Here is a 56,375-nt window from a genome sequence, read left to right on the forward strand (position 1 = left end):
TCCTGAGCCGCCTCGATGCGGTCACGAAAATCATCAGCAAGTGCATCGACGTTTTGAGCTGATTCCTGAGCCGTTTGAGTGGTAGTGACGTTGTCACCTGAAATGTCTGCAAGGCTAACGTGCTGCGCCGGTGCCGGGTTTACCTCTCGTTCTTCTCGTCGATCATCCAGCTCATCAGGGGTGTAAACGCCCAGAATCACATCCGGGCAGAACAGTCTCGCCCAGCGTTTGACGGCCAGGTACGCCAGTTGCTGGCGAGGATCGTCTGCCCAAAGGGTAGAATTTCGGGTACGGGCCTGAGCCAGCAGCAAATCGAGTTCTCTCGGCTGATCCTCACCTTTAAGCGTTGCGCGGATGATGATGCCGATTCCGGCTTCGTCAGCCAGGGTCCAGCCAGGGACCCGGTACTCGCCTTTGTCGCCTTTACGGATATGGAATTTCCCAACAACCTTTTCCCATGGCCCGTACCATTCATATTCAAAGCGGCTGGCCAGCACGCCGCTTCGTGAAATGACGGCATTAACCAGCTGCGCTTCATACCCGAGCACACCGTTAATCAGGTGCGTCTTCTGCGCCACGGCAAAGGGATTCATCTGCCACTGTGCCGCTTGCATCGCTACAGCCATGCAGTCAGCCTGATTGCCCTGCAGATGCTTAGGAACTGTAGCGGTGCCCTGCGCCATGATCTGCGCAAACGTGCTGATGGCATTCAGATACTGGGAATCAAACAGAGCCACATTAGAGTTAATAACGGTGTTCTGGTCAGCAACGGTAACGTTTGTGTTATGCATAAATCCCCCTTAAGCCTGAGCGCGCAGCGCTTCGAGGCGGCGCAGGTCGAAGTCGTTCAGTTCATCGGTGTAATCGGTAGTGATCGGCGCTGGCCATTCGCCCGTGTCGAATCCGATTGCGATGGCGCGCATCGTTTTGCGGTACTCGAGCATGCCCAGTTCCAGCAGTTCGGTGGACGCCTCAATGATGGCGATCCAGTGGTAGTTCTCGTCTTTGTTGACGAAAATCCAGAAGAACTGGTCCAGCGCAGCGGTCTCGCAATACATTGCCGCGCTAAGGTGGTAGTCACGGTCTATGATTTCCCGGTGTAGCCTGGCGCGAAGGCTTTCTTGCTTCACATTCCACATGCTGATGGTTTTCAGGTCCGCACCGATGCGCACGCCGTCCAGTTCAATTTCAAGGTCCGGACGTACACGTACTTCTAAACCTGTTTCGTCGTCAAAACCGAAGTAGCTCACTTCAACGGCGCGGCTTGGATGTGTCAGCAGCATGCCGGCGGTCGGGTGCGCCAGGAGTGCAGACTGAATTGCTCGCGCTGTGGCCAACTGCTGGCGGGTAACCAAAATCTTTTCGCCAGGGTTGTCGCGCCAGGCATCCAGCAATTCGTCGGCGAACATGGCATCGGGCTTAACTGATTTAACTGCCTGGATCATGTCTGCTTTAGTACCAGACACTTTCAGCGGTGTAGGTTTCTGCGCTTCTTGTGCCACCAAATCAGGATTGATGATCGCTAATTGTTCGAGCAGCGCGTCGCGGCTACCGTTTGTTTTCACCTGCGGCGGCAGGGTAGCGTTGTACTCTTTGATGCATGCCTTCATTGCCGTTGCTGTCTGCTTCTGGCCTTCTTCAATACGCTGGAACTCAGCAGGGAGAACCATATAGCTTTGAGCCGTTTCTTCCAGGCTGCCGCCAAGCGGCACTTGAGCGGGAAGGGATGCGTTATGTTCTTCAAGCAACGCTTTAATCTCGTCGGCGCTCAGCAGCGCCGGCAGGCTGGCGTTGTACGCGTCAATGAACTCGCGCAGGGTTGCGGTGGTGGTGAAAGCACCCTCCGGGATCTCAGGTTCTACGCTAAACTCTGCTTCGATGTTTTCCGGTTGCAGTGCAAGAGCGTGCACCAGATTTCCCATATCCAGCACTTTGGATGCTGTTCGCGGGATGGTTTTAGCCACATGGCGCGCGTTGAAGTACATCAGGCTAACGCGGGCATCTTTTACCTGGGTTGAGCTAATACCGTTTGCTGCGTGATAAACATGATTCGGCAGACCTTCGTAGCGGCCAGGCTCGAAGTAAGCCGGGTATTCGATTACGGGCTCTGACTGCTGATCTTCCGGCGCTAAGGAATCTGTCTGCGTATTAGCTGCATCAGTGCTTTCGCTTGGTGGTACCGAACCAACATCTTCGTCTTTCTCTGGCTTAGCCGTTTCCATCTGCACATCGCTGGTGGTCTCCGCTGCGTTTTTCGTTTTTTCGACTTCATTTGAGGAGGTATTGACGACCGGTTCGGTATTTCCACCCATCAGGCCATCGATGGAGAACACGCCGCTGCCGAGATTTTCAACCTGCGGTTGTTCACCTGGGGCTTCAGTCTCAACTGCAGGGGTAGGCAACGGCAGTAGCTCCACTGCAGAGTTAAACTCAGCAGTCATGGTTTTATTCACAAACTCAAGATGAGCCGCTGGCGTGTGGTAGATGTTTTCCGGCGCTATGCGGATCAGATTGAAGATTGCCGCACGGTTCACCTCCAGTACGCCGGGCTGATTACGCAGGATGGCGCTCCATGACTTCCATGGCTCTTCTTTCTTCCCCACGATTTCTTTGGCGCGACGTAAAACGCTTGATGGGATTTCAAAGTGATGGAAATCCATAGGCAGCAGGGCGCATGCGATCTCAAGATCGAGAGTGTCCAGAGTGTGGTGCGCGCCTTCGCCGCGATCCGTTACATGGCCGCCGTCTGCATTGGTACCAGAATCAGTGCGCTGAACATTACTGATGCGATTACCGTTAGCCCATTCGCGCACGAGAATGCCGCGATCGATATGCTCAATGTTGAACCAGGTCTTAAAGAAATGAATTACCAGCGATAACTCTGTCCGTTTCCCGTCTAATGGGAAGACAGTCTTCAGAGCCTCAACAACCCGGGCAATTTCGAATTCAGTCGCTTTTTTGAACGCATCGACATTCTCTGCAGCGAGCAGCATGTTTTGAACGTAGCTGTTATCTACATCCATCTCGAGTTGCTGAATTTCTCTCTTCTGCTCAGTGTCGATGTGATAGGCGTACTCGTCAGAAATGAACTGAGCCAGAATGCGCTGACGCAGTGGGAGCGTAGCAACGGTGAGCAGCTCAGGCATCTTTGTGTCGGTAACAGTAATACTGCAAGTCGACTGCTCAGAAGAGTTCTGGTAAGAATCTTCATGCTGTAACTTCACTTTCCACGTACGCTGGTCTTCGTCCAGTTCGTAGCGTTTGCACCAGGTGTAATCCACGGTACTTTCTTCCGGGAGGTCGTTATACACCGGGAAATCGGTGCGAACAGGTTTGGTGTAATCCTTACCGCGGCCGGTTTCAATACCGGCATCTTCCAGCTCAACATCGAGCTGCAGGTTGGCACGGGCTTCTGATTTAGCAGTGAACCAAATCACTGCGTCTTCTTTGCCAGATTTCTGCGTAGCCTTAACTACATAGAAAAATTCCATGTGAGATCCTCTTTTTTGGATGTAAGATCCCCGGGCCAGAGATAGCGCCCATTGGGTGAACTTTGGTTTTTTAAGTAGTTTTCCGGTGTAACTTTGGTCGGGAGCACCGGACGTACGGGCCGCCTTGCGCGGCTTTTACGTTATGACTCGTGGGCCATCTGGTCGTACGAAGCACAACGTTCAGAGCAGTATTCTTTTTCTTTGCGCGCCAGCCGTGAGCCGTTGCGATAGAGAAGGGTACTTTTGACTACTTCCCCCGGTTTAACCGGCTTGCCGCAGTACCCGCATTTCGTTGAGCTACACATCTGGATTCCCCTTTTGCGCCAGCAGGTAGCACAAGCGGCGAAGTATCACCTCGAAGAAGTTCAGCTTTACTGCCTGCTGCCGTCCTGGTTTGCGTGCGAAATCAATCATTCTCACCCCTCATTTACGCCTGTCTTTTCACCACTTCAGGCTCGGTGGTATGCTGGAAGTTCTCACACAGCCAGCAAAGGAAAAATCATGTCTTTCAACGTTTTTCAGGATAAAAGAGATCAAGAGTCTGTCGCTTACGATTTGGCTTTAGCACTTGCAGCAAAAGATCCTGCAATCACTTCACCTGAAGCTCTGATTAAACGTGTCTCAGAATTGCTTCCTGAATGCCGTAATGCAGCTGAAGAGCAATACAATTCTGAACGACCAGAACCTTTTGATATCCCTATAAAATGGTAATTGACGCAAGGGCGGCCTCTAGTGCTGCCTTTTTCATCTTTTCTGCAAGCCAGTAGTCTTTCTCAATAACGTCATCAAACGACTTGTTCAAAGCTGTAAGTGCAGCGTCTGCGGCTTGAATCACTTTGCTATTACTAGTTAGCAATGGCGCTTTAACATTTTGTACTTTCTTTTCATCAATCATTCTCACCCTCGTTTGCCTTATCGCCGGCCAGCGGAACGTTTACACCTGATGCGCGTTAATCTCTCCACCTCATCCGAATATTCGTATGCCATCGGCGGCTACTTCGTGGGCGTCCTGCCTTGGTGGTTCGTAGTGCGTCTTGGTGAGTTAGATTAAACACAAAGTTTAAGCTTGAGCCAACATAATGAGTAATTTTAAATAAACAAAATGTTTAAATGGCGCTTATGGAGAGTGAAATTTTGTTCTTTGGAGGCAAAAAAATTCGACGAAATGGTACGGGCTGGCAGTCCGGGAAATGGGAGCTTAGTACAAAAGATGTGCTAGTTATTCGAGGGGCATAAAAAAAGGCCACTTTAGGGCCATTTCTTATAGTAGGTCTTTACGAATCATTGCTGAAAGGAGTACTCAGTCATCCTGCGAACGAATCCGGCCTTTCATATATTTATCATATAGTTCGTCCAGCTCTTTCAGGCGAAGTGCAAAGATGCGAAGCATATTCTGTTGCTCTTCCTCGGGAAGCTGACGGTAAAGTTCCAACAGGCGTTGTTCGTCCGGCTTCAGTCCATCTTTTTCGCCAACATCTTGGCCAAGCAGCCACTCAAGGCTCACCCCAAGCGCATCCGCAAGCTTAATCGCTGAGCTTTTACCAATTGTCCCACGAACGAACCAGTTATTGACCGACTGAGCACTGACGCCACAAATACGGGCCATGTCTGATTTGGTCAACTTCTTGAGCTCAAGAACCTCGTTAAGCCGCTGAACTTGTGGGTGGTTAATCTGATGAGTTTTTTCTTTCATGGACGAATTCTAAACCAAATGTTTATTAGCTCAATATTCAAAATGTTGACATAAACATAAACAATATGTTTAATTGTGTTGTTGTTACAGGAGCTATTTATGAAAGCAATTGATAAAGCAATTACCAAAGCAGGAACTGCTACGCGCTTAGCCCAACTGCTAACCGTAAGCGCCATGACTGTTAGTCATTGGCGAAATCGATATCAGGGCGTCGTCCCGGCAGATCGAGTTTTGCAAATTTATGGGGTTACCGGCGTAACTCCGCACGAGCTGCGCCCAGATCTCTACCCAAACCCAACAGACGGTTTACCCAAACAGGAGCCTTAACCATGCAGACTGTTTCATTTCAACAGAGTAGCAGAGCTTCTTCTAACCCACTGATATTCACGTGTCATCAAAGCGAATCGACAGCCCAGGATATAGATCATCGTGATATCTGCTCAGCGGTCCGAGCCTGGGCAGCGGTAGAAGGGCGCGTAGCAGTTGCGCTTCAAATCCAGGAAGCGGCGGAAGAACTTCAACTTGATGGTGTGGATTTCTCAGGCCAGGCCGATGTCTGGAACGTGAAGCTGTTCCGCTGGCTTGACAACAAAGAAGACTCCGCATTGTACCGAAAGAACGTCGAACAATTGATGCCAGCGATCATGTCCGTATTACCGCTTCGATACCGCGACCGTGTCGTAAAGAACGACTCGTTTGCCTACCGGATGGCCAGGTTGGAAAAAGAGGTAAGTGAGGCGAAGCAAGCTCTGATGCTCGATGCACCGAAAAAGGAAAAACTGAAGGAGTTAGGCGAGGGGATTTTCGAAATGTTCAGAGTCGATCCTGACCTTACGGCACCTCTGCTGGCGATGGTCACAACCATGCTGGGGGCAATGTGAAGACTTCAGAAAAGGCGAAAGCCGCGGTGCTCGAACACCAACGGCTTTCAGGTGCAAAAACGGAGTGTAATTGCGGAGCTAAGTATGTCAAATACAGCTGAAATTATCAATTTCTCCCACAGAACCGAACAACCGGGAGGTCGTATGGCCGACCTGTCGAACGGGTATACCAAGGTCGCTAACGAGATCCAACAGCTTAAGCCTCGTCTGAGAATGTCAGGCCGGGAGTGGCAGTGTTTTGAAGCGGTGATCTGGCTTACCTACGGCTGGAACAAGAAACAGGACCGCGTTACGAACACGGTGATTGCCGAGCTTACAGGGTTGAGTGATTCGCATGTTTCGGATGCGCTCAAATCGCTCGCAGAACGCAAAATTATCTTCAGTCAGAAACAGGGCGTGATGAAAACGGTCGGTATAAATACTGACCTTTCCGCCTGGATTTTAGACAAACCGAAAACGGGAAAAGTCTTCCCGAAATCGGGAAAAGTGTTACCGAAAACGGGAAAAACCTTCCCGGAAACGGTAGACACCCAAGACTATAACAAGAACAATATTAAAATATCCTCGTCTCGGAATTCTGACGAATCCCGAAACCAGAAAACTCAAAAGTTTCTCTCACGCCATCCAGAAGCTGCCGACGGGATATACACCCCGGCAGGTAAATCATGGGGATCCGCTGACGACCTTAAGGCTGCGCGCTGGATTTACGACAGGCTTCTTACCGTCAACGCATCGCTATCTGAACCCAACTGGGCTGAATGGGCAAACACCATCAGGCTGATGCGTGTCCAGGACAATCGTACTCACTACGAAATCTGTGATTTGTTCCAGTGGGCTAACCGGGACGAGTTCTGGAAAGACAACATCCTGAGCCCCTCAAGTCTGCGAAAGCAGTGGGATCAGCTCACCACCAAACGGCTGCGCGCAACCGGAACGGCAAAATCTTCCCGGGGCGGCATCGACCTGCACAACACCGACTGGATTGAAGGGGTGCTGGAATGAAAAACCTAGCCGAGAGCATTCGCAATTTTGACCGGGAACAGGCTCGCCGCGTGGCACACAACATGCCTGAGCAGTACACCGAACGCGAACAAACGCAGCAGGTGGCGCAGATTATTAACGGGTTATTCGTACAGCTTGCGGCCGCGTTTCCGGCAAGCCTGGTTAATCGCAGCCAGGAAGACGTGAACGAGATCCGCCGGCAATGGGTGCTGGCCTTTAAAGAAAACGGGATTAATACCATTGAGCAAGTTGAAGCTGGTATGCGCATGGTACGCCGACAGGAGCGTCCATTTCTGCCTTCGCCAGGCCAGTTCATCAAGTGGTGCAGGGAAGGGCGCTGCGTACTGGGGATCACCACTGCTGACGTCATGGCTGAATACTGGAAGTGGAGGAAGCTGGTTTTCCGGTACCCGAGCAGCGAGCTATATCCGTGGCCAAAGCCGGTTTATTACCACATTTGCCTTGAACTGCGGCGCCGCGGAACCGATGGCCAGTTGAGCCACAAAGAACTAGAGCGCGAAGCCAGCGACATTCTGGATATGTGGGAAAAGCGGGTGCTGGCCGGGAAACCAATCCCGCCTGTTCGTCGTGCGTTGGCAGCACCAGTGGCTCCGAGGGGGCCAACGCCAGCTGAACTTCTGAAGGCTAAATACGCGCGCCTAAAAGATGAAGGGAGAGTTTAACTGTGCGAGCAAAGATTCTTCAGATTCGTACCATACAGCGAATGAGTAGAAGGCTTTGTTTCCACAACGTGTTATAAACAAGTTACAAGTCGCCTCCTCTGGCGACAAAGAGGCATGGCATGAAATTACGAATCACAAGAGCAATCGGCCTCAGCAAGTTCTCGCCACGTTGGGTTAAGGTAATCTGTTTACGGTTGACTAAAAACGATATTGAGCGCTCCCTCAACGCGCTTCTGGCCACAATTGATGAAACTGAACTCTCTTCGGAGCAAGTCAAAGCATTGAGGGAATGCGTTGACAGAATCAACCTGGCAAGGGGAAAGGGGATGCAAGCGTGAGCGCTACTGCTATTGAGCCGAAAGAGATTTTTTATACCACATGCTCATTGCTGAACACATAAAGCGTAGCTGAAGTGACTGATGCTGACTGAGTGATGCGCGGAGAAATAGTTGTCTAATAACTCAATCATATTAATCACTTTTCCCATGGTACCTTTTTTATCTTGAGGATTAGGCAGTACGAAATCCTAGCTTTGGCCGCTCTATTGGATCCTACACCTCTGAACTGCTAAGGACGGAATATGAACGGATGAAAGCTAGCATGAGGTGCGAGTGGTGTTGAGAAAGGTCCACTGGACAATCATTTGAATAATTCTGTGAAAAATTCATTTGTATAAAGAGTCTTCTCCTTCTGGGCGCGTTTTGAACCTTCGATGCATCCACAGGTATTGCTCAGGGGCGCGGAGGATTTCACGCTCGATGATTTTATTCATATAAGCAGCTGCAGCGATATTATCGTCCTCCGGATATCCTAACAATGGATTACTGATATACATATGATAACCTTTTTTATCGCTCCGTCGAATCATGCTAAGTGTGATCAAATTTGCTCCAGCGAGTTTTGAAAGTGCGTACGTTCCGTTCGTTGTGGCTGCTTTTTTTACCGAGAAAAAGGGTGCGAAAACGCTCCCCTTAGGCCCGTAATCCTGATCTGGTGCAAACCACACAGCTTCACCGGCCTTGAGTGCATGAACTAAGCGAGATAGATTACGTCGATCAATCATAGCTTTATTTGAACGCATACGTCCTTTTGTCTGAACCCATTCCATCAATGGATTGTTGTGCGGCCGATATGTTGCCATCATTGGATGGCATAACCCCATTACTCTTCCGCATAGTTCAAGCGACATGAAATGAATCCCGACAACCATTACCCCTCCGGTTGCGTTAACCAAGTTTTCAATCCCTTCTACGTCAAACCACTTTTTGACTCTCGCATCGCTCCAGAACCAGGCCATGCCAGTTTCCATCAGTCCCAGCCCGAGAGAAACAAAGTTATTATTTATCATCTGGCTTCGGGCAATCGGAGTCATATCGGGAAAACAGAGTTCAATATTCCTAACCGCTATACTTTCTCTACGTTTTAAAAAGGGCCTGGAGATTTTTCCAAGACCGGAACCAAGAGTATATAAAACCGGATAAGGAAGTTGGACTATAACCCACAGAAGTGCCAAGCCTGCCCAGGAAAACCAGTGGCGGGGATGAAGTAATTTGTATGTAAAGAGTTGTGACATAAATTTCCCTAAGCTAATGAAGGTTGTAATGCACATGGATAATTTGAAGAATTTGTTTTTCAGCGGAACGTTTCATTTAGATAATTGAGTTTTTTTCTGAATTCAGGGGGACAGATTGCGTGTGGGAGTGGATGCTCACTAAATGGTTTAGTGAGGCGAAAAAAATTCTTTTTCTATAAGACTCAATGGGTTATTAACGATATTCGAGGAATTGCCTTCTGGATTCATCCTCCCCAACATACTCAAAAGATAGAAGACGAATTGGGATTAAGTTATAAAACCAATAGCAATCATTTCGTTGAATAACTTCGCCTGGCTTGAAACATATCCCTGATGCTTCCCGAACAATTGCATATTTACCATTGCTAAATTTCACTCTGTGGATATAGAAATGTTGACCGATCTGTCCATGACAGCTGTTCGAAAGTATATCTCCTTCAATAAAAACAGATTTTTTATCTTTCATCATAATGCCCTCTACCACTATACTATAAAAGGAATGTTGGCATTTACAGATATCAGTTAAGTTGCAGGAACTGTTCAGCCGCCGATGCACCAGCATTCTGATGGCCTGAACAACAGTCCGCAGGCAGGACATTCCAGAACAGCATTTTTTCTTAGTTTACCTGCTTTCTGATTGGCTCTGTATGCGCATACCGGGCAAGCAACATGGACCGGTCTTTCTTTAAAATGTCTAAGTCCCTCTGTAAATGACATAAAATAACCTCTGAAAAATATAATATTTATTATACGCTTTAAAATATAAATTGTCGGGTTAAGTTATGAATATTTATTGCTGAATAAAATATGAGCTTTTAGAAAGCAACAGTTTGATTTATGTTACAATATCCTTCCATGAGAAATTTATGATGAAATCAGAAGACACTCTTGACTGGTACCCAGCGCAGTTGCCGCCAGTAAAAATTATTTTAGGTGAAGCAGTGCTTGCTGTGGGTAAACAGGGAAGGCCGATTAATACACGGACCTTGCTCGAGTATCTTCAAGTCATGCAAGGTAAGCAAAAAAGACGTGATGATCAAGTTGCTATGCAGACTGCGATTGAAGTGCTTAGAGACAATCAGCGCATTAACGGTAGGCGTTAATGCGCTCTTAAGATCCCTTAGTTCTGAGTGATCTCTACTATGTGTCTTTGACCATCCTGCTTTAAAGGTATTCGGTCATCAGACAGTTCGATACCATCTAGTATAACCTGATACTCCCCGTTGCCACGTGTAATGGTAATCTCGTAATAACTTTCGTCATGTTGATATGTCAGAGAAAAAGACTCCCACTCTGCTGGTAACAGGGCATGTATGGTCAAGACATCACCGGAACGTTTTATGCCCATCAATTCTTCTGTAAGAAGACGATAGGCCCAACCCGCTGATCCGGTGTACCAACTCCAACCTGCACGTCCAGTATGTGGCGCGATGCTGTAAACATCTGCACTCATTACGTATGGTTCTGCTCTGTAAATCGCAACTTCTTCGTCAGTAGACGCGTGGTTTATTGGATTGATCAGTGACCAGAGTTGCCACGCACGCTCTGCATTTCCCATTCGGGCAAATGCCATCACGGCCCAGATAGCACCATGAGTATATTGCCCGCCATTTTCACGCACACCAGGCACATAACCCTGAATGTAACCGGGATTTGGTCCGTGTCCATCGAATGGAGGCGAAAGTAGCTTTATCAACCTGGATTCGGAGTTTACCAAATGCTTGTCCAGAGCCTGCATTGATTTACCGGCACGTCCACAGTCTGTCGCACCGGATAAAACGGACCAACTTTGAGCTATTGCATCAATCCGGCAGTCTTGAGAACTTTTGGATCCTAAAGGCGTTCCATCGTCAAAATATCCACGCCGAAACCATTCCCCGTCCCAGGCTGTCGCATTCAGATTTTTTTGCAAGTGTTCCGCCTCCGTGCGACACAGCGATGCTACAAGCTTATCTTGCTGACGCTCAGCGTGCGTCGCGAAACGCTTTAAAATATCGAACAGGAAGAACCCGAGCCAAACGCTTTCACCTTTTCCTTCGATGCCGACCCGGTTCATCCCATCGTTCCAGTCGCCAGCACCCATTAGCGGCAGACCATGTTGTCCAAAACGAAGCCCATGCTTAATGGCTTTAACGCAGTGTTGCCATAGCGTCTCTTCGGTGTGGCTGATTAGTGGTGTATCGTAAACGGACTCTTCTCCAGGCTGGAGCTGACGCCCTTCCAGATAAGGAATCATCTGCTCTAGTATTCCGATATCCCCAGAAGTGTCGACGTAGTGACAGACGGCGAGCGGGAGCCAGAGAAAATCATCTGAACATCGCGTGCGTACGCCGCTACCGTGAGGTGGATGCCACCAGTGCTGCACATCGCCTTCAATAAACTGTCTTGACGCACATAGTACTATTTGGTCGCGCAGGCGTTCCGGTGCAGCGTGGGTCAGTGCTAATGTATCCTGGAGTTGATCGCGAAAACCAAATGCGCCACCCGATTGATAATAGCCACTGCGCGCCATGAGACGACAGGCCATTGTCTGATATAGAAGCCAACCGTTAACTAGCTTATCAACTGAATGGTCTGGTGTTTTGACCACTATCTTATCCAGCATGCGGTGCCAGTGACGATGGACATTGTCCAACTCCTGTCGAACGACATTTTCATCCAAATAATGATCGAGTATAGTCTGAGCCCGGGCGGAGTTTTCCTCGCTGCCGAGTACAAAAATGAAGGTTTTCTGATCACCGTCAATTAGGGTGGTAACAGACTGAACTGCACCGCATGGATCCAAACCAGCGCCCGTATTTCCCGATAAACTGCGAAGCTTCATTGCGGCCGGTTTTTGCAAAGAGCCATTGCGGCCAATAAACTCTCGGCGATCACCTGTCAACGAACAATTAGGATCGTTGACAGCGAAAAATGCAATGCGTCCTTCGCCGTTAGCTCCGTAAAAGTTATTTGCTGTAACTCCACTACCACCCGGCACGACCACCGTATGTGTAACGATATGGGGAGCAGAACGCGAGCGTGATTCCCCAAGCGTCCACTCTACGTACCCTGTGACCGATAATTTGCGCGTGCGGCCCGAATTGTTACTAAGCGTCAGAAGTGCCAACTTAACAGGATCGTGTTCGCCAACCAGTATTGTCAACTCGCTATCTATACCACTATCGCGGTGCGCGAATACGCTGTAGCCAAAACCATGACGGGTTAAATAATCCCCGCGGCCACGAACAGGTAACGTCGTGGGTGACCATACCGTTCCGCTCTCTTCATCACGAATATAAAAAGCCTCACCGCTACGGTCGCTTACTGGATCGTTTTCCCAGGGGGTTAAACGATATTCATGAGCGTTCTCATACCAACTGTAAGCCTGTCCGGCTTCTGAAATGACGCTACCAAAACAGGAGTTTGCCAGCACATTTGACCAAGGGGCCGGCGTTGGAACATTTTCCTTCAGGATAATCTGATACTCCCGTCCATCCTCTGAAAACCCTCCATGCCCATTGAAGTTGAACAGATGTTCTATATGCGGCGTCCAGTCTTCCTGTCGATTGCTTCCCTCAGTGACAAAAGATACAAATGGCCTTTGCGGTTTAATTGGCGAGTGGAGCCGCTGATTAAGTTGCTCGTTTAGCCCGCCGGCGCGATCGTCAAGATACATACATGCAACGCTCATCAGCAATTGCTTATCTTCAGAAGACAAATGCTCCCCGTTACGGACAAAAATGCCGCCCGGTTTATCCAGCAGGCTGGCTTCTGAACCGGCATAGATTAAATCCATAATCAGTGTTTGAAGGGCCTGCTGATAGCCACCTGCGCTGTTATTGAGGATAACAAGATCCACTTCAAGCCCTTTTAGTCGCCAGTAACGATGAGCCTGAATCAGTGTAGTGATAGAGGTCATACTCTCATCGCTGGTCACGCTATGCAGTACAATCGGTAAATCACCTGAAATACCCCAGCCCCACAGTCCGGACTGACCGCGGCGGTTACGGCTTATGACTTGATCGTCGGCGCGTAATTCGTGACAGGGATAGAGCACAGCACTAGCGAGTCGGTTAAACAGCGTTGCGTCATCTTCGCTGGCATTTATCTGCCTTAGCACTACCAGACTGTGCGACCAAGCAAGCTCAAAAACACGCTCAGCGATTGGGTAATCACGGTATTTTTCCAATAATGCCTTGCTTTGCTGACGGCTCTCACTGATGCCATAAACGATATCAATCGTTATCGGAATGCCTGGCATGAGTCTCACAACTTGTCGGATCGCTAGGACAGGATCCAGCACGGCACCGGAAGTATTGCTGAGCGGCCCGTTAGCATAGATAGCAGCGGCATCAGCCGGACTTCTGCCCCTTCCAATAAACTTAGCTCGGTCTGTTTCAAACGAGGCTTCATTATGATCATTGCTATGCACCACCATCATGTGAAACAGAAATGGGCTCGTTTCATCTGGAGAACGCGGTCGTCGATGGCAAAGAATAGCTTCCCGACTGTGATCAATCTCAGTTTCGATGAACAAATTACTGAATGCCGGATGCGCTAAATCACTGGTTTCTGGAGCAATCACCACTTCAGCATACGTTGTTAGCTCGAGCGTTCGCGGTAGACGGCCATGGTGTACCAGGGTGACACGCCGCAGCTCTATATCATCCTCCGGGGAAACCACAACCTGTGTCCTAACGCTAAGGGCTCCGAAGGTACGCCTGAATTCTGCGCCTGCGTCGGTGAAGATTATCTCATCGCTGCTATTCGCATTTCCGCCCATGGGCTGCCAAGTATTGCTCCATACCTCATTCGTATGCGGATCGCGGATATAACAGAACGATCCCCAGTTATCACGGGTTGTATCGCTGCGCCAGCGGGTAACTGAAATCGAATTCCAGCGGCTGTATCCTCCACCACCTGGCGTCAGCATCAAGTGGTAATGCCCATTTGAGAGCAGCTGTATTTCTGGAGTGGGGCTGTCTACATGACTGAAAACTCTCGGTTCATATCGCACCGGTTTAACCCTTCCTTCATGGGATTCAAAATGACGGCGAGGGCTGTAAAGATCGACTGCATCCGGGACGCGTTCCTGCAATAGAAGATTCGCCGACATAAAGGTGGGGCTTGCCATAAATCGCTCGATCATCGGGGCATCAAGCAGGATATGCGCTAGCGCCTGGAATCCCATCCCTTGGTGGTGTGCCATCCAGGACTGTACAACCGCGTACAGTTGCCCGGTAGCAAGCCGTGATGGCGTGTAGTCCAGCGCTTCATAAAACCCGTATTCGCCATGTGCACCGCTCTGCTCCAGTCTAAGTAAGTTTTCGCAGGCCTTCTGGGGGTAAACGAGCAGAGCCAGTAGTGTTGCATACGGCGCGACTACCATATCGTCCGCAAGTCCTCGGCGAAGACCGAGTCCAGGTACCCCAAATGCCTGATACTGATAATTACGCTGGACATCAAATGCATGATAGCCGGACTCAGAAACGCCCCATGGTACGCCACGTTCCTTGCCCCAGTTAATCTGACGTGTCACCGCGGATTTGCCCATTTCATCAAGCAAACTGCCGCGCCAGTTTGGCATCACAAGATTCGGCATCAGGTATTCAAACATCGAGCCGCTCCATGACATTAACGAGGTCTCATTGTCGATATTGGTGAACAACCTTCCCAACGCATACCAGCTTTTCATCGGAAGCTGATTTGTCGCGATAGCGAGATAACTTGTCAGCCTGATTTCAGAGGGCAGAAGGTCATAGTGGCTTTTATCGGCGGTATTTGTGTCGCAGTTATATCCGACACTGAGCAGGCTGGTAGCTTCGCTGTAGAGAAAGGCAAAATCCATTCGCGCATGGTCATTTAACCTCTTTTCAAGTTCGCTGATGATATCCAGCCGCAAACGGGCGTGAGTAATAACTGATGCAGGAGGCGTTCCTTCTCCGGTATCGGTACTCTGCGCCAACCAGCTTAGTGTTGGCAATGTCTCGCTTGGGTATGTAGGGGGTAACCACGCGAGCAGATGTGACCATTCGTGGCATAATTCAACCAACTGATGCTCCAGATGCTCGGCCCAGCGCACCACAAGATCACCTTCCTGCTGACTCGCAGCGGTAAGATATTTGCACTGAGTACGCATTTTTTTAAGTTCGCTATAAAGAGCTCCCGAAGGAAGTTCCACTGAGCTGAAACACTGCTTTTGAAGCTCTTTAAGTGTATCCGGTGCCCCCGGCCCCCAGTGTTTTTCAAGAAGTAATAATGTATCGTTTAACCCTGCAAGTATTCTTTCGCCATTCAAAATCGGCTGGTTTCGCATGGCTAATAACCCTTCACGCAGAGTCAATAGATGTCCAGCCATATTACCGCTATCCACGCTTGATACGTAACGCGGACTGAGCGGCGCAAGTGTTCGAGTGTCATACCAGTTATATAAATGACCACGAAAATGTTCCATATTATCAAGAGAGTCGAGCGTGAGCGTTATGCGTTGTAAGACGCTGCCGCCTGGCAAATAGCCAAAATCCCAGGCAGTAAGGTTAGCCAGTAGTGATAACCCAATGTTGGTAGGGGATGTACGGTGCGCGATCGTCGGCTGCGGTATTTCCTGATAATTATCGGGGGGGAGCCAATTTTCTTTCGCTGTGGCGAAGGTCTCAAAAAAAGACCATATTTCTCGGCTTGTCTGTCTCAGCAGAAGTTTCTGCTTATGATCTGGCAAAAAGGGCTTACGAGCGGGTTGGCGGCTCAGCCAAGCCATAATAATGGGAGCTATGCACCACCCGACGCTAATGGGCAATGCGATGAACAGCATCAGCGGATCAAACACCAATGCTAGTGATGTGAGACTCAGACCGCAGGCAACATTCAGCCACATTTCCCGATAAAAACCTAAAACAGAGACACTGGATTGGTAGTTATCTGGGTTATAGCTTACCCATTGGTTGAGGTTACGCTGGCTTACACCAAGTCGCCAAAGCGTAACTCCAATAGCGTATAATGAGTAACCGGCCTCGTGGGGTAGTATCATAATCGTGAGACCGATACGTGAAATGCGCTTCAAGGCTCCAGCTGAGACCAGTTGCAGATGTTGTTTAAGGGGACGGCGGTGCGGTTTATGAACGAGATCCCATGCTATGCTAAGCGCCGCAGGAAGAAACCATATTAGCGTAAGCACGCTAAACCAGTATAAAGGGTTGGGGAGCCAGAGCAGCGTGCTCAATACAAGCAGCATGATCGACGGCGCTACCAGGCTGCGTCGGAGATTATCCAATAATTTCCAACGAGAAAGAATGGACAATGGATTTTTTTCCCTGCTTCCGTCAGCTTTTCTGACCCGAACCCTTAACCAATTGAGCAGTTGCCAATCTCCGCGGATCCAGCGCGTACGACGTGCGACGTCTGAGATATAATTAGTTGGATATTGTTCGTAAAGTAAAACGTCGCTCAGCAGACCAGAGCGGGCGTAACATCCTTCGAGCAGGTCGTGACTGAGTACGAGATTTTCCGGACAGACGTTGGCAGTGGACTGGACAAAAATATCTACATCATAGATACCTTTGCCTACGAACGATCCCTCGCCAAAAAGATCCTGATATATATCTGAAGACATCATCGAATAGGGATTATTACCCGGGATGCTGCTGCGCATGGCGGCGTAGTGCCCCTGACCGTAAAGAGGCATTTCCTCTGCTAAGCCTGGCTGTAAAATTCCGTACCCTTTAACGACTCGTTGGAACGTTGGATCATATTCTGGTTTATTCAGCGGATGCGCCATTGTGGCCACCAGTTTATGGGCGGTATCGCGAGGAAGGAGCGTATCACTGTCAAGAGTGATGACGTATTTAATCCGTCCGGGCAAAGCCTGCGAGGGAAAGCCTGCAACGCTCGAAAACTGGGTTCCCGGTTGGCGTAACCAGCTGTTAAGAAGAGCTAGTTTGCCCCGCTTGCGTTCATATCCCATCCAGATTCTCTGCGAATCGTTCCACACCGGCTGGCGGTGCAGTAGATAAAATCGAGATCGGCCGCTAGGGTTGCGCCGATTAAGTCTCTGCGTCTCAGCAATCGCTTGCCTTAAAAGGACAGTGTTTTCCTCGGTATCCTCAGTTGATGAATCCGGAAAATCGGTAAGAAGTGCAAAGCAGAGATTTTCATCTTGATTGCCAAGGCTGCAGACTTCCAAACGAGAGAGAAGTTTGCTGAGGCTTTCATAGCTTGTCAGCATGCAAGGGATCGCAACCATTGTGGCATATTCAACTGGTATCCCACTTGAAAAGTCCATCCGCGGCAGAGGTCTGGGAATACGAAAGCGTGTCGTTGCTTCGCTAAGCATATCGCTGGCGAGTTGACTAATGGCAACAATAAGGGGGAGTGCTAGGGGGATGAGCAACCAGAATATACCCTGTAGTGCAGTTTCATACAATATGGTAGCCGTAGCGGCCGTGGTCAAGAGACTCAGGCTACCAAGCCATGACAGAAGGGGCGATTTATTCATACTCTGCCGCAGCCATTTCAATAGAGACCTTTCAACTGACAACAGTTGTTCGAGTTGTGGCCTTCCACCCCCAAGCAGAAAATAACCGATATGTCGGTGCTCAGGATCTAGACTCGGTTCGCAAGACATTGCCAACACGCGGTTTGCAACTTCCGGTTCACTCAAGCTCGCATCCCTGGCAAGCGTTTCAATCACATGGCGATAATGATCTCGGGTGTCGAAGTGCATGCGAGGATATATACCAGCTGGGTCAAGGCGTAAAGTTTGCTCGACTACGCTGATGGTCTCTGCAAAATCAGACCAGTTCGTTTCACTCAGCAGACGTAAACCCGAAATACTGTTACTGACGGAAAGCTGGCTGGCGGCAAGCTGCTGATTGAAGCGATGAATCAGGATCTCAGTTGTAACACCTTGCTCTGCAAGACGTTGTTCAATCCAATTCAGAGGGAGTGCAAGAGCATTGCCATGTCCCTGCAGACGACGAACCATTTCAGCGACAAAGGCACTGCTCAGTGGAGGATGATTACGCGCCATATCGGCAACAATCAAAATTAGGTCGGCGGGAGCATTCTCTGCACAATCAAAAATCCGCATTATCCACATATCTGCAAGATTTCGCTCCTGCTGGGCCTGGGTCACTTCGTTGCTCACACGACGCAGGTTTTCTATCAGCGCTAGACGCAGCATTCCTGGCAAAGCCCATATCTCCCCCAACGTCAGAGGTGTCACCTCTTGATAGGCGGAAATATAACTGGTAAGGCTGCTGCTGTCCCAGCGTCCGTCGCCATGCGCTATGGCCTCTGAGGCTAAGTCATAAATTCTGGGACATCTATGTGGATCGGCTAGTACCGGAAGACCCTTACCAAAGCTTTTCGGTAAGTGCTGGCGTACCATGCGAATCTGCTCTTCAATCAGGTAATAGTTGTCCAGCAGCCACTCACCTGCGGGCATGATACTCGTTTTTTTTCCTGCATTGAGTAGATAGCAACATCGCGTAATTATCGTTTCATTGTCAGTTAGTCGTTTAAGAAGGTAGTACGGGAGTATTTCCGGAGACAATTTGTGCGTACGAGCCAGTTTTCTTCCAAAGCGTTCCAACTGAGGGGTAGAAAACAGTTCCGAACGTAAATAGTTTTCTCCTCCCGAATCGTTGGCTGGGGCTGATATGTGTGCGCTGCCTTCGGGCAGAATACGAGAACGCTTAAACCACGCAATAGGTTTCATTTTCATTGGGTTGCTCTTTTGCTACGTTAATGCGCAGGAGCAGATGCGAAATCAGTTCAGAAACGTTCTCTCAGGATGGGCGTAAGGCATCGGGGATTTGACAACTGCTGATATTATATTAAGTGTAGAACATCGGCTGTGAAGCTAGCGCGGAGAGATAAAAAGTGCTTTACACCCCGGACAAAGCATGGGGCTTTTTAGACGCAGTTTAGAGGAAGGCTGAGCGGATTTTAAGCCGCAAACAGGGCAGGTGACAGTTGTGGTTAATACGCTTCCAAAAAGTTTCATTGTGTAATCGATAACGGACATGATTATTAGCCTCTCAATGAATGTATTTCACTCTATCACATTTGGCTAAAATTAAACCAATTTAATAATCACCCAATTTTTTAACATAAGTGAGGTTTTTTTCTCTTTTCTAACTCATCGCTTTCATGTCCGTTTTTGAAGCGAATGAATTCCAACCTTTTAAAATCCTTATGCTATTTTGCAACTCAAGATGAGTTTTATCTAGGTTACCGCCTGGATTGAACGCTTGATTTTTTCTACAAGAAAAATCGGTTGATTCACATTCGATGTTCTGAAAGCGTTGCAAAATCCGTAAGATAAGTTTATAAATATACTGTATATGCATACAGTAATTCATTGCGGAGGGAAAAATGAAAATCGAGTTAACCATTGATCGCATGAAGAAACTTCCTGATGGAGCTATACCTGCGCTCGAGTCAGAACTGCTCAAAAGACTCAGCAAGCAGTTTGATGATTGCCTGCTAACGATTAAGCGTGCCAGTAATGATGGTTTGACTGTTTTCGGGGGCGACAAGAAAGAGGTCGAACATATCGTGCAGGAGACCTGGGAAAGCGCGGACGAGTGGTTTTATTAATCGCGTGAATTTCACTGGAGCAGTTTCAAAGAGTATCGCTGTTTGCGTTCCCCTGGCTGTTCCCGATTACTGTTTACCGCGTCATTAAGTCGCTCTGGGGGAAATAGTGTGTAGTGAAGATGCCTTTAATGCAGATGATCAATGGTACGACGTGGTCAGAAGGGCCGATAAAGCAGTTATCTATAGCTTCCCGGCTGAAGGGAGATATCTGGTTTATCGAGTAAATGGAATAGTTTCATTACGACCGTTACTCGAAGAGGAAGAAATCTTCACTTTCAACGGGTTTATGCAATTTGCAAAACGGCTTGGGTACCGAATTACACCACCGTCTGATATTATTCTTTCATAGGCCTGAACAACCTATACCTGATGCGCCACGGAGAGAACCATGGCGCTAGAATTACAACTTATAAAACACCACTCAGGAATACTGATCCCGGCTACGCCCGAGACCAGCGATATCCTGCAATCAAAAACCCGACTCGGCGATGTTCTTGTTGCCGAGTTCAGGCGGGTCCGAAACCCGGCATTTCATCGGCGCTTTTTCGCGCTTCTTAATCTCGGATTTGAATACTGGGAACCAACCGGCGGGGCTATCTCGAGTAACGAGCGGAAGCTGATTACCGGCTACGCCAAGTTCCTTGCTTCTTATGGCGGGAATGAGGGCGCGCTGATCGATGCAGCTGAGCAGTATCTGGAACAGGTTGCTTACCGGCGTGTCACGAACGGCATTAGCCTGTGCAAATCCTTCGATGCTTATCGCTCATGGGTGATCGTCGAGGCAGGGCACTTTGATGCCATTCAGCTACCTGACGGAACACTAAAAAAACATCCTCGTAGCATCTCATTCGCCAACATGGACGAACTCGAGTTCCAGCAGCTCTATAAAGCTGCACTCGATGTCCTCTGGCGCTGGATCCTGTCCCGTTCATTCCGCAGTCGTGATGAGGCAGAAAATGTCGCCGCGCAGCTGCTTGGCTTTGCGGGGTGATGGACATGAAATATACCTGGTTCCACCACACCGATTGCAGCACCGAACAGGCCGACGAATTGGTTAAGCGTTACAAAGCGCGCGGCGTCCGGGTTGAGCGCAGCCTTAACCAGGATTACGTGACCTGGACTGTAAGTGCATTCCTTCCGACCTCAAATACACCAGCGCGCCCGGATAGCCGCTGGCGAAACCGGATGTGGGGGTGAACGTGAAGACATATCAAATCACTTTGCCCTGGCCGCCGAGCAACAACCGGTATTACCGGCACAACCGCGGGCGAACTCACATTAGCGCCGATGGCGTCGCGTACCGTTATGCGGTCGCAAGTGTCATTCGAAGCGCCCGGCTTAATATCCGAACGGCTGCACCACTCAAAATCCGAATTGAATGTCACATGCCCGACCGCCGGCGCCGCGATCTGGATAACCTGCAGAAAGCTGCATTCGACGCTCTAACCAAGGCGGGATTCTGGCTGGATGACTGCCAGGTTGTCGACTATCGCGTTGTGAAAATGCCTGTCGTTAAGGGCGGGAAGTTAGAACTCACCATTACCGAGCTGGAGATCGCATGAATCTTGAAAATACCCTCAAATATCACTTCGCCAAATCGACAATGATCAGTGATTCTCCGCGTACAACGGCGTCTGACTCATTAACCGGAACGGATATCATGGCCGCTATGGGCATGACGCAGGAACGGGCCGCCATGGGTTACAGCGCCTTTCTCGGGAAGATGGGTATCAGCAACAATGACCGGGAGAGGGCGATCGAACTGCTGGCCCAGTACGCCCTGACCAGGTGCGACCGGGTTGCTGCGCTTCGCAAACTGGATGCCGGGGTTAAACCACTGGTGATGCATCAGCTGGCCACCTTCGCGTTTGAGGACTATTCCCGCAGCGCCGCCAGCGTGAAGCAATGCGATGGCTGCAAAGGGGCAGGGTTTATTGACGCTGAGGTTTTCAGCATGAAGTCTCACACGCCGACAAAAGAGAAGAAGTTCGTGAAGATGTCTTTGCACGTGGGTGTCGAGAATATTCGACCTTCTGAGTATGAGGTGCGTAGGCAGGTCATGGAGGTAGCGCGCGTTCTATGCCCTCAGTGTAAGGGTAAGAAGGTTGTAAGTTGCGCCTGTAAAGATTGCCATGGACGCGGGAAAGCCGTTAATCAGGCTCTTACAGAACTGCAGGGCGTTCCGGTTCTGGCCGATTGTAAGCGCTGCAGGGGGCGCGGATATGAGCGAATCTCTTCCACTGAGGCTTACGCCGCGGTGTGCCAGATGACTGATGCAATCAGCCTCGATACCTGGAAGAAGTCAGTTAAGCCATTTTACGATCAGCTACTCACCAAGTTTGATATCGAAGAAGCATGGGCAGATGCGCAGCTGAAGCAGATAACAAAGTAGGGCATTATTTTATCGTGAGCTATTTACTTTTCCCGAATCTGTGGTAATTTTGCTCTAACGATGGGTTATTGCATTCGTTTAAAGCCCTGCGGTTAGCCCCGTGGGGCTTTTTGCTTCATAGCGATTTTAGAATTTCTAAAACCATCACTATTCATTGCCTCTTATACTTTCTATATCGAAAAGGAGGGGGGTAATGATGAGAGAAGGCTATTACTGGATTCAGTACAATGGCAGCAGGCAGATCGCTTACTACGTGCACGAAAAAATCGACGATTTAGAGTCGGGTGAAACTATCTACGGAGCATGGTATGTGACTCGTGGAGATGATCTCGCCAACAATGGAGAGGTCGAAGTGATAAGTGGACGTATTGAAGAGCCAAAGCTGTAACGGACAATTAAGTTAAGTAGCAACCTCGACGCAGTGCGAGGTTTTTAAATTTCTGCGGGATAGTAATCGCTTCGAGTTTAAAAAAGTGCGGAGAACGACATCAATCCTCTCCGCATTAATAATGCCAGAGCATGCCCGCTTATAAGTCTTGTATCCCTAAGAAAATAAGTTTTTAAATTAACGCAAATGATAACATTTAAAAACTATGTGAATAGTTAATTATTTTAAAGAGTTAAATAGCTCTACTTAAGGATTATTTAATTTATTGCACTCCTCATGAGAAGGAAGCTCCAGCAGGTTTCAATCATCCTAAGGCTGCCGTTTGGCGGCCTTTTTTATTTCTAGCAACAGCACCCGCACTTAGCGAGGTGAGAGACCATGAAAATGAATGATTCAGGGAACATCTTCACGCAGTTCTTCGCGTGGGTAGCAGCTCTGGCGTCAGCCATTGGATTTACCACTCAGGATCTGGTGTTCATGTTCTTTGGCGCTGCTGGTCTGCTTATCTCGCTAGCCTCGTACATTAACGGGCGGGTAGATGCAAACCGCAGGCGTAGAGAGGATGAGAAGCGAACAAAAATGGTCAATGACTACCTGAAAGGCGTTGGTGATAAACCCCTTCACGAGCGTCCTGCTGCTGCAAGCGTGGTCGTTGAGGCATTACAAAAGGAAGGTGAGTGATGGGATCCAGAGCAAAGTTGAGTACCGCAGTTCTGGGGCTGATACTAGCTGGTGCTCCTGCATCCGTAATCCTCGACCAGTTTCTGAATGAGAAAGAGGGTAACAGCCTCACGTCCTACAAAGATGGTGGCGGTATCTGGACTATTTGCCGCGGCGCAACGATGGTTGATGGTAAACCGGTTGTGCAGGGCATGAAATTGACTCAGGCCAAATGCAATCAAGTGAACGCCATCGAACGCAATAAGGCTCTGGCGTGGGTTGATCGCAATATTATGGTACCGCTTACCGAACCGCAAAAAGCCGGGATCGCATCTTTTTGCCCGTATAACATCGGGCCAGGTAAGTGCTTCCCGTCCACGTTCTATAAGCGCATTAATGCCGGTGACCGCCGCGGGGCATGCGAGGCAATCCGCTGGTGGATTAAAGACGGTGGTCGCGATTGCCGCATGACTAAAGGTCAGAAGAACGGCTGCTACGGTCAGGTAGAACGGCGCGACCAGGAAAGCGCGCTGGCGTGCTGGGGGATCGACCAGTGAAATTTAATCTTTTACCAATCGCGGTTGTGGTTATTGCTGGTCTGTCAGTCGCACTCGTTAAAAGTTGCTCAGACACCAACGGCCTACAGAGTGATAACGAGGTTCTGCGCAGTGACAATGCTCTGCAGGAGCAGGTAATCGCTACTCAGGCATTCAACTTCAATCGATTCAATCAGGTTGCAGAACATGCCAACAGGCTTAACTCCCTGATCGACACCAGCACCGAAGAAACCGTAATCGAATACCGGGAGATTCTCCGCCGTGAAAAAACCTGTGATCTGCCTGTTCCTGCTGACATTGCTGGTGGGCTGCTCGAATACGCGCACCGTTTACGTGCCAGCGCCATGCACACCGATTCCAATGGACCTGACACAGCCGATGATCGTGCCATTGCCACCAGCTCCATGACGTACTGCCAGGCAGTCTTGTGGATTAAGCCGCTACTGGCCGTAATTGAGAAGGGCAACAATAATTTCGCTGGCATAAGGCAGATCGAGCAGGAAAGAAAGAACTAGGGATGGCTCGTCCTTGAGCACACGGGTATTTCTGAACGACGGCTTTAACTGACATAGTAAAGCCTACGTTAAATTTTAGATAATACAGGAGAGTTGACAACCTAAAACGGGAGTTTTTGAAAATAAAACCGCCTGGAAAGCAATCAGAGTATCAATAAAACCCTCTCTTTTTATGAATAATTTCATTGGGTTTGGGTTCTCGCTATCATAATCATGAGTAGCCTAGCACTTAACTGGGAATCAACAAGCGCAAGTGGTAGTGATTGAGAATTTCCTTAGGTTTGGCCTGTGGTGAGCATTGGCTAAGATTGCTGATAGGTTGCTTTTTAGCGCACCAGATATGTTCTGGCTCAAAGCACGTCGCCACCTGTTGATTGACGTATAGCCAGTATGTTTTGTAGATTACGCTGATTGGTGCTATGAAAGGTGACAGCAACCTCGCTGGCATTGGATAAGTAGAACATAAGAGACCAGTCCCTTCTGGTGGAAGGGAGGCCACTGATTGATACAATCTACACGAACGTTCAACTTGCAGATATTGGGTGGCAGGCGTTTATCGTTAGAAATATATAAAAATTTTGTAGATAAACGCTATCATTGGTGTATAACCCAATAAAAGAGTAACATTTGAATGTTGATCTTAAATGAAAACATCAATGACTTATTGTTTTTTCTCAGTCTTTCATTAGTTGTGCTTTTTTTGAGCTTGGTGCTGATTTCATATGGCCTTCAAATGAAAAGGCTAACGCTCTTATGTGTTTTTCTTTTGATGATTTCAAGTGTCGCTGCGGTGATGCATTTTTGAATCATAAATCTATGTTATAAGGGTGGGGAAGGTGTTTTCAGTAGTAGACTTTTCGACTTTAACAATTTTTTTTATTGGCCTGTCACCGGTCCTTTGTCTGATATTATTTGCAGAGTCGATTTACCTGTTTAGACTAGGTTACAAGGTGCTGGCTAAAATATTCTTGTTTTTAGCTATATTGCTAGGCGTCCCAACTTTAATAATAACAAATGTGTTATCAGCCTAGTTAAATTTTGGAAATATCACTCGTGGTCACTAATTGCTTGCAATAATATTGAGTAGCATTAGTCAGGTGCGCGAGATGCCGGGTAAAACCGAACCGGACGAAGCGTAACACTGCTATAAGCTGGAGGATGGCGCAGACGACCTTCATCTTCTGGCTCAAGGTTTCGAATCCCTTCGTGATTACCACACCCAAGCCACTGGCATCCGCTGGTGGCTTTTTTATTGGAGTAAGTAATGGCAAAACCGGACTGGGGCGAGCTTCAGCAACGGTTCCTGTCCGAACATGCCGCAACTGGCGTATCACCGAAGGATTGGTGTGAAGCGCAGGGACTGAACTACGCGACCGCGCGCCGATATATCAAAAAACCTTCTGCGCAAACTCCGCAAACTACGCAAAAACATGCGCAGAAAAAAATGCGCACTGCGCAGAAAGATAAAAGCGCAAATGAGCTGGTGGATGATGATGGACTTACTGCTCAGCAGCGCTTATTTGTCGCGGAGTACCTAAAGGATGGTAACGCCACCGCTGCCGCTGCACGTACTGGTTATAGTGACCCAAACTACGGTCGTCAGCTCATAGCGAATCCTAACGTTGCGCAGGCTATTGCGCAGCAGCAGAAAGCCTCCATTGCGCGCACGCTTGGCAGTGCCGATGAGGTCCTCGCGCAGATGTGGCAGCTTGCCACCTTCGATGCAAACCAGCTTTCGCAGTATCGCCGCGGTGCCTGTCGTTACTGCTGGGGCTTCGGCAATCAATACCAGTGGCGCGATGCAGTTGAGTTTGAAGAGAAGCGGCTTGAATCTACAGACCGCGATAAACCTGAGCCAGTCGATGTGGGCGGTTATGGCTATGACCATAATCGAGAGCCTAACCCAGAATGCCCGCGCTGCAATGGTGACGGCATTGGGCAGCCTTACTTCCCTGACACTCGCAAACTCCCGGCAGCTTCTCGGCTCGCTTACTCCGGCGTGAAGGTCGGCAAAAACGGCGTCGAAATTACAGCAATCAGCCGCGAGCGGATGTTCGAAGCGGTAATGAAGCGCCTGGGCCTGGCCGATAGCGAGTTCGCCCAGCGCCTGCAGCAGATTGAAATCGAACGCCGGCAGCTTGAGGTCGAGAAACTCCGTAAAGAGCTGGCCGGTGATGGTGAGGACGATGAACCAACCCCAGTGCAGATCAATATCAACGTAGTGGATGCGAGGGCAGACGATGGGGATCAGCCCGACACTTAACATTCCTCAGGCGCGCTTCCTCGCGATGCAGCACAAATTCAAAGCCTATGTTGCCGGGTTCGGTTCGGGTAAAACGTGGGTGGGTTGTGGCGGCATCTGCAAAGGGATGTGGGAGCACCCGAAGATTAACCAGGGCTATTTCGCGCCGACTTACCCGCAGATTCGTGACATCTTCTACCCGACAATTGAAGAGGTAGCCTTCGATTGGGGGCTAACCGTCAAAATCAACGAGGGGAATAAAGAGGTTCACTTCTACGAGGGGCGACGGTACCGCGGGACAACCATCTGCCGCTCAATGGAGAAGCCCGGCTCAATAGTCGGTTTCAAAATTGGTAATGCGATGGTGGATGAGCTGGATGTCATGGCGGCGGCCAAAGCACAGCAGGCATGGCGAAAAATAATTGCTCGTATGCGCTATAAGGTTGATGGACTGCGTAACGGCATCGATGTCACGACTACGCCGGAGGGCTTCAAGTTCGTCTACCAGCAGTTCGTGAAGGCGGTGCGTGAAAAGCCAGAGCTTGCGGCCCTGTACGGTCTGATTCAGGCCAGCACATTCGACAACGCAAAGAACCTTCCGCCTGATTACATCCCGTCGCTGCTGAGCTCTTATCCAGACGAACTGATTCAGGCATACCTGCGCGGAAAGTTCACGAACCTCAATAGCGGGACCATTTACCACACGTTCAACCGTAAGCTGAATAACTGTTCTGACGAGATTCAGGATGGGGATCCGCTGTTCATTGGTATGGATTTCAACGTGGGGAAAATGGCCGCGATTGTTCACGTAAAGCGTAACGGTCTGCCGCGTGCGGTTCGTGAGCTGGTGAAGGTCTACGACACGCCGGCGATGATTAAGCGCATTCAGGAAGAGTTCTGGCGCTACGAGGATGGTCGCTACGTTAAAAGCCGGGAGATTTACATCTATCCGGATGCCTCTGGCGACTCACGCAAATCGCAGAACGCCAGCAAGACCGATATCGCTCAGCTCAACGATGCCGGATTCAGCGTCATCGTTGATGATGCCAACCCGCCTGTTAAAGACCGCATCAACTCGGTGAACGCTATGTTCTGCAACGCCAACGGCGAACGCCGCTATCTGGTTAACGTGCAAAACTGCCCGGTCTATACCGAAAGCCTTGAACAACAAATCTGGGCGGCCAATGGCGAACCGGACAAATCAGCTGATAACGATCACCCCAATGATGCTGGTGGGTACTTCATCGTGAAGGATTACCCCATCGTGAAACCGGCATACTCAATCACCATGGATACCACTTTCTGATATGGCAAACGACGACATCACCTGGGTTCGACCAGAACACCGGGCGGCTTCTGCTGCCTGGCGGAAATACAGGGACTTCTGCAAAGGGGCTGAGGCTGTAAAGGCCGGGGGTAATAAATATCTGCCTTATCTCGACCCAACCGATAAATCCACGCGCAACCGCAAACGTAACGAAGACTATTTGAGCCGTGCGGTGTTCTATGCCATTGCAGGCAATACGAAGATCGGCATGCTTGGAATGGCGTATCGAAAGGATCCCACTTTCAACGGTCCGGAGAAGCTCAAATACCTGTTAGACAATGCTGACGGGGCCGGTACAAGTATCTATCAGCAGTCGCAGCTGGTGGCCGAGAACGTGCTGGAGGTTGCGCGAGAGGGGCTTTATGTCGACTATGCAGAAGCCTCCGACGAGGCGATCATCCTCCGCTATCCGGCAGAGAACATCATCAACTGGAGAACAAAGCGTATTAACGGGCGCGATCAGCTGGTGCTGGTGGTCCTGCGTGAATGCGTAGAAGAGCCGGATGGTTACGCTTACAAGGATGAAATCCAGTACCGCGAGCTGGCGCTGGAAGAAGGGCGGTTCATATGCCGCGTATGGCGCCGGGCTGGTGGCACAGCAAGCGGAACCTACACCATCGATAGCGAATATCATCCTAAGCCTAAAGGGCAGGACTACTGGGATGAAATCCCATTCACATTCGTCGGCGCCCAAAACAACGATCCCACTATCGATGATTCACCGCTGGCTGCTCTGGTGGAGATAAACCACGGGCATTACCGTAACAGTGCTGACTATGAAGACAGCGTGTGGTTCTGTGGCCAGGTGCAGCCGTACATGACTGGGCTCGATACCGGCTGGCGCGACCACCTCGAGAAGAAGGGGGTGAAAATTGGTTCCCGATCACCGCTTTTGCTTCCCAAGGAGGGCTCGTTTGGCTATGCCCAGGCGCAGCCGAACATGCTGGCTAAAGAGGCCATGGACAGCAAACGCGATTACATGGTGCAGCTGGGCGCCCGACTGATTGAGCAGAACGCCACGGCGAAGACGGCAACCCAAGCGAGCGGGGAGCAAACATCATCCACATCGGTGCTCGGTATTTGCGTCTCAAACGTTTCTGAGGCCTATACGCTGGCGCTGGGATGGTGTGCGAAATACCTGGGCATCATGGGCGAATCGACGAGCTACACGATTAATCAGGAATTCATTGCGAAGGTTGCCGAGTCGGGCATGGTGACGGCAATCGTCAACGCCTGGCAGTCCGGTGCGCTGCGCGATAGCGATATGATTCGAGCACTACAGAAGCTCGATCTCATTGACCCGGCCGACAGTCCGGACGAGGTTATTGATACGCTTCGCAATCAGGCCCCAACGCTGACCGGGGGCTAATATGGCAACCGTGAACGAAAGCCTGCGGGATGAGGCTATTGCTCATTCCGTCTGGATTAGCCGCTATGCAACAGGCGTGGCAAACCGGATGGTGAAGTTGCTTAACGAGACGGATGCTGACCTGTCGGCACGTCTACTGGATGCGCTGGACAGATTGCCTCCTGAGAGCTTCACCGTTAGCCGTCTGCAGAGTTTACTGGGCAGCGTGCGTGAGCTTAACCATCAGGCCGTAGCCACCATGCAGGCAGGGCTCGAAAATGAGCTGGTGGCGCTGGCAAAGAACGAGGCCAGTTATCAGATGAGCCTGTTCGATTCCCTTCTGCCATCACAGGTCCTGTCTCACTATCCGCTGCAGGGCATTACCGCCGATATGGTGTATGCCGCGGCCATGGCGCAGCCCTTTCAGGGGCGACTGCTGAGTGAGTGGGCTGATAATCTGGAATCGGACAGGCTGGCCCGTATCGTGAACGCCGTCCGCAGGGGGTATCTTGCCGGCGACACGGTAGAAACAATAGCGCGCAATGTTCGTGGCCACGCCAACAAAGACTATCGCGACGGCGCGCTGCAGATGAGTAGGGCAAACGCTGCCAGCATCGCTAAAACAGCCGTGAATCATCTGGCTGCCACAGCACGCAACAGCTTCACCAGCGCCAACAGCGATATCGTAAAAGGCAAACAGTGGCTATCTACGCTGGACAATAAAACCAGCCACGACTGCATTATTCGTGACCTCTTGCGTTACACCCTGGATAACAAACCGGTCGGGCATAAGGTGCCTTACCTGCAGGGACCCGGGAAGATTCATTTCTGCTGTCGTTCTACTGAAACCCTGATTCTCAAGTCGTGGCGCGAACTCGGCATCGATATCGACGAGATGGACGAGGGGACTCGTGCCAGCATGGATGGACAGGTACCGGGGAAAACTTCGTATCTGGAATGGCTCGCGCGCCAGCCGGCACAACGCCAGGATCAGGTTCTGGGTGCCGAGCGTGGACGTCTGTTCCGCGCGGGTGAAATCGACCTGGCGGATATGTTCACTGACAAAGGCGAATGGATCAGCCTGGAACGTCTGAAACAGCTCTCAGGTACTGACTACTAACAACCATTACTTTCTTCACGCCCTGGCATCCGCCGGGGCTTTTTTATGGGCGAGGCCCGGCAAAATCCCGAGGGGAAATTATGTTAATTCGAAACATGCTTCTGAAATATTACGCACCTGAAAGCGGCGGTGAGGGCGGCGGTGGCGGTGGTATCGAAATCACGCCAGAAATCCAGAAGCTGATTGATGAGCGTGTGTCCAGCGAAGTAACTGGCCTGAAATCGAAAAACTCTGAGCTGCTGGGCACCATCAAGCAACAAAAAGAAAACCTGTCTCGCTTTGATGGTATCGATCCTGATGCAGTGCGCGGGATCCTCCAGCGTTTTTCCGACGACGAAGAGGCAAAGCTGATTGCCGCCGGAAAAATCGATGAGGTGCTAGATAAGCGCACCGAGCGTCTGCGTGCTGACGTTAATAAGCAGATTAAAGCCGCAAATGAACGCGCGGACAAAGCCGAAGCGTTCTCCAACAAATTCCGGGACCGCGTCCTAGGTGATGCAATCCGAGCTGCAGCCGCGAAGACAGGCGCGCTGCCGGAAGCATCAGACGATCTGATCCTGCGTGCCAAAGGCACATTCCAGCTCAACGACGAAGGCGAGGCCGTAGCAGTTGATGCAAATGGCGATGTTCTGTTCGGTAAAGACGGCAAAACTCCACTAAGCCCGCTTGAGTGGGCGGAGTCTCTTAAGGAGACGGCTCCGCATCTCTTCCCACGCGCAGAAGGCACCGGCGCGGGCGGACACAAACCAAACGGCGGTGGCAGCCTGAAACGTTCCGAAATGAGCGCCAGCGACAAAGCGGACTACATCCGCAAGCATGGCCAGCAGGCCTTCCTCAAACTTCCGAAATAAGGGATTAACCCATGTCTACCACTGTTAATACCGACCTGATTATTTATGACGATCTGGCGCAGACCGCTTTCCTCGAGCGCCGCCAGGATAATCTGGAAGTGTTCAACGCTTCCTCCAACGGTGCGATTTTGCTGGATAACGAACTGATCGAGGGCGATTTTCGTAAGCGTGCTTTCTATAAAGTTGGTGGTTCCATTGAATCGCGCAATGTGAACTCTGTCGATAAAGTCACCGGTAAAAAAATTGGTGCCGGTGAAGCGGTATCCGTTAAAGCACCGTGGAAATACGGCCCGTATGAAACCACGGAAGAGGCCTTTAAACGCCGTGGCCGCTCCGTTGATGAGTTCTCCGAAGTGATTGGCGTTGATGTCGCAGATGCCACGCTGGAAGGCTACGTGAAATACGGCCTGAAAGCGCTGACTGCGGCGATTGGTGCTAACCCCGACATGGTCGTAACCGCCGATATTGAGACCGACGGTAAAAAGACCCTGACGCGCGGCCTGCGTAAGTACGGGGACAAGTTTAACCGCGTGGTTCTGTTCGTGATGCACTCTGCCACCTACTTCGACATTGTTGATGAGGCGATTGCCAATAAAATCTACGAAGAAGCGGGCGTGGTGGTTTACGGCGGGCAGCCAGGCACGCTGGGTAAACCTGTGCTGGTGACAGACACCATGGACGCTGATGCGATCCTTGGGCTGGTGGCTGGTGCGGTTACCGTCACCGAGTCTCAGGCGCCGGGCTTCCGTTCCTACGATATCAACGATCAGGAAAACCTTGCGGTTGGCTATCGTGCTGAAGGCGTGGTGAACGTTGATCTGCTGGGGTACAGCTGGGATACCGCCAAAGGTGATAACCCTGACCTGACCGCCATCGGTACTGCGGGCAACTGGAAGAAACACTTCACCAGCAACAAATCTACGGCAGGCGTGCTGATTAAGCTGGAATCCGCTGCGGGGGAGTAACGCTGTCAGCGGATAAAACCTCCGCAACTGCTGACAGCACAGACGCGGTAACTGTTTCTCTGAAGTACACGCTGAATGGCTCCGGTGTATCCGGTAAAACCGTCGCGTGGACGTCCACAGGTGGCACGCTCAGCACGGCCAGTTCTCAAACAGGCTCTGCTGGTGGTGCAACGGTGAAACTCACATCAGACGTTGCTGGAACCTTCACGGTAACCGGCACGGTTGAAGGAGTGGCGAATACCACTGATGAGATCACCTTCACTGCGCCTGCCGGAGAATAACGAATGGGGCGAAACCCCCATAAACAGGATGATTCGATGATCAATACCGATATCACCTCTCCTGATGCCAACAGCTACGCCAGTGAAGAGGATCTTGCCTCATTTGCGGAAATACGCGGCATTGAACTGCCTGACAAGCTCTCACCTTTGCTGATTAAGGCAATGGATTACCTGGAGGGGCTCGACTGGGTTGGCTCAAAAGCTGACCCGAGACAGGCTCTGGCATGGCCACGCGTGAATGTCGTTCTGGATGAACATGATTTCCCGTCGGATGAGGTTCCACGGCAGGTTATAACCGCGCAGTGCATGCTGGCGGTAGAGGCAATCGACGGCGATTTACTCTCGAGCGTGCGCGAAGCCGCTGTGAAAACTGAACGTGTGGAAGGTGCTGTAACCATGACCTACGCGGTCGCAGATGGAGAAGTATTCACGCCGTCTTATCCTGCCGTTATGGCGCTGCTGGGCGACCTTGCTGGTGGTCGTGGTTACGCCATTAATGCATTTGCAGAGAGGGCCTGATATGGCGATTGATTACCAACGTATGCAGGCCAGAACGACCCGCATGCTCAGGCAGAACGGCGCGACGTACAACGTCACACGTAAAGGCTCGGTAACGGTTATCGGCGGCGTTGAGCATAAAACTGAAGCGATCCGTTTTACTGCTGTGGGTGTGAAGACCGAATACGCGCCAGGCGAAATAGATGGAACGGTAATCGTTAACGGCGATGTGCAGATCGTTTTTACGGCAGAGCAGGAAATTAAAATCGGTGATGTGGTTGATATTGACGGCACAGCCTACCGTGTTGTCAAACCGAACCCGGTAAAACCTGCCGTGCTGGTGCTCTGCTACAAAGCGCAACTGAGGGCTTAGCATGGGCGAGAACGCGGCTTTCCTGGCTGAAATCACGGCTTTCGTTAACAAGGCGAAAACGAATCAGGAAGCAGTGGTGCGCGCCGTCGGAATCAAAATTCTTAACCAGCTGGTGGTGATGTCTCCAGTGGGCAACCCGGAGCTGTGGGAAGTTAACCAGACAGCTGTTTCCTATAATCGCGCTGTTTATGACCACAACGAGGCGCAGCGCGCCAATCCCGACAACCTGACTAAAACCGGACGACTGAAAAAAAAAGCCCGGGTGGTGGATGGGATGGATATCAAAGCACCGCCGGGGTATACGGGCGGACGCTTTCGCGGTAACTGGCAGGTGTCCTTTGATGCGCCAACGGCTGACGAGACAGGGCGAATAGACAAGACCGGCGACCTGACAAAAGCGGCCGGGAACTACACGCTGTCGCTCTTCAAAGTCGGGATGAAGGCCATTTATTTCTGCAACAACGTGCCCTATGCCTACCCGCTTGAAATTGGGCATTCCACACAGGCTCCGGGCGGCATGGTCCGCATAACTGCAGCTGAGTTTCAACGCTTCTTTGAGGAAGCTGTCAGGGAGGTGACTAAGTGATTCCTGATATTGCATCTGCACTGACCGCCAGACTGGGTGCCTGGGCTGATGCCGAGGGCATTTCGGTTGCATGGGAGAACGTGCCGTTTACACCTCCTGCTAACGAGATGTACCTGGCCGTTCACGATATGCCCGTTACGCCGCGAACAATCGATCTCGGCTTGCGCTGCCGGACTTATTCTGGCGTGTACCAGATTAATGTCGTGGCGCCAGCCGGCTCCGGCCGTACCTCCGTCGTTGCCCTGGCGAGCAGAGTGGCGGAATTGTTCCCCGAGGGGCAGGAAATTGCAGGCAAAGACTTTACCTGCTGGATTAGCAGCGCGCCTGGCATATTCCGCGGCGTCCCTACACCTGTGTCCTACACCGTTCCTGTCAGCCTGAATTATCGGGCAGACATTACCAGCTGATTCCCTCTCTGACATCCCACACCTGACCGGCTTAACGCCGATTATCTTGTTTCTGAAGGAGAAACCATTATGGGCTTTGCATTGCCTAACGGCGCTCATGTTTATCTGGCGTCGGGCTACGGCCCGGCCATTACTTTCACCGGCGCGACGAATGCTGAGCACACGGTGATCACCGTCAGCGCCGCGGACGATATTGCGGTCGGCGATATGGTTCACGTGAACTGCAACTGGTCGGGTATTGATAACGTTATCGCGAAAATCGACGCGATTGCGGAGAATGCTGTCACTCTTCGCAACATCAATACCACCAACAAAAACAAATACGCGGCGGGCGGCGGTTCCGGCTCTATTCGCAAAATTGAAGAATGGACCGAACTGCCACAAATCACAGAGGTGTCGAAATCCGGTGGTGATCAGAACACCACGCAGATTCAGTTCCTCAGCGATGATCGCCAGCGCAACCTGAACACCTATAAATCCGCAGTCTCGCAGACCTACTCGATCGCGCATGACTCCACGCTCCCGGTATATCCATTGCTGCGCCAGCTGGACGAAGACGAAGAGACCGTGGCGGCTTACATGTACGTGCCGAAGGCGAAGGAGAACCGTTACTGGGCGGCCACGGCATCTTTTGACGACACGCCGACCACGGCGGTGAACGAGGTCGAAACGGTAAGCGTCGTGCTGAACCTGCAATCGCCAGCGATGACGTTCTATAAAATCACAGGCTCCGCGGAATAAGCCGGGCATAACGAAAATCTGAGCCTCCTCCATGGAGGCTTTTTTTTTACTAAGAGGTATCAATGGCTACCAAATTCACCCTCCAGCCCAAACCAACCTTCAAGGCCAACGTCTCGATCCCGCGCGCTGGCGATGAAGATGGCGTGCTTACTTTCACGTTTAATCACAAGCCACTTAAAGAGCTGGCTGACCTGGAAAAACTGGAAGGCAAAACCGCCACTGATTTTCTGATGGAAATTATTTCTGGCTGGGCGCTCCCCGATACATTCAACGCGGAAAATCTGTCGGTGCTGCTGGAAAACTATCCGGCGGCAATGAAGGCTATCCCTGAAACCTACTACCGCGAACTGATGGGGCAGCGCGAAAAAAACTGATAGCGGTTGCCTCTGCATTCTATACGCCTGAACCCACAGCGGCAGACCTGGCACCCTATGGGCTTACGCCGGATGACTACGACGATCAATACATCGACGTCTGGCCAGATGTATGGCCTTCATTCCTGGTGTTTCAGTCCGTCAGCACGCAGTGGCGCACGGGCATTGGAGGCGCATCAGGGCTTGATTACAACGTGCTGCCCTGGGTGATGCGCCTGCACCACGTCGAAGACGAGGCAACCGCGCTTTCGGACATCCGAATCATGGAGAGCGCCGCACTAAAAGTTATGCATAAAGAGAGGGCGGAATGAGTAACGACATCGCCACGATTTCCCTGCGTGTAAATACCACTGAGCTGGAGCGTGGTAACCAGGCACTGGATCGCTTTCAGGAGACCGCGACCGCCGCTGCAGGTAAAGCGGATGACCTGAACAGTACGTTCCGCACCGGTGTCGATAACCAGAAGAAAAACAGCGAAAGCCTGAAACAGCAGCGTCAGGAACTGCAGAACCTGCTGAATAAAATCAGCCCGGTAAACAAGGCGCTGGATGAGCTGGACACTATCCAGGAGAGCCTGGCGAAATTTCGCGGTAAAGGGCTGGTGGGAGACGAGGACTTTACTCGTTACAACAGCGTGCTTGAGACGACGCGGGCAAAACTGGCACAGGTAATGGAGTCTGAGACCGCAGAGGGGCGGGCTCGCATTGAACAGGCTCAGGCAGCGCAGCGTGCAGCTGCGGCGGGCAAAACCTTTATCGATTCGCTGGAGGAGCAGGTCACAGCAATCGGAAAAACGCGCGCAGAACTGTTAGAGCTAAAAGCTGCCCAGCTCGGCGTATCCGATCGTGCTTCACCAATGATCGCACAGTTGAAAGAGCAGGAGGAAGCGTGGAAGTTTGGGGCTATCAGCGCGGGGCAATACCGCAATGCTATGCGTTATCTCCCGATGCAAATTACCGACATTGTGACCTCACTGGCTTCCGGTATGCCGGTTTATATGGTTGCTATTCAGCAGGGCGGTCAGCTACGTGACTCGTTTGGCGGTGTAGGCAATGCGCTGAAAGCGATGTTGTCGATGGTGACCCCTGCACGAGTGGCAATTGGCGGCCTGGCCGGTGCTGTACTGATTGCGGCGAAAGCGGGGTCGGACTACTTCACCGCCTACGACGAAATCAACAAGGCCATTATCAGGACGGGCAACATTGCCGGCACGTCAGCGCTTCAGGTTATGGCTTCCTCTCAGTCTATTGCTGCCTCTACTGGCGCGACTGTAGGAACCGTTCAAAGTTTGATGACTGAGCTGGTTGGCATGGGATCGCTGACACAGAAGCAACTTGAAAAAGCAGCGGGCTCCACGGCGCTGGCGGTTCAGACCGGTATAGTCTCGGCGCAGGACATCACCAAAGCCTATAAGGACATCGAAAAAGACCCTATTAAAGCGCTGCAAAGTCTCAACGAACAATATAATTTCCTGACAGTTTCACAACTTAAGCATGTTGACGATCTGATCAAGCAAAAGGACCAGACCGCGGCCGTTACGCACGCTATGGACCTGTTTGGCGATACGATGGCAAAACGCGGAGAGCAGGCTTACGACTCGCTGACGCCGTTTGGCCGCCTGTGGCTGGATATCAAGGGCTGGGCGTCTGACGCCATGCAGAGTATCGGTCAGTGGGTAGCTGAGCTGGCATCAACCACACTGAAGGAATTCAACGCAATTTATTACAGCGTTGCGATCGTTTTCCAGAAGCTGAACCAGATCATTTCTTCCTCTATCGCTGCCGCGATTAACCTCGTTCCCGACTGGGCGAAAACAGATACTTTGCAGGGATGGCAGGACTACAACGAACAAATGGCCGTCGCTTATGGCGACAGTGTTTCTCAGCTGAAAAAAGACTGGGATGCGGCTGATATCAGTGCAGGTAAATACCTCGATACGACCAGAAAGATAAGTACCGCAACCACCCAGAAGGATCGGGAAGGAGTCGCTTCTTTTGGTAAAAAGACCAAAACCGGAAAGCAGGGCACTTTATCGGCTGGTGATCGCAGCACGGATGCTGCCCAGTCCGAGCTACTGGCACTGCAGGCACAGTTACGCGCGCTGCAGCAGCATAAAGGGCTGAACGACGCTATCAGCCAGCAGCGCAAAGATCTGTGGACTACTGAAGCGAAATTTCAGGTGCTGGAGGAGGCTTCGCGTTCACGTTCACTGACAAAGCAGGAACAATCCCTGCTGGCGAGTAAAGACCAGGTGCTTCTGTTGGCACGGCAGAAAGCCCTGTTAGGTGATCAGATTACCGCACAGGAACAGCTAAACAAGCGAATGGATACCTCGCAGAAATACGTCACGCAGATGGCAGAGAAGCAGGCTGCATTAGTGAACGGTGCCGGGATGAGTGACCGTCAGGCACAACGTGAACTCGCGAAAAGTCAGCTTGCCGCTGGCTGGAAGAATGCTGGAGGTTCACTTGACGACGAGGGCTATCAGAAGCAGCTTAAAGCGGCGAATGATTACTATGATGCAGAGGACAGGTTACGTGGCGACTGGCTGACCGGTGCGAAAAAGGGTTGGGCTGAATTTGAGGACAGCGCGACCAATGTTTACTCACAGGTGCAGACGATTACCAGCAATGCGTTCACCGGGATGGCCAGCACGCTCACCGACTTTTTTACTACTGGTAAATCCAACTTCTCAGACTTTCTGACTACCTTCCTGAAGGGCATCGCCCAGATGCTGACTCAACTGGCTCTGGTTAATGGAATGAAGTCAGCCTTTGGTGGAACGGGTATCGGTGCCTTCTTTGGTTTCTCTGGTGGCGGTCTGGTGCCGGGATTCGATAGCGGTGGCTACACCGGTGATGGTGGTAAGTACCAACCGAAAGGCGTAGTTCACGGTGGTGAGTTTGTGTTTACGAAGGAAGCTACCAGTGCGCTGGGTGTCGGCAATCTCTATGCGCTTATGCGTGGAGCTCAGGGGTATGCAAACGGCGGCTATGTCGGAAACGCACCGATGTACGGGCTGCAATCATCGGCAACTGGCGGCGTAACCGTTCAAACGTCCGTGGTCGTTCATAACCAGAACACTCAGCAGCAGGCATCAGGTAGCAACGACGCTATTTCTCGGGCTTACAAACAGACTATCGATCAATCTGTTCGGGCAGGTATCGCGAAACAACTCCAGCCTGGCGGCCTCATCTGGAATGCAACAAAATCAAGATAAGACGCTTCGGTGTTTTTTTTGATCATGTTATTCACCGTGTTAAGATGTTTCCGATTGCAATTAAAGGAAACATAAAATGAAGAAGGTAGTGGCTTTAGCTCTTGGGGCTTTAATGTTGTCTGGCTGTACTGTTCGTGTAGCTGATATGACCGTGGGTAGTACCAAAAATTACAACCTGAACGCAGCTAAGTTTGAAAAAGGTCAACGTGTGACTGGTGAAGACAAAGCCCCAATTGTTATTTTCCCGCTGGGGATTCCAAGCGTTAAAACTGCAATGGATCGGGCTATTGAAAAAGATAAGTGTTCCGTAGGCCTAAGCGATGTTGTTATTTATCAATTAAACCACGCATTTCTGTTCGGCACATATGGTTATCGTGTTGAAGGCACGCAGATTATCGACAAGTCTCAGCTTGGTTGTGAAACCCGCTAATCTCCTTCTCATTCTGTCACAAGCCACCTTCGGGTGGCTTTTTTTATGGAGCAAACATGGCCCTGGAAACGTTCACCTGGCGAACACAGATACAGGCGGGAATGGAGGGATCGTTCAGCCTTAAAACGCGCTCTGCAACCTTTGGCGACGGCTATGAGCAGATCGCCGGGGAAGGCATTAACCCTGAAAAACAGTCATGGCCTGTCACACTCACGGGGAAAAAGGCGGACATGCTTCAGGCCCTGAAGTTCTTTCGTTCTCACGTCACCAAATCATTCATCTGGACATCGCCAGTTGGCGAAACTGGGCTCTACCGGATTGAGGCCGAATCAATCAAGTCACAGCCCTTATCCAGCAACGTTCTGACCATTTCCGCAACATTCAAACAGGCGTACGCACCATGATCACAGCAGACTATCAAAGCCTTGAGCCCGGCAATAAAGTCCGGCTTATCGAAGTTGATGGCTCTACGTTCGGCGTGGATGATGTACTGCGATTTCACGCGTATAACCTCCCGCACACGGAAGAAGAAATCGCCGCCGCTGGTGGGGATGAATCAAAGCTGAAGGCGAAAAGCATCTGGTGGCAGGGGGAAGAATATGCCGCCTGGCCGTATCAAATTGAAGGGCTAGAAGCCTCCACAGACGGCAACAGTGCCCAGCCAACGCTCACGGTTGCAGATATCGATAGCAAGATTACAGCGCTGTGCCTTGCCTATGACGATATGCTACAGGCGAAAGTCACTATCCATGACACCTATTCGCATTATCTCGATGCGAAGAACTTCCCAGCAGGTAATGCAACAGCTGATCCGCAACAGGTCCGAAAACGAGTTTTTTACCTTGATAGCAAAAGCAGCGAAATTCCGGGCGAAAGTATCGAATTCGTGCTCGATAGCCCGATGTCGTTACAGGGAAAGATGATCCCTACACGTCAACTTCATTCTCTGTGTACCTGGTGTATCCGGAATAAATATCGCACCGGCGATGGCTGCGACTATGCCGGAACCCGCTATTTCGATAAAAACAACAACTCGGTGAGCGACCCCTCTCTGGACGAATGCAACGGCACGCTTACGGCCTGTAAGCTCCGGCATGGAGACGGCAACGAACTGCCGTTCGGTGGGTTCCCTGGCACGTCTTTGATCAGGAGCTGATATGCGTCAGAAAACCATCGATGCGATTATGGCTCATGCTGCAGTTGAGTATCCTCGCGAGTGTTGCGGCGTGGTGGCGCAGAAAAGCCGTGTTGAACGTTATTTCCCGTGCCGGAATCTTGCCGCAGCGCCGGAGGACAATTTTGTACTTTGCCCCGAAGACTATGCAGCTGCAGAAGACTGGGGGAAGGTGATCGCCATCGCTCACAGTCACCCGAATGCCACGACGCAACCGAGCGAGCTGGATAAAGCGCAATGCGATGCAACCCTTTTACCCTGGCATATCGTGAGCTGGCCGGAGGGGGATTTACGGACCATCCAGCCGCGTGGTGAACTGCCGCTGTTGGAGCGCCCGTTTGTGCTTGGTCACTTCGACTGCTGGGGTCTGGTGATGAGCTATTACCGGCAAACGCACGGGATAGAGCTTCACGATTACCGGGTCGATTACCCCTGGTGGGAAAACGACTACCCGGACAACTTCTATCAGGATTGCTGGTATGAGTGCGGATTCCGTGAATTCGACGGGCCGCCAAAACCTGGCGATATGGTGATCATGCAGGTTCAGGCTGATAAGTGGAATCATGCGGGGATTCTGCTGGAAGGCAACATGCTACTGCATCACCTTTATGGGCATCTGAGCCAGCGCGTACCTTATGGCGGTTACTGGCGTGAGCGCACAATGAAAATACTGCGCTTTAAAGACTGTTTCTGATAACCGCCTGTGGCAGTTTTTATGGGGGAAAAATGGCTGCATTACTCAATGTTGAGTCGGTCCGCACAATTCGATTGTACGGCGTGCTAGGCGCCACCTTCGGGCGTGAATATCGTTTATCAGTAGCTTCACCTAAAGAGGCCATCCGCGCCCTGAGCGTTATCGTGCCGGGTTTTGAGCGTTTCCTGAATACCAGTAAGCAACGAGGTTTAACTTATGCGGTATTCAGCGGGAAACGAAACCTCTTAAACGATGAGCTCAGTATGGACAGGAGCACAGAGGAAATCCGCATCGCGCCGGTGATCATCGGCAGTAAGCGAGCCGGGGTGTTTCAGACAATCCTCGGGGTTGCCCTTGTCGCTGTTGCTGCGTTCGTCACGGGAGGGGCCGCGATTGGGATTGGTGGTACCGCTTTCGCTGGTGGATGGGGCGCTGTGGCGGGGATTGGGGCATCAATGGCGATCGGCGGCGTAGTCCAGATGCTTTCTCCACAGACAACCGGGCTCGCCAGTAAGCAATCTGCGGATAACCAAGCCAGCTACGCCTTTGGTGGAGTAACAAACACGACAGCCCAGGGGAATCCGGTACCACTTCTTTATGGCCGCCGGCGAATCGGCGGCGCGATTATTTCTGCCGGGATTTATGTCGAAGATCAGCAATAAATAAATACCTTCTTTCAGGCCACCTTCGGGTGGCTTTTTTTATGGGCGCAATATGGCAACTGCAATCGCTATAAAAGGCCGCAAGGGCGGCAGCTCAAGTTCCCGAACCCCTACCGAACAGCCTGATGATCTGCAATCTGTTGCAAAGGCAAAAATCCTCGTTGCACTGGGGGAGGGTGAATTTGCAGGGCAGCTGACGGCGAAAGATATCTACCTGGACGGAACGGCTCTGGAGAATGCTGACGGCTCTCAAAACTTCAGCGGCGTTACGTGGGAATTTCGCGCGGGAACTCAGGCGCAAAAATATATTCAGGGCATACCCGGTACCGAAAACGAAATCAACGTGGGAACTGAGGTATCGAGCGCTACAGCGTGGACGCGCACGTTTACCAATACGCAGCTTTCAGCGGTTCGCCTGCGTCTGAAATGGCCTTCGCTTTTCAAGCAGGAGGACGACGGCGATCTGGTCGGTTACTCGGTTAATTATGCGATTGACCTGCAGACGGACGGCGGCACATGGCATACGGTACTCAATACCAGCGTGACCGGCAAAACGACGTCAGGTTACGAGCGCAGCCACCGTATTGATTTACCTCAGGCTGGCAGTACCTGGACCATCAGGCTGCGCAAGATTACAGCTGACGCAAATAGCGCGAAGATTGGCGACACGATGATGCTGCAGAGCTTCACTGAGGTGATTGACGCCAAGTTACGCTATCCCAACACAGCGCTACTCTACATCGAATTCGATTCCAGCCAGTTTAACGGCTCTATCCCGCAGATCTCTTGCGAGCCTCGCGGCCGCGTTATCCGCGTACCGGATACTTACGACCCCGAAACCCGCACTTATAGCGGTACGTGGACTGGGACATTTAAATGGGCCTGGACCGATAACCCTGCATGGATTTTCTACGACCTCGTGGTTAGCGACCGTTTCGGACTTGGGGATCGTCTTACAACGGCCAACATAGATAAATGGACGCTCTACCAGGTTGCACAGTATTGCGATCAAATGGTACCGGACGGCAAAGGCGGAAGTGGTACCGAACCACGCTATACCTGCAACGTGTACATACAGGAACGCAACGACGCTTATACGGTCCTGCGTGATTTTGCTGCCATCTTCCGTGGGATGACCTACTGGGGCGACGACCAGATTGTGGCGCTGGCGGACATGCCGAGAGATGTAGATTTTACATACACGCATGCGAACGTTATTGATGGGCGCTTTACCTATTCCAGCAGCACCACAAAGAACCGTTACACCAATGCGCTGGTGTCCTGGTCTGATCCTGATAACGCTTATTCTGATGCGATGGAGCCTGTTTTTGAGCAGGCGCTGGTTGCGCGTTATGGGTTTAATCAACTTGAGATAACGGCTATCGGTTGTACCCGTCAGTCGGAAGCGAATCGGAAAGGGCGATGGGGGATCCTCACCAACAACAAAGATCGCGTTGTTACTTTCAATGTAGGGGAAGATGGCAACATTCCGCAGCCTGGCTATGTAATCGCTGTAGCGGACCGAAATCTCTCCGGGCGCGACCTGGGCGGCCGTATCTCTGCGGTGAATGGTCGCGTGCTGACGCTGGACAGGGCGCCGGATGCTTCAGCAGCCGACAGGATGATTGTCAATCTTCCATCGGGTGTTTCACAGTCACGCACCATTCAGTCGATAACGGGCAATAAAGTGACTGTTACGACCGCTTACAGTGAAACGCCTGTGGCTGAGGCTGTATGGGTCATTGAGTCTGATGAGCTCTACGCGCAGCAGTATCGCGTTATTACGGTAACTGATAATAATGACGGCACGTTCACAATCGTCGGTGCAAATCACGATCCGGATAAATTCGATCGCATTGATACCGGAGCCATCATTGACCAGCGGCCGGTGAGCGTGATCCCGCCGGGCAACCAGTCGCCGCCTGCGAACATCGTCATCAGCTCGTTTTCTGTGGTGCAGCAAAATATCAGCGTCGAAACGATGCGCGTGAGCTGGGACCAGGCGCAGAACGCTATCGCCTATGAAGCGCAATGGCGCCGCAACGACGGGAACTGGGTTAACGTGCCGCGCAGCTCCACCACATCATTCGACGTCCCGGGGATTTATGCCGGGCGCTACCTGGTGCGCGTGCGCGCAATCAATGCCGCAGAAATCTCGTCCGGATGGGGCTATTCAGAAGAGAAAACGCTGACGGGTAAAGTGGGCAACCCACCGAAGCCGGTTGGCTTCATCGCTTCTGAAAATGTGGTTTTCGGTATCGAGCTGAACTGGGGATTCCCGGCGAATACCGACGACACGCTGAAGACGGAAATTCAGTATAGCCTGACCGGTACCGAGGACGATGCGATGCTGCTGGCCGATGTGCCTTATCCGCAACGCAAATATCAGCAGATGGGCCTTAAGGCTGGGCAGATTTTCTGGTACCGCGCGCAGCTGGTGGACCGCAGCGGCAACGAATCAGGGTACACAGGATGGGTGCGCGGTCAGGCCAGTATCGATGTGTCCGACATCACCGATGTGATCCTGGAGGAGATTAAAGACTCGGATACCTTCAAAGACCTGATCGAGAACGCGGTGGACAGCAACGAAAAAATTGCTGGCATGGCTAACGATATCAAACAGGCCAACGACGAACTGGAGCAGCAGGCGAAGGATATCGCCAAAAATGCCCAGGACGTCGGGAAGGTTCAGACCAGCGTTAATGAGCTTTCCAGCACGGTCGGGAATGTTTCGTCTTCACTCAGTCAGCTTGAGCAGACCGTTGCGACGGCTGATACCGCCCTGGGCCAGCGAATCGACAACATCAGCGTTTCTATGGACGGCATGACGGGCGGGGTGAAGAACTCAGCAATTGCGATAATCCAGGCCAACCTCGCTCAGGTGGCCACGCGTAAAACCCTTTCTGCATCGGTCGCCGGCAATAGCGCGAATCTGGACCGCATTGATGAAGTGATTGTCAGCGACAGGGAGGCAACGGCGCGCTCGCTGCTGAGCCTGCAGACGGACGTTAACGGCAACAAGGCATCCATCAACAGCCTGAACCAGACGTTCTCCGATTACCAGCAGGCTATGGCCACGCAGGTAAACAGCATCACGGCGACGGTGAACGGGCATACCTCAGCCATCACCACCAACGCTCAGGCCATAGCGAACGTAAACGGCTACCTCAGCGCGATGTACAACATCAAGGTTGGTGTCTCCAGCAACGGGCAGTATTACGCCGCGGGGATGGGGATCGGCGTTGAGAATACGCCATCCGGCATGCAGTCGCAGGTTATCTTCCTGGCAGATCGCTTCGCAGTCACCACGGCGGCCGGTAACAGCGTGGCCTTGCCGTTCGTGATCCAGAACGGGCAGACATTCATCCGGGCCAGCTTCATCCAAGACGGCACCATTGAGAACGCCAAAATCGGCAACTATATCCAGTCGAATAACTATGTGGCTGGCTCAGTCGGGTGGAGGCTGGATAAGGCCGGTACGTTTGAGAACTACGGTTCGACAGCTGGCGAGGGGGCCATGAAACAGACCAATCAGACGATCAGTGTACGGGACTCCAACAATGTATTGAGGGTGCAGATCGGGAGAATCACTGGTACATGGTGACGGGAGGCCTCTTGCGGGGCCTCTATTTTTTCAGGAGATACGATGGCGGAATACGGTGTTCAAACATGGAATGCATCAGGCAAGGTTAACAACTATGGAATTAAGCCAGTCAGCGTTTGTGGCTATCTGCAACTGGCCGTTAACCAGAAAACAGGCTCTTATTCCGTTGCCCTGCCACCGGGTTGCAAACTGACCTACTTTCAGGCCATGAACGATGATAAGTGGGGAACTGGAAGAAGGAAGATAACCATCTCCGGCGGTACTGCAACGGTTTCCTCTGTGGGGGATACCGACTACTCAGCAGGGACTGAACCCGCTGTTGCAGCTTTTCTCATTTTCCAGATTGAGAGGGCATAAATGGCGCAGTACGGCGGTTTACTGACGACGACGAGCGGTGAGGTGTGGGTTACCGCCAACAGCTCGCCAATTGCATTACAGGCGCGAAAGACAGCGGCACTGCAGGGGACATCGGGTTTCAATACCAAGGTGACGCACACCTTTCCCTCAGGTCAGCCCGTTGTGGCTTTCGTTCATTGCACGGTTGAGGTGGAAATCACTCAGACGGTAAGTGGAAACACCATCACGATTGATTTTCTCAGACCTAATGCAACCGGCACAGCGTACGTTTATTTTTTCTCAATTTTCCCCCAGACAAAGCCAGATTACGGGATGGCCGTGTGGGATGCATCAGGGACCCTGATTTTAACCCACGAGACGCGCACGCTCGGCGATGTCGTTACCATAGGCACTGCCGGAGTGGATGCCAGCTCAGGCTACAACATCAACACAACCCGGGCGGGGAAGTGGGCCTGCATGCCTGTTATGCTCGGTCTAATCACAGGGGTTATTTCAGCGGGCGGTCAGCCGCAGCCTTACTCGGCAATATACAAGAGCATGGCGAAACTTGAGGGGAGCAATACGCGGATATTTGCCAGACCTCAGACAACCCCCACCGGGAGCCTGCAAAACGTCGCGTACTCAAACATGAGAAACGTTATCATGGCCATTAACTGCGCCAACTATGATTGATCGTTTTCAACGATCAATTTTGGATAATTGATCTACCAAATCAATTATATCCCATTGATTCATATTGTTATTGTGTAACCTTGTGAATGCCCTGGGATATAACCACTATGAAAAACATGATTCTTTGCCTGGCGGTGGCGGTTTTGCTCTCCGGTTGCGCTGGCGTTATTCAGAAACAGCAACCTGTGTGTTCCGGAACAGCCCTTATCGGCGGGCAGGAAAGCAGCGTCCAGATTTACGGAGTACGTAAACAAAACAATCAGACTCAGTACCGCGCCGGTTATCCCTTTAACTGGACCTGGGTTAGTGCCAACACGTTCACCAGCACCACCTGCCAATAATTCATTCTGTTTCAAAAAAAACCTCGCTCCGGCGAGGTTTTTTTATTGCCTGGAGAAAATATGCTTTATAACACCGGCACCATCGCCATTAACGGAAACACTGCAACCGGGACCGGCACGAACTGGACGGCACCCGCCAGCCAGGTTCGCGCTGGCCAGACGATTATCGTCATGTCTAACCCGGTGCAGCTGTTCCAGATTTCATCCGTGAACAGCGCCACGTCAATGACGGTTACGCCAACTGCTTCCCCGGCGCTGAGCGGCCAGAAGTATGGAATCCTTGTGTCAGACAATATCTCAGTCGACGGCCTGGCACAGGCCATGTCGCAGCTCATCAAAGAGTATGACGAGAATATTGGCGCGTGGGAGGCGTTCGCCACCACCTCAGCAAACCAGAATATCACCGTAACCATCAACGGCACCCCTGTTACGATCCCCAGCATTGGCAAACTGGCGCAGAAAGGGAGTAACGGAGCCATCCCGATTGCACAGGGCGGGACAGGGGCAACGAACGAAGCAGACGCTCGCACAAACCTCGGTTTAGGAAGTAGCGCTACGAAGGATGCCACCACAGATGTCTATGACACTACGACAGGCCGTTTACTTAAGGTTGGCGATTTTAGTTTTGGCAATATGAATGGCACACGATTACTCAATAGTGTGTTCGACGTTAAATGTACGGGTTTTTATTCATTTTTGGGGGCAGGCTCAGCCTCCGCCGCTACTGGTATGCCCGCGGGCTCAGGAAATACTCGATTTATTGGACTAGCTAACAGTGTTTATGTTGATCAATTTTGGGTAACTCTAATATCCAGAGATGAGTTTTATGTTGGGCTGATTAATAATTCAACGCAATCTGCCTCATGGACAAAATATTACAATACGGCTAACACAACGAAAGCCAGCGATGGCACGCTTAAAGCTGCTTCGCCCGTTGTGAAATTGTTTTCCAACGGTAGGTATGAGAATAACGCTGAATCAGAGGGCTGTACTGTAACCCGCCTGGGCACAGGCGAATATTTAATAGAAGGATGTGAAGGGCTGAATTCAGACGCGGCGTGGGGCGGCATTGATGGCGGTTTTGATATCCCGACAGACCGCAATAAGCAGCCGCTGATCTGGCTGGATTACGAAGTCAATGCCGACGGCTCCGTGCTTGTGAAAACCTATCACCGCACGCATCCTGCCGCGCCTGAGTTCGCAAGGAACGAGCTACAGGGTATCAATGATGGCGACCCGGTCGATATACCCCGTGATCAGTTTGTGTCCGTGCGTGTCGAAATGCCTGCCGATTCTTTGTACAACCAAAAAATCAGAGCTGCAGAGATGGTCATGACTATCGGTGATGGTGAATAAAGGTCGGCTTAATCTGCTCACAAAGGGTTACGGCCATAAAATTTACAATACTCATAATTCGAAGCGACATAGAAACTTAGAAACGAAACGGCGAAGCTTTAATCAGCCATGACAGACCCTGTGTCTTGCGTGCATACCCAAATGAAACTACTGTATATAAAAACAGTATTTGAGGTGTGCATTATGGAGTTTATCAGGCCTGCAGAACTGCGAGAAATTATTGCTCTCCCGCTTTTCAGTGACTTAGTACAGTGTGGTTTCCCAAGCCCAGCGGCTGATTACGTTGAACAGCGTATCGATCTCAATGAGTTACTTGTCGCTCACCCGAGTTCGACATATTTCGTCAAAGCCGCGGGTGATTCTATGATCGAAGCCGGTATCAGCGACGGTGATCTGCTGGTCGTCGACAGCTCGCACACTGCTGAGCACGGAGATATTGTCATCGCGGCAGTCGAAGGGGAATTTACTGTTAAACGCCTGCAGCTGCGCCCGACAGTGCAACTCAATCCTATGAACAGCGCCTATAGTCCGATTGTTGTTGGTAGCGAAGACACGCTGGACGTTTTCGGCGTCGTGACTTTCATCGTTAAATCTGCGAGCTGAATATGTTTGCTCTCTGTGATGTGAACTCGTTCTACGCATCATGCGAGACTGTATTCAGGCCGGATCTGAGAGGGCGTCCTGTTGTCGTTCTCTCAAATAACGATGGCTGTGTAATCGCACGCAGCGCAGAAGCAAAAGCGGCAGGAATCACCATGGGGGAGCCATTTTTCAAGCAAAAGGAGCTTTTCCGGCGCGCTGGCGTAGTTTGCTTCAGCAGCAATTACGAGCTTTACGCTGATATGTCGAACCGGGTAATGACGACGCTGGAAGAAATGAGCCCCCGCGTCGAAATTTACAGTATCGATGAAGCTTTTTGTGACCTGACGGGCGTTAGGAACTGCCGGGATTTGACTGACTTTGGGAAAGAGATCCGCGCTACGGTTCTGAAGCGTACGCACCTTACTGTTGGCGTTGGCATTGCTCAGACGAAAACACTCGCTAAACTCGCTAACCACGCCGCAAAGAAATGGCAGCGACAGACGGGCGGGGTAGTTGACCTGTCAAATGTCGATCGGCAGCGTCGGCTGTTGGCTATCGTGCCTGTGGAGGATGTCTGGGGCGTCGGCAGGCGCATCAGCAAGAAGCTGAACGCCATGGGCATCAAAACTGCGCTGGACCTTTCCGAACAAAGCACGTGGATAATCAGGAAGCACTTTAACGTTGTACTCGAGCGGACAGTCCGGGAGCTGCGCGGCGAGCCTTGTCTTGATCTGGAAGAGTTCGCACCAGCTAAGCAGGAAATCGTCTGCAGTCGGTCATTCGGCGAACGCGTGACTGAGTATGAGCAGATGCGCCAGGCTATCTGCAGCTATGCCGCCCGTGGTGCTGAAAAACTGCGTGGTGAGCATCAGTACTGCCGCTTTATCTCTGCGTTCGTGAAAACCTCTCCCTTTGCGCTTAACGAGCCGTATTACGGTAACAGTGCATCTATGAAGCTTCTTACACCCACTCAGGATTCCCGCGACATTATCAACGCCGCGGTAAAGTGCCTGGACAAAATCTGGAAGGACGGGCACCGCTATCAAAAGGCAGGAATCATGCTGGGAGATTTTTTCAGCCAAGGGGTGGCGCAGCTGAACCTTTTCGATGAGAACGCGCCGCGCGCTGGTAGCGAAAGGTTGATGGAAGTGCTCGATCACCTGAACGCAAAAAACGGAAAAGGAACACTCTACTTTGCCGGACAGGGCATACAGCAGCAGTGGCAGATGAAACGGGATATGTTATCTCCACGATATACTACGAGGTATTCAGACCTAATAAAAGTTAGATGATTCTTTAATCGGTCCATTCATCCGAGCCTAATTACCGGCTATGAGTATTAACAATAATATGTCTACGACTATGCTTTTGTAATGTAAATAAGCCCCTGCAATTATACAGGGGCTCACGGATATGATGCCGGGTGCCTCCCGGTGAGTCATTGAACTAACCACTCGTGACTCGCTGCTTCAGAAATTCACGATGAGCCGCTTGATATACAAATCATCAGGTTAATTAGCCCTGCCGCTGAGGAGGATTCATCATTAAACCGAATGTAACAGCAATGCTTAGCAAATGATACAGTATTTACTGATGTGTATCATGATTTTTCGCAGTTTGCACGGTCAAAGTATTTTCAGATGGTGAAGGTTAAAACATCGATGTTCATTTTTTTAATTTAAGTCTTGAAACAAAGGTTAATGTTTTATCTTCTGGGCAAATCATTAGAAAAATTGCTGTGGGACATTCTTCTAAACGTATAATTCGATGAAGCATCTGGTAGAGTCTTTTTTTTAGTTTTTCTGCTCCATCTTTTTCAGACTCCCACTCTAAAACTGCCTGACCCTCTGAACCAACGAATGCATGGGGTGGAAGTTTAATGCCTCGGTTTGACTTACTTGAATAGTTTCGGTCATGCAAGAGATCCAAGATGAGAGGGTTGATATTATTATCTGAGGATTGGGCTTCAGCAACTATTAATACTGTGTAATGTAGGATTTTCATGGAAGCCTTATGGTTGCTTCAGCAATAGAGTGATATTGCCATGGTGTTGAATGTCCATATCTTAATTATAAATGTCTGTATGGGGGTAAAAAAAGCCTGCATTAAACAGGCTATAAAAATGAAACGTAGTTATAATAATTATTTCATGAATGTTGGTGTTGAATCCCTGGCGTCAAAGATACTTTTGCGCCGCATCTAATATTTCCTGAGAGGTAAGCTCTCGATCTGATGCCACATAAACCACTTCATGGTCACCTGTTAAAGAGGGAAAACCTGCTGACATTATCTGAAGGTTTATCACTTCTCCATTAGGATATTCTTCGCGTATTGATGTCACTCCTTTAAGCACAGTGATAACTTTACTTGGCTTACCATTAAAAAAAATGATTACTTTTTTCATATATCACCATGTATTTTTAGGGTTTCTAGCCCCTGCAGGTGGTCGAAAGGGTTCTGTTTGTTCATTTTTTTTCCTCTTTCGAAATTAAAACAAGCATTATACTTTCTTAACGTGTACTGTAACGGTCCATTTGAACTGGAGAAGTCTATGTCTGCACGTAAAAACACTCAATTCCGCCGAAATTATTTAGTAAAATGTCCTTGTCCAAACTGCTCAAAAGATTCCGAACATAGTTACAATCGTGTACAAAAGGGGGCTCAGTTGGTGTGCCCATACTGCTGTGCTTTGTTCAAATCTTCCCAGCGCTTCTAAATAAATTATTAAAAAAATAAGAAGTGATGCTTTTGGAGGCTGCCTAACCTCTTACGCACTTTAGTATTTTATAAGCAGTTAGCTTCTGCTTTGAGACTGTTCATGCAGCAGTCCTGCATTTCATCACATCGGTCAGCAAACTTGATGGTAAGTAAATATGCTGGCCTGTTGTAATGATGTGAGTAATCGAACATCACCTTTCACTGATAAAGTCATGTTGCCTTAAGTAAACTATCTAAAATTATCTATCGCAAAGTGTTACATTTGCAGCGATTGGACCTTTAGTTCCAGCTATGATAGCGAATTTGACTTTTTGTCCTTCAAATAGAGTATTAAATGTTTCTCCCAGCAGGGAAGAAGTGTGAACAAGAACATCTTTACTTCCATCGAGTGGGGAGATAAAGCCAAACCCCTTATCTTCGTTAAACCACTTAACAAGACCTATGATTTTAGATGACATACAAACTCCGTTTGAACATTTCAAACTGACAAGCAAGCTCATGATAAGAAACGTATGCTGGTATATGTATGGACTCAAGAGGAGGGATATCAGAGATAACACCTAGTTATGAGAACGGCTTTTGGAAAAGTTAGATTCATCATCGCAACGAATCAGCCAAACCATTAAGGCACGTGTTGAATGATTAAGCAAATTTTATTTTAGCCTTCTAGAGGTCCGTTGAAATAAGGTTAGCTATTATTAACTAATCCTGTATAGTCAAATCTGGATTACCATTAGGAAAATATTTGTCGCGTAAAATGACAGGAATTGTCAAAAGTTTTGACTTCAAGAGCGGAAAGGGATTGATTATCCCATCAGATGGCAGAAAAGATGTTTTTTTGCATGTTTCTGCATTAAGTAATAGTGAAAGCCAAACGTTAAAGCCAGGTGTTCGTGTTGAATTTTATCGTATAAATGGACTTAGTGGCCCGATGGCTGCAAATATATTTGTTTCTTAAAGTAAGATAATATTGAGCCAAATATAAAGTGCGCATCAAAAGTACGGCAGATTATATATCTGTTTGTTCTATCAATTTTCTCCCCTGATTTTTTACATTTCCAACATCACGGGCCACCGCATGCCAGATAAACATCTCAGCTGGCACAGTGCCGTCGGCTGCGATCTCTTCAGCTTCTTTCCCACCTATTTCTTGTTGCATCCATTCCCGAGCCGCTTCAGGTGACAGAACAAGCGGCCGCCGATCGTGAATATCGACCAGACCTTTATCAGCTGCAGACGTCACAATCAGAAAACCTTCTGCTTCATCGCCGCGCTCAAATGGCGTGCTTCCGATCGCCGCCATGAATATGGGCTGGCCATCGGAACGGTGAATAAAGTAGGGCTGTTTCTTGTCACCTTCCTTCTTCCATTCAAACCATCCGTCGGCAAAGCAGATCGCCCGGCCATGCTGCCATAACGGCTTGAACATCCGGCTCGTGGCCGCAGTTTCGATGCGCGCGTTTGTCAAAGGTGCTTTATCCCACCATCCTGGCGCGTAACCCCACAACACAGGATCGAGGTGCAATTGCTCGTCGCGTTCGCTCAGCAGCAACACCTTTGTGCCGGGTGCCACGTTGTAACGTCCGATTGGTTCAGGGTCGTACGCGATGTCGCGATCGGCTTCATCGGCCAGGTAAGCCAGATATTCTTCACGGGTTTGTGCTTGTGCAAAACGTCCACACATAGAAACCTCCAGTCAGTCAGACTGAAAGTATAGGGCAGAGAGAAAAAGAGGTACGTACTGAGAAAAGTTAGGGGCAAATTTAGGGGCAAAAATGCGGAATAGGGGCAAAAAAAGGGCACTGAAAATGTAGGTCTGGGTAGCTTTAGGGAGAAGTTATTATGCTATAACTAATTGAATAAGTAGAGAAAATAAATGATATCAATGAGTTGGGAAAATCAGCGTAGCTTATTCAGGTTGTATTGTTCTTTTTTGTTAATTTCTTGATTTTGTTGCATTTATTACTACCTTCGGAGCCAGCAGGGTCGAAAGACGGGTTAGCGCTGGCAGATAAAAGCCAGCGGGCAAAAGTATGCCGCGTATGTTACGGATTCCGGCGGCGAATACCAGCATGTTTTAGAGCGGTGTTGGATTGATAAAGAGTAGTAGGCTTCCCGGGATGGCTACAGAGAGAGGGAGACCGATTCCTGTGATTATGGGAAAAAAAAGAGTGCTTTATAGTAGGACAGAAACAGTAAAAGCACCCGGTATTATCTGGTCAAAACCGCTGATTAAATAATAAACTCTTTAAACTTCTCTTTATTATCGACTAAGTAAGCCGGAAACTCAGGGTTTTTAAGATCCTGCTTGACTAATTTTCTGTCTCGACCCCAGATGTCCTCAGCATTCGTAATCACTTTCATGATGTGTTCAGGATTATTGAATTCTGGCGTATCGTGTTCAGTATGAGAGATCGTAGACATCTTCTTTGAGATGCGTTCAGGCGACATAACCCATGAGAAGTGCCAACCCGCATTTTTTACAATCTTGTTTCTATATTTGAATGTCAGTCTTGACAAAAAGTCTTTATAAATTTTAGTGGACTTAACGTTTCTAAAGTCAAACGCGTTTCCGCCAAAACGGTCTCTAAGATTACGTAACGTTGTCGCGCGCGGAAGTGTGCACAGGCGCGGAGAGCCATCTTTATTAAAGACTTGCAGGTTAAATTGATAGTTGAAGAAATTCATGTGAAAGGTCGTACATAATTTCTTCGGGTTAATTTGCTTAATGGCTTCAGGGGTGAAGATCTCATCGACATCGGAGATGATAATAATATCGTCGTCCTTAGCATCACGAAGTCCGCGCATTGTTGCGTTTCTGGTCGCTGCTTCGTTAGCCCAGGCATCATATTCCCCTTCGACGCCATTTTTCAGCTTAGGAAGTGAATCGTAAACAACGTAAATGATTTTATCTTTAAATTCAGGGAATTTGTCGATATTAAAATTGAGAGGCTTCGGAATTCCAGTAAATGAGTGAGTTGATTCTACAATCACAAACTTATCAATGACTTCGTTTAACGTATTGAGGCGAAGTTCAAGCAGCATATCTTCATCGTAGTATAAAAAACAATCATAAATCATTTTGGAATTCCTTTATCTTTTCGCCAGGTTGGTGCATTTATCCAGCATTTTTCACGTTCTTCTTTGTGTAATGCTACCTTAGAGGACAACAAAACTAAACAGATGGAGATAACTCGTCTCTCAGGATATATGCATTTTACAAAAATAGTTAAGAAAATCAATTTGATGGTGGGGGTTGGAATGTTGGCAGAAATTGACATAGCATCAACCTGATACATTCACGTTATCGCGTATAATGCGGCATCTGAATACGCTCAACATTTCCGTGGTCACTGCTATGACGCTCAATCGTTTTTGTTATCTGCTTCTGTTTTCCGCTGCGACTGGCAGCTTTTTTACTTCGAATCCTCTTGTCATGTGGTTCGTGCTCATCAATGTGCTGACGATGGCGATATATGGCGCGGATAAAATGGCGGCGCGAAAGGGCATGCGCAGAGTCCCGGAAGCCACTTTGCTGGCGTTTGGGGTGACAGGCGGTTGGCCTGGCGCCATTCTGGGTCAACAACTGTTTCGCCATAAAACGCAAAAGCAGCCCTTTAAAACCTACTTTATGCTAAGTGTCATCCTGAGCATCGCAGCGATGGCGGCGGTTTATCACTTCTCTGCGTTATGAGCGGCGGTTGGCGTAACAAACACGCTTTTTACTGTATTTCTGCTACGCTTTTCTGTTGTACAAGGGAGCGCGATCATGAAGAACAAAGAAGAACAAACAGGATTGGTTGGGCTGGCGATTGGGGCCGCCGTAATTGGGCTGGTTTCAGCGCAGAAGCCGATAAACCGTGAAAGTATCGTTGACGAACTGGTCAGACTCGGCAGACAGAAGGGAGATGGCGTTGAAGACGAGGTGTTCGTCAAAGCCGCTGAGCTGGTCAGAAAAGGCTTATAGCGATGTTTTGAGCCCGCAGAAAGCTGCGGGCTCGTAGGATCAGAACTGGTAAACCAGGCCTAATGCAACAACATCGTCAGTGCTGATGCCGTTATTTTTGTAGAAGCTGTCGTCTTCGTCCAGCAGGTTGATTTTATAATCAACATAGGTGGACATGTTTTTGTTGAAATAGTAGGTGGCACCTACGTCAGCATATTTAACCAGGTCCTGATCGCCCTGACCGTTGCCCAGATCTTTACCTTTGGACTGCAGGTAAGAAATCGCCGGACGCAGACCAAAGTCGAACTGATATTGCGCGGTGACTTCAAAGTTCTGCGTTTTGTTAGCCACATTACCTTCGTTATCACCGTATGGTGTCATATTGCGGGTTTCGGAATACATTGCCGCCAGGTAGATATTGTTGGCATCGTATTTCAGGCCAGCAGTCCATGCATCTGCTTTATCGCCGCCTGCGGTTGTACGTGTCACCTGATCGTTGGTACGGTCAGAAGAGGCGTAAGCCGCGCCTGCACTGATGCCCATGCCGAAATCATAGGTGGTAGAAATACCGAAACCGTCGCCGTTCTCATGGCGCGTATCACGACCGTTGTTGGTCCCTTCCTGATTGTTATTGCCGGATTCGTTTTTGCCCTGGTATTGCAGCGCAAAGTTCAGACCCTGCACCAGGCCGTAAAAGTCGGTATTACGGTAGGTTGCCACGCCGTTTGCACGGCCGGTCATAAAGTTATCGGCGTAGGTGTATGAGTCGCCACCGAATTCTGGCAGCATATCTGTCCAGCCTTCCACGTCGTACAGCACACCGTAGTTACGGCCATAATCAAATGAACCGTAATCACCCACTTTCACACCCGCGAACGCCAGACGCGTCCAGGACTGGTTATCAGACCCTTCGGTGTTGTTAGCCTGAACGTTGTATTCCCACTGCGCGTAGCCGGTCATCAGGTTGTTGATTTGGGTTTCGCCTTTGAAGCCCAGACGCATATAGGTTTGATCGCCATCTTTTGACGCATCGTCAGAGAAGTAGTGGAGACCATCTACTTTTCCGTACAGATCTAATTTGTTGCCGTCT

At 50.2% G+C, this 56,375-nt stretch carries 62 protein-coding genes and 2 pseudogenes (2 of these 64 only partly in view); 47 read left to right on the forward strand and 17 right to left on the reverse strand.

Annotation, left to right across the window (positions count from 1 at the left end):
• The 4 genes and pseudogenes from AC2T6E_RS01120 to AC2T6E_RS01135 all read right to left on the reverse strand — a co-directional run.
• A protein-coding gene (locus AC2T6E_RS01120) for a RecT family recombinase (protein WP_429165743.1) crosses the window boundary here: on the reverse strand, window positions 1-791 show its 5' portion. The gene continues 295 nt to the left of window position 1, outside the view; 791 of the gene's 1,086 nt are visible here — the first part of the coding sequence; its start codon is at window positions 789-791; its stop codon lies beyond the left edge, outside the window.
• A gap of 9 nt (window positions 792-800) precedes the next feature.
• A complete protein-coding gene (locus AC2T6E_RS01125) occupies window positions 801-3,491 on the reverse strand; it encodes a RecE family exodeoxyribonuclease (RefSeq protein WP_429165744.1) in 2,691 nt (896 codons plus the stop codon).
• Between the two features lie 140 nt (window positions 3,492-3,631).
• Entirely contained in the window at window positions 3,632-3,796 is a 165-nt protein-coding gene (locus tag AC2T6E_RS01130; protein ID WP_429165746.1) for a YdaE family protein, read from the reverse strand.
• A pseudogene (locus tag AC2T6E_RS01135) lies at window positions 3,789-3,911 on the reverse strand (hypothetical protein); the annotation flags it as partial. The pseudogene AC2T6E_RS01135 and the gene AC2T6E_RS01130, both read right to left, overlap by 8 nt.
• Before the next feature lie 81 nt (window positions 3,912-3,992).
• Here AC2T6E_RS01135 and AC2T6E_RS01140 point away from each other — a divergent pair.
• Window positions 3,993-4,202: a hypothetical protein gene (locus AC2T6E_RS01140; RefSeq protein ID WP_071605447.1), complete on the forward strand. Its 210-nt coding sequence runs from the start codon at window positions 3,993-3,995 to the stop codon at window positions 4,200-4,202.
• Here the strand turns inward: AC2T6E_RS01140 and AC2T6E_RS01145 are convergent.
• Both AC2T6E_RS01145 and AC2T6E_RS01150 read right to left on the reverse strand, forming a co-directional pair.
• A complete protein-coding gene (locus AC2T6E_RS01145) occupies window positions 4,189-4,386 on the reverse strand; it encodes a hypothetical protein (RefSeq protein WP_020882489.1) in 198 nt (65 codons plus the stop codon). The two genes, AC2T6E_RS01140 and AC2T6E_RS01145, sit on opposite strands and share 14 nt — an antisense overlap.
• A gap of 405 nt (window positions 4,387-4,791) precedes the next feature.
• Window positions 4,792-5,184 carry a helix-turn-helix domain-containing protein gene (locus tag AC2T6E_RS01150; protein WP_022651301.1) on the reverse strand — a complete coding sequence of 131 codons (393 nt, stop codon included), beginning with the start codon at window positions 5,182-5,184 and terminating at the stop codon, window positions 4,792-4,794.
• A 99-nt stretch (window positions 5,185-5,283) separates the two neighbouring features.
• Here AC2T6E_RS01150 and AC2T6E_RS01155 point away from each other — a divergent pair, with 99 nt between their 5' ends.
• The 5 genes from AC2T6E_RS01155 to AC2T6E_RS01175 all read left to right on the forward strand — a co-directional run bounded on the left by AC2T6E_RS01155 (window position 5,284) and on the right by AC2T6E_RS01175 (window position 8,088).
• Window positions 5,284-5,511: a transcriptional regulator gene (locus AC2T6E_RS01155; RefSeq protein WP_022651300.1), complete on the forward strand. Its 228-nt coding sequence runs from the start codon at window positions 5,284-5,286 to the stop codon at window positions 5,509-5,511.
• Window positions 5,512-5,513: 2 nt separating this feature from the next.
• Window positions 5,514-6,065 (forward strand): toxin YdaT family protein, encoded by a 552-nt coding sequence (locus AC2T6E_RS01160; protein ID WP_089600767.1) that lies wholly within the window; start codon window positions 5,514-5,516, stop codon window positions 6,063-6,065.
• Between the two features lie 84 nt (window positions 6,066-6,149).
• A complete protein-coding gene (locus AC2T6E_RS01165; RefSeq protein WP_316468147.1) occupies window positions 6,150-7,067 on the forward strand; it encodes a replication protein in 918 nt (305 codons plus the stop codon).
• A complete protein-coding gene (locus AC2T6E_RS01170; RefSeq protein WP_089600764.1) occupies window positions 7,064-7,750 on the forward strand; it encodes a replication protein P in 687 nt (228 codons plus the stop codon). The genes AC2T6E_RS01165 and AC2T6E_RS01170 overlap by 4 nt, the downstream gene beginning before the upstream one ends.
• Window positions 7,751-7,869: 119 nt before the next feature.
• Entirely contained in the window at window positions 7,870-8,088 is a 219-nt protein-coding gene (locus AC2T6E_RS01175) for a hypothetical protein (protein ID WP_047647982.1), read from the forward strand.
• 326 nt (window positions 8,089-8,414) lie between these two features.
• Here the strand turns inward: AC2T6E_RS01175 and lpxP are convergent, their stop codons facing one another.
• Both lpxP and AC2T6E_RS01185 read right to left on the reverse strand, forming a co-directional pair.
• A complete protein-coding gene (lpxP, locus tag AC2T6E_RS01180) occupies window positions 8,415-9,323 on the reverse strand; it encodes a kdo(2)-lipid IV(A) palmitoleoyltransferase (protein ID WP_486690259.1) in 909 nt (302 codons plus the stop codon).
• Window positions 9,324-9,863: 540 nt separating this feature from the next.
• Complete coding sequence (locus AC2T6E_RS01185; RefSeq protein WP_213730113.1) at window positions 9,864-10,040, reverse strand: YnfU family zinc-binding protein; 177 nt, start codon at window positions 10,038-10,040, stop codon at window positions 9,864-9,866.
• A gap of 152 nt (window positions 10,041-10,192) precedes the next feature.
• Here AC2T6E_RS01185 and AC2T6E_RS01190 point away from each other — a divergent pair, with 152 nt between their 5' ends.
• A complete protein-coding gene (locus AC2T6E_RS01190; RefSeq protein ID WP_048979563.1) occupies window positions 10,193-10,426 on the forward strand; it encodes a hypothetical protein in 234 nt (77 codons plus the stop codon).
• Window positions 10,427-10,443: 17 nt separating this feature from the next.
• Here the strand turns inward: AC2T6E_RS01190 and AC2T6E_RS01195 are convergent, their stop codons facing one another.
• Both AC2T6E_RS01195 and AC2T6E_RS01200 read right to left on the reverse strand, forming a co-directional pair.
• Complete coding sequence (locus tag AC2T6E_RS01195) at window positions 10,444-19,026, reverse strand: glycoside hydrolase family 94 protein (RefSeq protein ID WP_316468150.1); 8,583 nt, start codon at window positions 19,024-19,026, stop codon at window positions 10,444-10,446.
• A gap of 138 nt (window positions 19,027-19,164) precedes the next feature.
• Window positions 19,165-19,329 (reverse strand): YnfU family zinc-binding protein, encoded by a 165-nt coding sequence (locus tag AC2T6E_RS01200; protein ID WP_214551156.1) that lies wholly within the window; start codon window positions 19,327-19,329, stop codon window positions 19,165-19,167.
• 350 nt (window positions 19,330-19,679) lie between these two features.
• On the opposite strand from AC2T6E_RS01200, the gene AC2T6E_RS01205 reads away from it, so the two are divergent.
• From AC2T6E_RS01205 to AC2T6E_RS01380, 36 genes are all read left to right on the forward strand, one after another.
• Window positions 19,680-19,904: a DinI family protein gene (locus AC2T6E_RS01205; RefSeq protein WP_089600165.1), complete on the forward strand. Its 225-nt coding sequence runs from the start codon at window positions 19,680-19,682 to the stop codon at window positions 19,902-19,904.
• Window positions 19,905-20,292: 388 nt separating this feature from the next.
• Window positions 20,293-20,895 (forward strand): DUF1367 family protein, encoded by a 603-nt coding sequence (locus AC2T6E_RS01210; RefSeq protein WP_316468151.1) that lies wholly within the window; start codon window positions 20,293-20,295, stop codon window positions 20,893-20,895.
• A complete protein-coding gene (locus AC2T6E_RS01215; protein ID WP_213751279.1) occupies window positions 20,895-21,101 on the forward strand; it encodes a hypothetical protein in 207 nt (68 codons plus the stop codon). Before AC2T6E_RS01210 ends, AC2T6E_RS01215 begins: the two co-directional genes overlap by 1 nt.
• Before the next feature lie 2 nt (window positions 21,102-21,103).
• Window positions 21,104-21,466 (forward strand): crossover junction endodeoxyribonuclease RusA, encoded by a 363-nt coding sequence (gene rusA / locus AC2T6E_RS01220; RefSeq protein WP_422715494.1) that lies wholly within the window; start codon window positions 21,104-21,106, stop codon window positions 21,464-21,466.
• A complete protein-coding gene (locus AC2T6E_RS01225) occupies window positions 21,463-22,296 on the forward strand; it encodes an antitermination protein Q (protein WP_486690264.1) in 834 nt (277 codons plus the stop codon). The genes rusA and AC2T6E_RS01225 overlap by 4 nt, the downstream gene beginning before the upstream one ends.
• A 196-nt stretch (window positions 22,297-22,492) precedes the next feature.
• A complete protein-coding gene (locus AC2T6E_RS01230; protein WP_149376682.1) occupies window positions 22,493-22,684 on the forward strand; it encodes a hypothetical protein in 192 nt (63 codons plus the stop codon).
• A gap of 378 nt (window positions 22,685-23,062) precedes the next feature.
• Entirely contained in the window at window positions 23,063-23,365 is a 303-nt protein-coding gene (locus AC2T6E_RS01235; RefSeq protein ID WP_014832171.1) for a hypothetical protein, read from the forward strand.
• Window positions 23,365-23,901 (forward strand): lysozyme, encoded by a 537-nt coding sequence (locus AC2T6E_RS01240; RefSeq protein WP_038419645.1) that lies wholly within the window; start codon window positions 23,365-23,367, stop codon window positions 23,899-23,901. The genes AC2T6E_RS01235 and AC2T6E_RS01240 overlap by 1 nt, the downstream gene beginning before the upstream one ends.
• Window positions 23,898-24,416 carry a hypothetical protein gene (locus tag AC2T6E_RS01245; protein ID WP_047352255.1) on the forward strand — a complete coding sequence of 173 codons (519 nt, stop codon included), beginning with the start codon at window positions 23,898-23,900 and terminating at the stop codon, window positions 24,414-24,416. The genes AC2T6E_RS01240 and AC2T6E_RS01245 overlap by 4 nt, the downstream gene beginning before the upstream one ends.
• 1,264 nt (window positions 24,417-25,680) lie before the next feature.
• The gene (locus AC2T6E_RS01250; protein ID WP_486690268.1) at window positions 25,681-26,679 is read left to right on the forward strand and encodes a terminase small subunit; all 999 of its coding nucleotides are present in this window, start codon (window positions 25,681-25,683) and stop codon (window positions 26,677-26,679) included.
• Entirely contained in the window at window positions 26,657-27,964 is a 1,308-nt protein-coding gene (locus tag AC2T6E_RS01255; protein ID WP_089600154.1) for a terminase large subunit domain-containing protein, read from the forward strand. The genes AC2T6E_RS01250 and AC2T6E_RS01255 overlap by 23 nt, the downstream gene beginning before the upstream one ends.
• Before the next feature lies 1 nt (window position 27,965).
• Window positions 27,966-29,354: a DUF4055 domain-containing protein gene (locus AC2T6E_RS01260; protein WP_089600153.1), complete on the forward strand. Its 1,389-nt coding sequence runs from the start codon at window positions 27,966-27,968 to the stop codon at window positions 29,352-29,354.
• A gap of 1 nt (window position 29,355) precedes the next feature.
• Window positions 29,356-30,453 (forward strand): phage minor head protein, encoded by a 1,098-nt coding sequence (locus tag AC2T6E_RS01265; protein WP_089600151.1) that lies wholly within the window; start codon window positions 29,356-29,358, stop codon window positions 30,451-30,453.
• Between the two features lie 80 nt (window positions 30,454-30,533).
• Window positions 30,534-31,304: a hypothetical protein gene (locus AC2T6E_RS01270; protein ID WP_042713362.1), complete on the forward strand. Its 771-nt coding sequence runs from the start codon at window positions 30,534-30,536 to the stop codon at window positions 31,302-31,304.
• An 11-nt stretch (window positions 31,305-31,315) separates the two neighbouring features.
• Complete coding sequence (locus AC2T6E_RS01275; protein ID WP_429165771.1) at window positions 31,316-32,269, forward strand: major capsid protein; 954 nt, start codon at window positions 31,316-31,318, stop codon at window positions 32,267-32,269.
• 2 nt (window positions 32,270-32,271) lie between these two features.
• On the forward strand, window positions 32,272-32,550 hold the full coding sequence (locus AC2T6E_RS01280) for an Ig-like domain-containing protein (protein WP_429165914.1): 279 nt from the start codon (window positions 32,272-32,274) through the stop codon (window positions 32,548-32,550).
• Window positions 32,551-32,586: 36 nt separating this feature from the next.
• Window positions 32,587-33,069, forward strand: a complete 483-nt coding sequence (locus tag AC2T6E_RS01285; protein ID WP_429165773.1) for a DnaT-like ssDNA-binding protein — start codon at window positions 32,587-32,589, stop codon at window positions 33,067-33,069.
• Window position 33,070: 1 nt separating this feature from the next.
• Window positions 33,071-33,421, forward strand: coding sequence for a hypothetical protein (locus AC2T6E_RS01290; RefSeq protein WP_251884545.1), 351 nt, complete (start codon window positions 33,071-33,073; stop codon window positions 33,419-33,421).
• 1 nt (window position 33,422) lies between these two features.
• Window positions 33,423-34,007 carry a hypothetical protein gene (locus AC2T6E_RS01295; protein ID WP_251884544.1) on the forward strand — a complete coding sequence of 195 codons (585 nt, stop codon included), beginning with the start codon at window positions 33,423-33,425 and terminating at the stop codon, window positions 34,005-34,007.
• Window positions 34,004-34,414, forward strand: a complete 411-nt coding sequence (locus AC2T6E_RS01300; protein WP_251884543.1) for a DUF4128 domain-containing protein — start codon at window positions 34,004-34,006, stop codon at window positions 34,412-34,414. Before AC2T6E_RS01295 ends, AC2T6E_RS01300 begins: the two co-directional genes overlap by 4 nt.
• Window positions 34,415-34,483: 69 nt before the next feature.
• Entirely contained in the window at window positions 34,484-35,155 is a 672-nt protein-coding gene (locus AC2T6E_RS01305; RefSeq protein ID WP_251884542.1) for a phage tail protein, read from the forward strand.
• 62 nt (window positions 35,156-35,217) lie between these two features.
• A complete protein-coding gene (locus tag AC2T6E_RS01310; RefSeq protein WP_038419624.1) occupies window positions 35,218-35,529 on the forward strand; it encodes a phage tail assembly chaperone in 312 nt (103 codons plus the stop codon).
• A gap of 47 nt (window positions 35,530-35,576) precedes the next feature.
• On the forward strand, window positions 35,577-35,840 hold the full coding sequence (locus tag AC2T6E_RS01315) for a DUF1799 domain-containing protein (protein ID WP_316383710.1): 264 nt from the start codon (window positions 35,577-35,579) through the stop codon (window positions 35,838-35,840).
• Complete coding sequence (locus tag AC2T6E_RS01320; protein WP_429165776.1) at window positions 35,837-38,749, forward strand: phage tail tape measure protein; 2,913 nt, start codon at window positions 35,837-35,839, stop codon at window positions 38,747-38,749. Before AC2T6E_RS01315 ends, AC2T6E_RS01320 begins: the two co-directional genes overlap by 4 nt.
• A 76-nt stretch (window positions 38,750-38,825) precedes the next feature.
• Entirely contained in the window at window positions 38,826-39,179 is a 354-nt protein-coding gene (locus tag AC2T6E_RS01325; protein ID WP_020690998.1) for a hypothetical protein, read from the forward strand.
• A 56-nt stretch (window positions 39,180-39,235) separates the two neighbouring features.
• The gene (locus tag AC2T6E_RS01330; RefSeq protein WP_063137829.1) at window positions 39,236-39,583 is read left to right on the forward strand and encodes a phage tail protein; all 348 of its coding nucleotides are present in this window, start codon (window positions 39,236-39,238) and stop codon (window positions 39,581-39,583) included.
• On the forward strand, window positions 39,580-40,335 hold the full coding sequence (locus AC2T6E_RS01335; RefSeq protein ID WP_181821490.1) for a phage minor tail protein L: 756 nt from the start codon (window positions 39,580-39,582) through the stop codon (window positions 40,333-40,335). Before AC2T6E_RS01330 ends, AC2T6E_RS01335 begins: the two co-directional genes overlap by 4 nt.
• Before the next feature lies 1 nt (window position 40,336).
• Window positions 40,337-41,047, forward strand: coding sequence for a C40 family peptidase (locus AC2T6E_RS01340; protein ID WP_251884540.1), 711 nt, complete (start codon window positions 40,337-40,339; stop codon window positions 41,045-41,047).
• A 32-nt stretch (window positions 41,048-41,079) separates the two neighbouring features.
• Window positions 41,080-41,709 carry a tail assembly protein gene (locus AC2T6E_RS01345; protein ID WP_063137831.1) on the forward strand — a complete coding sequence of 210 codons (630 nt, stop codon included), beginning with the start codon at window positions 41,080-41,082 and terminating at the stop codon, window positions 41,707-41,709.
• A gap of 52 nt (window positions 41,710-41,761) precedes the next feature.
• Entirely contained in the window at window positions 41,762-45,313 is a 3,552-nt protein-coding gene (locus AC2T6E_RS01350) for a TipJ family phage tail tip protein (protein WP_486690277.1), read from the forward strand.
• Window positions 45,314-45,355: 42 nt separating this feature from the next.
• Window positions 45,356-45,670 (forward strand): hypothetical protein, encoded by a 315-nt coding sequence (locus AC2T6E_RS01355; RefSeq protein WP_214597477.1) that lies wholly within the window; start codon window positions 45,356-45,358, stop codon window positions 45,668-45,670.
• On the forward strand, window positions 45,671-46,342 hold the full coding sequence (locus tag AC2T6E_RS01360; RefSeq protein WP_251999088.1) for a hypothetical protein: 672 nt from the start codon (window positions 45,671-45,673) through the stop codon (window positions 46,340-46,342).
• A 107-nt stretch (window positions 46,343-46,449) separates the two neighbouring features.
• Window positions 46,450-46,683: a phage exclusion lipoprotein Cor gene (gene cor, locus AC2T6E_RS01365; protein WP_214597479.1), complete on the forward strand. Its 234-nt coding sequence runs from the start codon at window positions 46,450-46,452 to the stop codon at window positions 46,681-46,683.
• A gap of 60 nt (window positions 46,684-46,743) precedes the next feature.
• Window positions 46,744-48,039 (forward strand): phage tail fiber protein, encoded by a 1,296-nt coding sequence (locus tag AC2T6E_RS01370; protein ID WP_325842441.1) that lies wholly within the window; start codon window positions 46,744-46,746, stop codon window positions 48,037-48,039.
• Between the two features lie 183 nt (window positions 48,040-48,222).
• Window positions 48,223-48,642 (forward strand): translesion error-prone DNA polymerase V autoproteolytic subunit, encoded by a 420-nt coding sequence (locus AC2T6E_RS01375; RefSeq protein ID WP_325842442.1) that lies wholly within the window; start codon window positions 48,223-48,225, stop codon window positions 48,640-48,642.
• Between the two features lie 2 nt (window positions 48,643-48,644).
• Window positions 48,645-49,913 (forward strand): Y-family DNA polymerase, encoded by a 1,269-nt coding sequence (locus tag AC2T6E_RS01380; protein ID WP_214597481.1) that lies wholly within the window; start codon window positions 48,645-48,647, stop codon window positions 49,911-49,913.
• A gap of 373 nt (window positions 49,914-50,286) precedes the next feature.
• Here AC2T6E_RS01380 and AC2T6E_RS01385 read toward each other — a convergent pair whose 3' ends face one another.
• Both AC2T6E_RS01385 and AC2T6E_RS01390 read right to left on the reverse strand, forming a co-directional pair.
• Entirely contained in the window at window positions 50,287-50,625 is a 339-nt protein-coding gene (locus AC2T6E_RS01385; protein ID WP_125913632.1) for a hypothetical protein, read from the reverse strand.
• 172 nt (window positions 50,626-50,797) lie between these two features.
• On the reverse strand, window positions 50,798-51,025 hold the full coding sequence (locus tag AC2T6E_RS01390) for a hypothetical protein (RefSeq protein ID WP_025910815.1): 228 nt from the start codon (window positions 51,023-51,025) through the stop codon (window positions 50,798-50,800).
• A 147-nt stretch (window positions 51,026-51,172) separates the two neighbouring features.
• Here AC2T6E_RS01390 and AC2T6E_RS01395 point away from each other — a divergent pair, with 147 nt between their 5' ends.
• Window positions 51,173-51,337, forward strand: coding sequence for a YnfU family zinc-binding protein (locus AC2T6E_RS01395; RefSeq protein WP_213729873.1), 165 nt, complete (start codon window positions 51,173-51,175; stop codon window positions 51,335-51,337).
• Between the two features lie 241 nt (window positions 51,338-51,578).
• Here the strand turns inward: AC2T6E_RS01395 and AC2T6E_RS01400 are convergent, their stop codons facing one another.
• Entirely contained in the window at window positions 51,579-51,797 is a 219-nt protein-coding gene (locus tag AC2T6E_RS01400; RefSeq protein ID WP_042719078.1) for a cold shock domain-containing protein, read from the reverse strand.
• Window positions 51,798-52,084: 287 nt separating this feature from the next.
• On the opposite strand from AC2T6E_RS01400, the gene cspF reads away from it, so the two are divergent.
• Window positions 52,085-52,297 (forward strand): cold shock-like protein CspF, encoded by a 213-nt coding sequence (cspF, locus tag AC2T6E_RS01405; protein ID WP_108417351.1) that lies wholly within the window; start codon window positions 52,085-52,087, stop codon window positions 52,295-52,297.
• A gap of 51 nt (window positions 52,298-52,348) precedes the next feature.
• On the opposite strand, the gene AC2T6E_RS01410 is transcribed toward cspF, so the two are convergent.
• The 3 genes and pseudogenes from AC2T6E_RS01410 to AC2T6E_RS01420 form a co-directional block, all read right to left on the reverse strand.
• On the reverse strand, window positions 52,349-53,023 hold the full coding sequence (locus AC2T6E_RS01410) for an SOS response-associated peptidase (protein WP_316466227.1): 675 nt from the start codon (window positions 53,021-53,023) through the stop codon (window positions 52,349-52,351).
• Window positions 53,024-53,327: 304 nt separating this feature from the next.
• A pseudogene (locus AC2T6E_RS01415) lies at window positions 53,328-53,429 on the reverse strand (site-specific integrase); the annotation flags it as partial.
• Window positions 53,430-53,571: 142 nt separating this feature from the next.
• Window positions 53,572-54,420 (reverse strand): glycosyltransferase family 17 protein, encoded by an 849-nt coding sequence (locus AC2T6E_RS01420; RefSeq protein WP_174339633.1) that lies wholly within the window; start codon window positions 54,418-54,420, stop codon window positions 53,572-53,574.
• A gap of 277 nt (window positions 54,421-54,697) precedes the next feature.
• On the opposite strand from AC2T6E_RS01420, the gene AC2T6E_RS01425 reads away from it, so the two are divergent.
• Entirely contained in the window at window positions 54,698-55,033 is a 336-nt protein-coding gene (locus tag AC2T6E_RS01425; RefSeq protein WP_120158355.1) for a DUF1294 domain-containing protein, read from the forward strand.
• Window positions 55,034-55,108: 75 nt separating this feature from the next.
• Entirely contained in the window at window positions 55,109-55,306 is a 198-nt protein-coding gene (locus AC2T6E_RS01430; RefSeq protein WP_010431559.1) for a hypothetical protein, read from the forward strand.
• Window positions 55,307-55,345: 39 nt separating this feature from the next.
• Here the strand turns inward: AC2T6E_RS01430 and ompC are convergent, their stop codons facing one another.
• Window positions 55,346-56,375 carry the 3' portion of a porin OmpC gene (gene ompC, locus AC2T6E_RS01435; RefSeq protein ID WP_148400778.1) on the reverse strand. It continues 80 nt past the right edge of the window, so 1,030 of the gene's 1,110 nt are visible here — the last part of the coding sequence; its start codon lies off the right edge, out of view; the stop codon is at window positions 55,346-55,348.

The sequence above is a fragment of the Enterobacter sp. B79-1 genome, from assembly GCF_057444735.1.

Bases quoted from the DNA above. Each gene is read 5' to 3' on its own strand.
- AC2T6E_RS01125 (WP_429165744.1), bottom strand. From the start codon at position 3,491: ATGGAATTTTTCTATGTAGTTAAGGCTACGCAGAAATCTGGCAAAGAA.
- AC2T6E_RS01130 (WP_429165746.1), bottom strand. From the start codon at position 3,796: ATGTGTAGCTCAACGAAATGCGGGTACTGCGGCAAGCCGGTTAAACCG.
- AC2T6E_RS01140 (WP_071605447.1), top strand. From the start codon at position 3,993: ATGTCTTTCAACGTTTTTCAGGATAAAAGAGATCAAGAGTCTGTCGCT.
- AC2T6E_RS01145 (WP_020882489.1), bottom strand. From the start codon at position 4,386: ATGATTGATGAAAAGAAAGTACAAAATGTTAAAGCGCCATTGCTAACT.
- AC2T6E_RS01150 (WP_022651301.1), bottom strand. From the start codon at position 5,184: ATGAAAGAAAAAACTCATCAGATTAACCACCCACAAGTTCAGCGGCTT.
- AC2T6E_RS01155 (WP_022651300.1), top strand. From the start codon at position 5,284: ATGAAAGCAATTGATAAAGCAATTACCAAAGCAGGAACTGCTACGCGC.
- AC2T6E_RS01160 (WP_089600767.1), top strand. From the start codon at position 5,514: ATGCAGACTGTTTCATTTCAACAGAGTAGCAGAGCTTCTTCTAACCCA.
- AC2T6E_RS01165 (WP_316468147.1), top strand. From the start codon at position 6,150: ATGTCAAATACAGCTGAAATTATCAATTTCTCCCACAGAACCGAACAA.
- AC2T6E_RS01170 (WP_089600764.1), top strand. From the start codon at position 7,064: ATGAAAAACCTAGCCGAGAGCATTCGCAATTTTGACCGGGAACAGGCT.
- AC2T6E_RS01175 (WP_047647982.1), top strand. From the start codon at position 7,870: ATGAAATTACGAATCACAAGAGCAATCGGCCTCAGCAAGTTCTCGCCA.
- lpxP (WP_486690259.1), bottom strand. From the start codon at position 9,323: ATGTCACAACTCTTTACATACAAATTACTTCATCCCCGCCACTGGTTT.
- AC2T6E_RS01185 (WP_213730113.1), bottom strand. From the start codon at position 10,040: ATGTCATTTACAGAGGGACTTAGACATTTTAAAGAAAGACCGGTCCAT.
- AC2T6E_RS01190 (WP_048979563.1), top strand. From the start codon at position 10,193: ATGAAATCAGAAGACACTCTTGACTGGTACCCAGCGCAGTTGCCGCCA.
- AC2T6E_RS01195 (WP_316468150.1), bottom strand. From the start codon at position 19,026: ATGAAAATGAAACCTATTGCGTGGTTTAAGCGTTCTCGTATTCTGCCC.
- AC2T6E_RS01200 (WP_214551156.1), bottom strand. From the start codon at position 19,329: ATGTCCGTTATCGATTACACAATGAAACTTTTTGGAAGCGTATTAACC.
- AC2T6E_RS01205 (WP_089600165.1), top strand. From the start codon at position 19,680: ATGAAAATCGAGTTAACCATTGATCGCATGAAGAAACTTCCTGATGGA.
- AC2T6E_RS01210 (WP_316468151.1), top strand. From the start codon at position 20,293: ATGGCGCTAGAATTACAACTTATAAAACACCACTCAGGAATACTGATC.
- AC2T6E_RS01215 (WP_213751279.1), top strand. From the start codon at position 20,895: ATGGACATGAAATATACCTGGTTCCACCACACCGATTGCAGCACCGAA.
- AC2T6E_RS01225 (WP_486690264.1), top strand. From the start codon at position 21,463: ATGAATCTTGAAAATACCCTCAAATATCACTTCGCCAAATCGACAATG.
- AC2T6E_RS01230 (WP_149376682.1), top strand. From the start codon at position 22,493: ATGAGAGAAGGCTATTACTGGATTCAGTACAATGGCAGCAGGCAGATC.
- AC2T6E_RS01235 (WP_014832171.1), top strand. From the start codon at position 23,063: ATGAAAATGAATGATTCAGGGAACATCTTCACGCAGTTCTTCGCGTGG.
- AC2T6E_RS01240 (WP_038419645.1), top strand. From the start codon at position 23,365: ATGGGATCCAGAGCAAAGTTGAGTACCGCAGTTCTGGGGCTGATACTA.
- AC2T6E_RS01250 (WP_486690268.1), top strand. From the start codon at position 25,681: ATGGCAAAACCGGACTGGGGCGAGCTTCAGCAACGGTTCCTGTCCGAA.
- AC2T6E_RS01255 (WP_089600154.1), top strand. From the start codon at position 26,657: ATGGGGATCAGCCCGACACTTAACATTCCTCAGGCGCGCTTCCTCGCG.
- AC2T6E_RS01260 (WP_089600153.1), top strand. From the start codon at position 27,966: ATGGCAAACGACGACATCACCTGGGTTCGACCAGAACACCGGGCGGCT.
- AC2T6E_RS01265 (WP_089600151.1), top strand. From the start codon at position 29,356: ATGGCAACCGTGAACGAAAGCCTGCGGGATGAGGCTATTGCTCATTCC.
- AC2T6E_RS01270 (WP_042713362.1), top strand. From the start codon at position 30,534: ATGTTAATTCGAAACATGCTTCTGAAATATTACGCACCTGAAAGCGGC.
- AC2T6E_RS01275 (WP_429165771.1), top strand. From the start codon at position 31,316: ATGTCTACCACTGTTAATACCGACCTGATTATTTATGACGATCTGGCG.
- AC2T6E_RS01285 (WP_429165773.1), top strand. From the start codon at position 32,587: ATGATCAATACCGATATCACCTCTCCTGATGCCAACAGCTACGCCAGT.
- AC2T6E_RS01290 (WP_251884545.1), top strand. From the start codon at position 33,071: ATGGCGATTGATTACCAACGTATGCAGGCCAGAACGACCCGCATGCTC.
- AC2T6E_RS01295 (WP_251884544.1), top strand. From the start codon at position 33,423: ATGGGCGAGAACGCGGCTTTCCTGGCTGAAATCACGGCTTTCGTTAAC.
- AC2T6E_RS01305 (WP_251884542.1), top strand. From the start codon at position 34,484: ATGGGCTTTGCATTGCCTAACGGCGCTCATGTTTATCTGGCGTCGGGC.
- AC2T6E_RS01310 (WP_038419624.1), top strand. From the start codon at position 35,218: ATGGCTACCAAATTCACCCTCCAGCCCAAACCAACCTTCAAGGCCAAC.
- AC2T6E_RS01320 (WP_429165776.1), top strand. From the start codon at position 35,837: ATGAGTAACGACATCGCCACGATTTCCCTGCGTGTAAATACCACTGAG.
- AC2T6E_RS01325 (WP_020690998.1), top strand. From the start codon at position 38,826: ATGAAGAAGGTAGTGGCTTTAGCTCTTGGGGCTTTAATGTTGTCTGGC.
- AC2T6E_RS01330 (WP_063137829.1), top strand. From the start codon at position 39,236: ATGGCCCTGGAAACGTTCACCTGGCGAACACAGATACAGGCGGGAATG.
- AC2T6E_RS01335 (WP_181821490.1), top strand. From the start codon at position 39,580: ATGATCACAGCAGACTATCAAAGCCTTGAGCCCGGCAATAAAGTCCGG.
- AC2T6E_RS01340 (WP_251884540.1), top strand. From the start codon at position 40,337: ATGCGTCAGAAAACCATCGATGCGATTATGGCTCATGCTGCAGTTGAG.
- AC2T6E_RS01345 (WP_063137831.1), top strand. From the start codon at position 41,080: ATGGCTGCATTACTCAATGTTGAGTCGGTCCGCACAATTCGATTGTAC.
- AC2T6E_RS01350 (WP_486690277.1), top strand. From the start codon at position 41,762: ATGGCAACTGCAATCGCTATAAAAGGCCGCAAGGGCGGCAGCTCAAGT.
- AC2T6E_RS01355 (WP_214597477.1), top strand. From the start codon at position 45,356: ATGGCGGAATACGGTGTTCAAACATGGAATGCATCAGGCAAGGTTAAC.
- AC2T6E_RS01360 (WP_251999088.1), top strand. From the start codon at position 45,671: ATGGCGCAGTACGGCGGTTTACTGACGACGACGAGCGGTGAGGTGTGG.
- cor (WP_214597479.1), top strand. From the start codon at position 46,450: ATGAAAAACATGATTCTTTGCCTGGCGGTGGCGGTTTTGCTCTCCGGT.
- AC2T6E_RS01370 (WP_325842441.1), top strand. From the start codon at position 46,744: ATGCTTTATAACACCGGCACCATCGCCATTAACGGAAACACTGCAACC.
- AC2T6E_RS01375 (WP_325842442.1), top strand. From the start codon at position 48,223: ATGGAGTTTATCAGGCCTGCAGAACTGCGAGAAATTATTGCTCTCCCG.
- AC2T6E_RS01380 (WP_214597481.1), top strand. From the start codon at position 48,645: ATGTTTGCTCTCTGTGATGTGAACTCGTTCTACGCATCATGCGAGACT.
- AC2T6E_RS01385 (WP_125913632.1), bottom strand. From the start codon at position 50,625: ATGAAAATCCTACATTACACAGTATTAATAGTTGCTGAAGCCCAATCC.
- AC2T6E_RS01390 (WP_025910815.1), bottom strand. From the start codon at position 51,025: ATGAAAAAAGTAATCATTTTTTTTAATGGTAAGCCAAGTAAAGTTATC.
- AC2T6E_RS01395 (WP_213729873.1), top strand. From the start codon at position 51,173: ATGTCTGCACGTAAAAACACTCAATTCCGCCGAAATTATTTAGTAAAA.
- AC2T6E_RS01400 (WP_042719078.1), bottom strand. From the start codon at position 51,797: ATGTCATCTAAAATCATAGGTCTTGTTAAGTGGTTTAACGAAGATAAG.
- AC2T6E_RS01410 (WP_316466227.1), bottom strand. From the start codon at position 53,023: ATGTGTGGACGTTTTGCACAAGCACAAACCCGTGAAGAATATCTGGCT.
- AC2T6E_RS01420 (WP_174339633.1), bottom strand. From the start codon at position 54,420: ATGATTTATGATTGTTTTTTATACTACGATGAAGATATGCTGCTTGAA.
- AC2T6E_RS01425 (WP_120158355.1), top strand. From the start codon at position 54,698: ATGACGCTCAATCGTTTTTGTTATCTGCTTCTGTTTTCCGCTGCGACT.
- AC2T6E_RS01430 (WP_010431559.1), top strand. From the start codon at position 55,109: ATGAAGAACAAAGAAGAACAAACAGGATTGGTTGGGCTGGCGATTGGG.